We start from the raw sequence: 55,484 nt of genomic DNA, 5'->3' as shown, positions 1-55,484 counted from the left end.
TCCGGGCGGGAGAGCTTTCTGGTCCTCCTGGGGATGGACAGGGCACGCGCCAAGGAGCTCTCCGCCCTCCACGGCCTCACGGTGGTGAACCAGGCGGGCTTCCTCGAGGCCTTCCAAGAGGTCCTGGAGAAGGATGCTCCGTAAGGTCCTCCTGGTCATGGGGGGCACCCTGGCCTCGAGGGTGCTGGGCCTGGTGCGCCAGGCCCTTTTCAACGCCCTTTACCCCGATGCCCTGAAGGACGCTTTCAACGTGGCCTACCGGGTGCCGAACCTCCTGAGGGAGCTTTTGGCCGAAGGGGCGGTGCAAAACGCCCTCATCCCTCTCCTAAAGGGGCTTCCTCCGAAGGAGAGCCGGCCCTTCGCCCGCCGCTTCTACGCCTTCCTCCTGGGGGTGAACCTCTTTCTCCTGGGGGCGGGCTACCTCCTCGCCCCCCTGGTGGTGGACCTCCTGGTGGCCCAGGAGAGCCACCTCCGCCAGGAGGCGCTTTTCGGGCAGGTGGTCTACCTCACCCGGCTCCTCCTCCCCTTCCTCCTCGGGATCTCCTTAGCTGCCCTCTTCTCCGCGCTTTTGCAGGCGGAGGAGCGTTTTCTGCCCTACGCCTTGGGCCCCATCGCCTTCAACCTGGTGACCATCCTCCTCATGGCCCTTTTCCCGGGAGATCCTACGGTCTTGGGCCTTTCCGTGGCCTTGGGCGGGATCTTCCAGGCCCTGGTCCAGCTCCCCTTCCTCCGGGGCTTCTTCCCCGAGTGGCGCTGGCACCCAGCCTTGGGCCAGGCCCTCCTCCGCATCGGGCCCTTCGCCTTCACCACCTCCTTGCGCCAGTTTCTCAACCTGGTCCTCACCCACATCCTCACCCGCTACCCCCAGGCCGCGGTCACCGGTTTTTACAACGCCGAGGTGATCTTCCAGATGTTCCTGGGCCTCTTCGCCACCTCCCCCGCCATCGCCCTCTTCCCCCGCATGAGCACCCTTAGGGGGGCGGAGCTCGCCCGCTTCCTGAGGGGCCCCCTGGCCAGGGTGGGCCTTCTCCTCGGCCTCCTTTCAGGGCTCGTGGTGGGCCTCGCCCCTTACGGGGTGGTCCTCCTCTTTGGCCTTTTCGGCCCCTTAAGTCCAGAAAACCGCCGCTATAGCGCCGAGGTCCTCACTGCCTTGGGCCTCGCCCTCCTCCCCTGGGGGCTCAACACCCTCCTCCTCCGGGGGCTTTACGCCCTGGGACGGGTACGGGAGGCGGTTGCCGCCAGCGCCCTCGTCTTTCTCAGCAACACCCTGGGCTACTGGCTCCTAAGGGACGTGGGCCTTTTCCTCCTCAACCTCTCCACCGCCCTGGCCGGGTATCTGGGGCTTTTCCTCTACCTCTTCCTCCTCCGCCGGGAGGGGGTGGGGGGGCTTGGGGTGGGGGGGCTTCTCCTGCGCCTTTTCCTCCTCAACCTCTCCACCGCCCTGGCCGGGTATCTGGGGCTTTTCCTCTACCTCTTCCTCCTCCGCCGGGAGGGGGTGGGGGGGCTTGGGGTGGGGGGGCTTCTCCCGCGCCTTTTCCTCCTAAGCCTCCTCGCTGCCCTTCCTGGCCTCCTTCTCCAAAAGGCCATACCCGCCTTTATCCCAAAGGAAGCCCTCCCCCCCCTCTTCCTAGGCGGAGGGCTTGGGGCGCTCCTTTACGGGGCCGGGGCCCTTCTCCTAAGGCTTTCCCTCCCCCGATTGGGCCGCTAGGCGGATGGCCTCCACCGCCTCGGGGTTTTCCAGGGCGGAGAGGTCACCGGGGTCTTGGCCCAGGTAGGCCGCCCGCACCACCCGGCGCATGACCTTGGCGTTCCGGGTCTTGGGGAGGTCGGGGACGAAGAGGACCCGCTCGGGCCTTAAGGGTTTCCCCAAGGCCTCGGCCACCCTGTCCGCCACCTCCTCCGCCAGGGCCGGGCCCGCCTCCACCCCTGGCTTCACCACGGCGAAGAGGAGGATGGCCTCCCCCTTCACCGGGTGGGGCACCCCGATGGCCGCGCACTCCCTTAGGGCGGGGTGGGCCATGGCCGCGGTCTCCACCTCCGCGGGGCCCACCCGCTTGCCCGCCACCTTCAGGGTGTCGTCGGAGCGGCCCAGGATGAAGAAGTGCCCCTCCTCGTCCAGAAGGGCGAAGTCCCCGTGGACCCAGACCCCAGGGACCTTGCTGAAGTAGGTCTTGAGGTAGCGCTCCTCGTCCCGCCAGAAGCCCTTGGTCATCCCTGGCCAGGGCCTAAGGACCGCCAGCTCCCCCACTTGGCCCCGCACCGGCCTTCCCATCTCGTCCAAGACGGCGGCCTCGATGCCGGGAGCGGGGGCGTTGAAGCCCATGGGCTTGATGGGGCGGAGGAGGACGTTCCCCAGGATGCCCCCCGAGACCTCCGTCCCCCCGGAGTAGTTCACGATGGGGTGCCGTTCCTCCCCCACCACCCGGAAGAACCAGAGGTAGGGCTCGAGGTTCCAGGGCTCCCCCGTGGAGCCCAAGACCCTTAGGGAGGAGAGGTTGTGGGCCCGCACGGGGCCTTCCCCAAAGGGGATGAGGGCCCGCACCAGGGTGGGGGAGAGGCCCAGGTGGGTGGCCCGGTGGGCCTCCACCAGCCGCCAGATCCGGTCGGGCCCCGGGTGGTCGGGGGCCCCGTCGTAGAGGAGCACCGTGGCTCCCAGGATGAGCCCCCCCAGGATGGCCCAGGGGCCCATCATCCAGCCCAGGTCGGTGAACCAGAAAAGCCTTTCCCCAGGACGGAGGTCAAAGAAAAGGGCCAGGTCCAAGGCGGCCTTTAAGGGGAAGCCCGCGTGGTAGTGGACCGTGCCCTTGGGGCGGCCCGTGGTGCCTGAGGTGTAGATGAGCATGAAGGGGTCCATGCTTCCCATGGTCTCCGCGGGGGCTTCCTCCCCCTCGCCCCCCGCCAAGACCTCCCCTTCTTCCAGGGGAAGGCCGAGCCTCGGCACCACAAGGACCCGCTCCGTCCCCGCAAGCGCCCGGGCTTTGCGGGCTTCGCCCAAAAGCTCCACCTTTTTCCCCCGGCGAAGAAAGCCATCTTGGACGATGAGGAGCTTGGCCTCCGCGTCCTTGAGCCGCATCGCGGCGGCCTCCGCCGCGTAGCCAGAGAAGATGGGTATGGCGATGGCCCCGATATGGGCCGCCGCCAGGAGGTAGAGGGCGGCCTCGAGGCCCAAGGGGAGCCAAAGCCCCACCCGGTCCCCCCGTTCCACCCCCAAGGCCCTAAGCTCCCCCGCCCGCCGGGCCACCTCCTTCCTGAGCTCCCCATAGGTGAGGCTCCGCACAGCCTCGTCCTCCGTCTCGTGGACCAGGGCCAAGGCCTCTTCCGGGTGGCCTAGGGCCCAGTCCGTGAGGTTCAAGGCCCCCCCTACGAAGAACCGGGGGAAGGGGAAGCCCCCCTCCATGGCCTTCTCGTAGGGCCTCCGCCAGGGGAGGGCCAGGTGGTCCATGAGGGCCCTATAGAACTCCTCGGGCTCCTCCACGCTGTAGCGGTGGAAGGCCCCGTAGTCCGAAAAGCCCAGGGCCTGCATCAGGCGGTAAAGCCGGGTGGCCTCCGCCCCCAGGGGGTACCATACGCCTTCCATGCCTTCCTCCTTCAGGTTTTGGCCAGAACCTCTAGGAACTCCTGGATGCTCCCCCGGTCCTCGGGCCTTTTGGCGAGAAGCTGCCTTAAGGCCCGGTCCAGCTTTGGGGGAAGGGAGGTGGGGGGTGGGGGAAGGAAGAGGTGGGCATTCTGGATTTCTTGCAAGCTCTCCCCCCTAAAGGGCCGCCGTCCGGTGAGGAGTTCGTAGGCCATGACCCCGAAGCTGTAGGCCTCGCTCTTCTCGCTGGGAAAGGCCCCCAAGAGGAGCTCCGGGGCCAGGTAGAAGGGGCTTCCCGCGTACTCCCGGCTCCGGTCCTCCTTGGCTCTCAGCGTTCCCAGGTCGCCCAGCTTGTAGACCCCCTCTCCCACGAAGACGTTGGCGGGTTTCACGTCCTGGTGCAAAAAGCCCTTCTCGTGGAGGAAAAGGAGGGCCTGTCCCACCTGAAGGAGGGCCTTCTTGGCCTCCTCCCTGGGCAGGGGGCCCTGAAGGAGGCGCTCCTCCAAGGTGCCCCCCTCCAGGTACTCCAGGGCCAAAAAGGCCTCCTCCCCCAAAGGCACCCCCCATAGCCCCCGCACCAGGTGGGGGTGCCGGAGGGAGAGGGCGAAGTTCACCTCCCGGGCGAAGCGCTCCGAAAGGTGGGGATCCTCCCGCACCCCCTTCTTGGGGATCTTGAGGGCCACCCGTTCCCCGCGGGGTCCGTGGGCAAGGTAGACCTGGGCCGTCTGCCCGAGGCCCAAGAGCATCTCCAGGCGGAAGTCCTTCCGGCTTGGGCTAGTCAAGCCTTAAGACCTCCCCTGGCTTAAGGGCGTGCCCCTCCACGCCCTTCTTCCTGGCCCTCTGGGCAAAAGCCTCCCCGTCTTGGCGGATGGGGGGGAAGGTGTTGTAGTGGATGGGGACCACCCTCTTGGGCCTTAGGAGCTCCAGGGCTTTCAGGGCATCCTCGGGGTCCATGGTGAAGTGGTCGCCGATGGGGAGGAAGGCCAGGTCCAGCCCCAGCTCCCCGATGAGGCGCATATCGGAAAAGAGGGCGGTGTCCCCCGCGTGGTAGAGGCGCCTGCCCCCAAGCTCCACCACCACCCCCATGGGCATCCCCCCGTAGGTGCCGTCGGGGAAGCTAGAGGAGTGCCAGGCGGGGACCCACTTGAGCCACCCCCCTTCAAAGCGGTAGGTCCCCCCGAGGTTCATGGGGATGCTCTTTGCGCCGTGCTTCTCCGCGTAGGTGGCGATCTCAAAGGTAGAGACCACCATCCCGCCCTTCTTGGAGAGGGCCACGCTGTCCCCGAAGTGGTCCCCATGGGCGTGGGTGACGAGGATAAGCTCCGCCTCCACCTCCCCCACCCCGGCCGCGGCCATGGGGTTTCCGGTGAGGAAGGGGTCTATGAGGATCCGCGTTTTCCCGTCCGAAAGGAGCACCGCCGAGTGGCCAAGATATCGGACTTCCACCATATTCCGCCCCCTTTGGGAGCCACTATACCAGCGTTTGGGCCTTCTGGGAAAGGGTGTTTTCCAGCTGGCGGAGAAGGAGGGCTTCCAGGATCCGGGCCAGGGCCCGATCGCCCCACTTCTCCCCTAGGTGGAGCCGGAAGGAAAGCTCCAGCACCCCCTCCCCAAGCTGCCCCTCCACCTCCAAGGCAGGGGGGGGGAGGGGGAGGGGCCGGAGGAGGGGCCCCTCGAGGCGGGCGGCGAAGGGCAGGCGCACCTCCCCGAAGACCGGGGCCTGGGCGTGAACCTCCCCGTAAAGCCGGTCTCCCTCTAACCGCAAGGTGAGGGGAAGGCCCTTGGGGGGCAGGGGAAGCCTTAGTCCACCCATTCCACCCGCACCTTCCCTTCCTGTACCAGCCGGGCCAGCTCCGCGTCCGGCACGTTCAGGAGGCGGGGGCGTTCCCGGAAGCGAGGGGTGGCGGAAGCCAGGCCCACCCGCACCACCACCACGTCCTCCTCCTCTGCTTTGCCGATGCGCCAGACCAGGTGCTGCCCCAGCTTCTCCAGAAGCCCCTCCCCTTCCATGCCCCCAGTCTACCCCTCATTTCCCTTAGGCCATTTGGAGTAGGGCAAACTTCAGGTAGTGGGTTTCCGGGTGGTTGAGGAGGACCAGGTGGTCCCACCCCTGGCCGCGCTTTTCCAGCACGCGGAAGGCCCGACGGGCGTCCTGGGCTGCGTCCTTTAGCATCTCGTAGAAGAGGGGCTCGGTGAGGTGGTGGCTGCAGCTGGCCGTGGCCAGGATTCCCCCCTCCTTGAGAAGGCGCATGGCCCTCAGGTTCACCTCCTTGTAGGCCCGGTAGGCCCGCTCCACGTCCTTCCTCCCCTTGGCGAAGGCCGGGGGGTCCAGGACCACGAGATCAAACCGCTCCCCCTCCCTTTCCAGGGCCCTTAGGAGGTCAAAGGCGTTGGCCTCCACCGTTTTCAGGGAGAGTCCATTCAACTGGGCGTTTTCTTCCGCCCGCTTCAAGGCGGCCTCGGAGCTATCCACCGCCACCACCTCCTTGAACCCCAGGGCCAGGTGCAGGGCGAACCCCCCCATGTAGCTGAAGACGTCCAGGGCCCTTTCTCCCCGGAAGCGCTCCATGAGGATGCGGTTGTCCCGCTGGTCCAGAAAGGCCCCCGTCTTCTGCCCCTCAAAAAGGTCCACCAGGTAGCGGATCCCCCCCTCCTTGACCTCCACCCTAGGGGGCACCGCCCCCAGGAGGGGGCGGGTGTAGAGGGGAAGCCCCTCCAGGGTCCTGACGGGGGCGTCGTTCTTGGCCAGGAGGCTTTTGGCGTAGGGCCTTAGGACCTCCACCACCCGGGGAAGGAGCCCCTCCCAGGCGTAGGCCGTGGCCTGGAGGACCAGGTGGCCGGCGTAGCTGTCCACCACCAGCCCGGGCAGGAAGTCCCCCTCCGCGTGGGCCAGGCGGAACCCTCCTTCGGGCTCTTCCTCCAGGGTCTTCTCCCGCCGGGCCAGGGCCCGCTTGAGGTTTTCCAGAAGGGCCTCCTCCGGCTCCCCCTCCCCAAACCGGTAGGCCCGCACCGCGAGGTCGCTTTGGGGGTTGTAAAGGGCCAGGGCCAAGAAGCGCCGCCCGAAGTAGACGGGGAAAAGCCCAGGCTCGCTGGGGCCCGAGAGCACATCCCGGCGGAACACCCAAAGGTGGCGGCCCAAAAGCCTCTCCGCGCCCCGCTCGTTGACCAGAATCCTCATCCGGCAAGTATACTTAGTCGGGGCTTGATGGATGGCCCGTTGACAGGCCCCAAAGGAGCCGGTAATATAGCCGGCAGGCGCATTTTGCGCATCTTTTCACAAGGGAGGGGCGATGGCAGGCCTGGGACTTATCAAAAGCCTAGCGGAGAAGGAGCATGAGCTCCTGGCCCGCCTCGAGGGAGCAAAGAAGGAGGCGGAGGCCATGGTGAAGCGGGCCCAGGAGGAGGCCCAAGCCCTCCTCCAGGAAGCAGAGGCCAAGGCCAAGGCCCTGGAGGAGGAGTACCGGGCCAGGGAGGCCAAGGAGGTGGAGGCCATCCTGGTGGCCTACCGCCAGCGGGCGGAGGAGGAGGCCAGGAAGGTGAAGGAGGCCGTACAGGCCAAGCTCCAGGCTGCGGTGGAGCTGGTCTTAAAGGAGGTCCTTCCGTGATCGCCCCCATGGAGAAGCTGGTCCTGGCCGGGCCCAGGTCCAGGTCCAGGGTCCTTCTCCAAAGCCTCCAGCAGGCGGGGGTGGTCCACCTGGAAACCTTGCGGACCAAGGCCCTTTCCGAGTACCGCCTCTCCCCCGAGGAAAGGGAGGAGCTTAGGCGCTGGGAGGGTGTGGCCGCGGGGGCGGAGCACACCCTGGCCCTCCTTGGCCAGGAGCCCGAGCCCGCCCGGCCCTTTCCCGAGGGGCTTCCCGAGGCGGAGAAGGCCCTAAAGCCCATCCAGGCCCACGCGGAGGGGCTTACCCGCCAGAAGCAGGAGCTGGAGGAGGAGATCGCCCTGGCCGCCACCTACCTGGAGCCCCTGGAGAAGCTTTCCTCCATGGCCCAGGGCCTGGACAAGAGCCCCTTCCTCCGGGTCCTCCCCTTCCTCCTTGCGGAGAAGGAGCTTCCCCTGGTGGAGGAGGCCCTGAGGAAGACCCTGGAGGACCGCTATCTCCTGGTCCATGAGCCCTACGGCAAGGGCCTTGCCGCCTTGCTTGTGGTCCACCGTAAAGAGGTGGAGGCAGCCAAGGCTGCCCTTTCCCGTGCTGGCCTCGCGGAACTGAAGCTTCCCGGGCGCTTCAGCGAGCTTTCCCTCTCCGAAGCGGCCCGCCTCCTCAGGGAGCGCTCGGAAAAGGCCCCCAAGGAGCTTTCCGAGGTGCGCCAGGCCCTCTTCAAGCTGGCGGGGGAGGCCCTTTCCACCCTGCGGAGCCTCTGGACCCGGGCCAAGGACGAGGTGGCCCGCCTCAAGGCCCTGGAGGAGTTGGCCTCGGGGCGGTACGGCTTTGCCCTCTTGGGTTACGTGCCCGCGAAGGCCAAGGCCCGGGTGGAGGAGGCCCTGGCCCGCCACAAGGAGGAGGTGGTCTACGCCTTTGAGCCGGTGGACGAGCACCACGAGGCGGACCGCGTCCCCGTGGCCCTGGACAACCCTCCTTGGGCCAAGCCCTTTGAGCTTTTGGTTTCCTTCCTCAACACCCCCAAGTACGGCACCCTGGACCCCACCCCGGTGGTCCCCATCTTCTTCCCCTTCTGGTTCGGGATGATCGTGGGGGACATCGGCTACGCCCTCCTCTTCCTCCTCCTCGGGCGCTGGCTTTCCGGCTACGCCAAGCGGAATGAGACCTTGGCCATTGACCTCTTCGCCCTGAAGCTCAAGCCCGAGGTCATCCGCAAGCTGGTCTACATCCTGAACTGGATGGTCTTCTGGACCGTGGTCTGGGGCCTGGTCTACGGGGAGTTCTTCGGGACCTTCCTGGAGCACCTGGGGGTCTTCGGTACCCCCGAGCACCCGGGCCTCATCCCTATCCTCATTCACCGCATCAATACCGCCGAAACGGCCAACCTCCTTATCCTCCTTTCCGTGGCCTTTGGGGTGGTCATGGTCTTCTATGGCCTCCTCCTTAGGGCCTACCTGGGCCTCAAGCACCACCACATGGCCCACTTCTGGGAGGGGGTGGGGTATTTGGGGGGGCTTACCGGGATCCTCGCCCTGGCGGCCTCCTACCTGGGGAACCTCCAGGCGGGCTGGCTCAGCCTTCTCATGTACCTTGGCTTTGGCGTGTTCTTGCTTTCCGTCCTCATGAGCCGCCTCTGGCTCATGATTCCGGAGATCTTCACCCAAGCGGGGCACATCCTTTCCCACATCCGTATCTACGCCGTGGGGGCTGCGGGGGGCATCCTGGCTGGGCTCCTCACGGACGTGGGCTTTGCCCTGGCGGATAGGCTTGGGCTTCTGGGGGCCCTTTTGGGCATTGGGGTGGCGGGGGTGCTCCACCTTCTCATCCTCCTCCTCACCACCTTGGGGCACATGCTTCAGCCCATCCGTTTGATCTGGGTGGAGTTCTTTACCAAGTTCGGGTTCTACGAGGAGAACGGCAGGCCATACCGGCCGTTCAAAAGCGTCCGCGAGACGCAGTAGGGAGGGAAAACGATGAAGAAGCTACTGGCGGTTCTTTTCCTGACGGTGTTCGGCGCGTTGGCCTTGGCGGCGGAGGAGGTGGCGGCCTCCGGGGGTCTGGACCGGGGCCTCATCGCCGTGGGCATGGGGTTGGCGGTGGGCCTGGCCGCTTTGGGCACGGGCGTGGCCCAGGCCCGCATCGGGGCCGCGGGCGTGGGGGCCATTGCGGAGGACCGGGGCAACTTCGGTACCGCCCTTATCTTCCTCCTCCTGCCCGAGACCCTGGTGATCTTCGGTCTCCTCATCGCCTTCATCCTGAACGGCAAGCTCTAAGCCCTTTCTGGGCCCTGCCCTCCTTGGGGTGGGGCCCTTTTCCCCAAAGGAGGGTGAATGTCTAAGCTGGAAGCCATCCTGAGCCAAGAGGTGGAGGCGGAGGTCCGCGCCGTCCTCGAGGGGGCGAAGAGGGAGGCGGAGGGCCTTCTGGCCGAGGCCAGGGCCAAGGCCGAGGCCCTGGTGGGCGCCAAGGAGAAGGCGGTAAGGGCCGCCTTCCAAACCGCCCTCAAGCGGGCGGAAAGCGCTGGGGAGCTCCTCCTTGCCACCGCCCGGGCCCAGGCCAAGGGGGAGGTGCTGGAGGGGGTGCGGGCCCGGGTGGAGGAGACCCTCCTTGCCCTTCCCAAGGACCCCCGCTGGCCCGATATCCTGAAGCGGCTTGCCGAGGAGGCCCTTTCCGCCCTGCCCGAGCCCGAGGCCCTCTTGGCCCACCCGGAGGATCTGCCCCACCTGGAGGACCTGGCCAAGGCGCGGGGCCTAGCCCTCCGTCCCGACCCTGCCTTGCGCCTCGGGGTGCGGGCGGTGGGCCGGGGAGGGAAGACCCAGGTGGAGAACTCGGTCCTCTCCCGTCTTGCGCGGGCCTGGGATGCCCTTTCGGCCAAGGTGGCCCAGGTCCTTTGGGGCTAAGGCCATGGCGGACGATTTCGCTTACCTCAACGCGCGGATCCGGGCCCGGCGGGCGGGCCTCTTGAAGGAGAGCTTCTTCCAGGAGGCCCTGGACCTACCATTCCCCGATTTTCTCCGCCTCCTCTCCGAAACCCCCTACGGCCAGGACCTGGCAGGCCAGGCCCTAGGGGACGTGGACCGGGCGGTGGAAAGGGCTCAGGCCCGGCTGGTGGGGGACCTTTTCCGACTGGTCACGGGGGAGGCCCGGGAGGCGGTGCGGCTCCTCCTTTTGAAAAACGACCTCACTAACCTCCTGGCCGTTCTTCGGGCCAAGGCCACGGGCCGCCCCCTGGAGGAGGTGGCCCTCCTGCCGGGGACCCTTAAAGAGGGCCTCTGGCCCCTCCTCTACGAGGCCCAGGACGCAGCCGGCCTGGCCCAGCTCCTCGCCGTGCCCGGCCACCCCTTGGCCCGGGCCCTTAGGCAGGCCCTGCGGGAGACCCAGGACCCGGCCCGCCTCGAGGCCCTCCTGGCCAAGCGCTTCTACGAGGAGCTGGCCAAGGGGGCCAAGGGCTTGGACCAGCCCCTCTTGAGGGACTATCTGGCCCTGGAGGTGGACGCGGAGAACATCCAAAACGCTTTCAAGTTCCAGGGGGAAAGCGTTTCCCCAGAGGAGATCTTCATCCGGGGTGGGCGCTTTTTAGACCGGGTGGCTTTCACCCGCCTCCTGGAGGGGGACTACGCTGTGCTGGACGAGTTATCCGGCACCCCCCTTGCCCCCTTGGCGGGGGCGCGGGACCTTAAGGAGGTGGCCCGCCGCCTGCGCTGCATCCTCTTAAAGGAGGCCAGAAAGGGTCTGAATGACCCCTTGGGGGCGGGGCTGGCCCTGGCCTACGTGAAGGAGCGGGAGTGGGAGGGCCAGCGCCTAAGGCTCATCGCCCGTAAGGCCTACTATGGCCTGCCCCGGGCCCAGGTGGAGGAGGAGGTGACCTGCCCGTGAAGATCGCGGTGATCGCCCATCCCGAGACCGCCCAAGGGTTCCGCCTAGCGGGCCTCGAGGCCTATGGGGCCTCCACCCCGGAGGAGGCGAGGGCCCGCCTTGCGGAGCTCGTCCAGGGCAAGGACTACGCCCTGGTGGCCGTGGACGGAAGCCTCCTTCCCGAACCAGAAAAGGCGGTGGAGAGGCTCATGCGGGGGCGGGACCTGCCTGTGCTCCTGCCCATTGCAGGGCTCAAGGAGGCCTTCCAGAACCCCGACGTGGAGGCCTACATGCGGGCTTTGGTGCGCGAGACCATCGGCTTTGACATCAAGCTTTAGAATGGAGGGAAGATGATCCAGGGTGTCATCCAGAAGATTGCGGGCCCGGCCGTCATCGCCAAGGGCATGACCGGGGCCCGGATGTACGACATCTGCAAGGTGGGGCACGAGGGTCTGGTGGGGGAGATCATCCGCCTGGACGGGGACACCGCCTTCGTCCAGGTCTACGAGGACACCTCGGGCCTCAAGGTGGGTGAGCCCGTGGTATCCACGGGGCTCCCCCTGGCGGTGGAGCTCGGCCCCGGGATGCTGAACGGCATCTACGACGGCATCCAGCGCCCTCTGGAGCGGATCCGGGAGAAGACCGGCATCTACATTAGCCGGGGCGTGGTGGTGTATGCCCTGGACCGCGAGCGCAAGTGGGCCTGGACCCCTAGGGTCAAGCCCTGGGATGAGGTGCGGGGGGGCATGGTTCTCGGCACTGTGCCCGAGTTCGCCTTCACCCACAAGATCCTGGTGCCCCCGGACGTGAAGGGCCGGGTGAAAGAGGTGAAGCCCGCGGGTGAGTACACCGTGGAGGAGCCGGTGGTGGTCCTGGAGGACGGCACGGAGCTCAAGATGTACCACACCTGGCCCGTGCGGCGTGCCCGCCCCGTGCAGCGGAAGCTTGACCCCAACACCCCCTTCCTCACGGGCATGCGCATCCTGGACGTCCTCTTCCCCGTGGCCATGGGGGGGACGGCGGCCATCCCAGGGCCCTTTGGGAGCGGCAAGACTGTGACCCAGCAGTCCCTGGCCAAGTGGTCCAACGCCGACGTGGTGGTCTATGTGGGCTGCGGGGAGCGGGGGAACGAGATGACGGACGTCCTCGTGGAGTTCCCCGAGCTCACCGACCCCAAGACCGGCGGGCCCCTCATGCACCGCACCGTGCTCATCGCCAACACCTCCAACATGCCCGTGGCCGCCCGCGAGGCCAGCATCTACGTGGGGGTGACCATCGCGGAGTACTTCCGCGACCAGGGCTTCTCCGTGGCCCTCATGGCCGACTCCACCAGCCGCTGGGCGGAGGCCTTGCGGGAGATCTCTAGCCGCCTCGAGGAGATGCCTGCGGAGGAGGGCTACCCCCCTTACCTCGCGGCCCGCCTTGCGGCCTTCTACGAGCGCTCGGGCAAGGTCATCACCCTGGGGGGCGAGGAGGGGGCGGTGACCATCGTGGGCGCGGTCTCCCCGCCGGGCGGCGACATGTCCGAGCCCGTGACCCAGTCCACCCTGCGCATCGTGGGGGCCTTCTGGCGACTGGACGCTTCCTTGGCCTTCCGCCGCCACTTCCCCGCTATCAACTGGAATGGCTCCTATAGCCTCTTCACCCCCGCCCTGGACCCCTGGTACCGGGAGAACGTGGCCCCCGACTACCCTGAGCTCCGGGACACCATCTCCGAGCTCCTGCAGCGGGAGGCCGGCCTCCAGGAGATCGTCCAGCTGGTGGGGCCCGATGCCCTCCAGGACGCGGAAAGGCTCATCATTGAGGTGGGCCGCATCATCCGCGAGGACTTCCTCCAGCAAAACGCCTACCACGAGGTGGACGCCTACTGCTCCATGCCCAAGGCCTACGGCATCATGAGGATGATCCTGGCCTTCTACAAGGAGGCGGAGACGGCCATCCGGCGCGGGGTTTCCATTGACGAAATCCTGGGGCTTCCCGTGGTGGAGCGTATTGGCCGCGCCCGCTACGTCACGGAGGAGGCCTTCCCCGCCTATCTGGAGGAGACCCTGCAGGAGATTGAGGGCGCCTTTAAGGCCCTGGCCTAAGGGAGGGAAGATGGACCTCTTGAAGAAGGAATACACTGGCATCACCTACATCTCCGGGCCGCTCCTCTTCGTGGAGAACGCCAAGGACCTGGCCTACGGGGCCATTGTGGACATCAAGGACGGCTCCGGCCGCATCCGCGGCGGGCAGGTCATCGAGGTCTCCGAGGAGTACGCGGTCATCCAGGTCTTCGAGGAGACCACGGGGCTGGACCTGGCCACCACCAGCGTGAGCCTGGTGGAGGACGTGGCCCGGCTTGGGGTTTCCAAGGAGATGCTGGGCCGGCGCTTCAATGGCATCGGCAAGCCCATTGACGGCCTGCCCCCCATTACCCCGGAAAAGCGCCTGCCCATCGTGGGCCTGCCCCTGAACCCCGTGGCCCGTAGGAAGCCCGAGGAGTTCATCCAGACTGGCATCTCCACCATTGACGTGATGAACACCCTGGTGCGGGGGCAGAAGCTCCCCATCTTCTCGGGCTCGGGCCTTCCCGCCAACGAGATCGCCGCCCAGATCGCCCGCCAGGCCACCGTCCGCCCCGACCTCTCCGGGGAAGGGGAGAAGGAGGAGCCCTTCGCAGTGGTCTTCGCCGCCATGGGCATCACTCAGCGGGAGCTCTCTTACTTCATCCAGGAGTTTGAGCGCACGGGGGCCCTTTCCCGCTCCGTCCTTTTCCTGAACAAGGCCGACGACCCCACCATTGAGCGCATCCTCACCCCCCGCATGGCCCTCACCGTGGCGGAGTACCTGGCCTTTGAGCACGACTACCACGTGCTGGTCATCCTCACGGACATGACCAACTACTGCGAGGCCCTACGGGAGATCGGGGCGAGCCGTGAGGAGATCCCCGGGCGCCGGGGCTACCCGGGCTACATGTACACCGACCTGGCCACCATCTACGAGCGGGCAGGGGTGGTGGAGGGGAAGAAGGGGAGCGTGACCCAGATCCCTATCCTCTCCATGCCCGACGACGACCGCACCCACCCCATCCCCGACCTCACGGGTTACATCACCGAGGGCCAGATCCAGCTCTCCCGGGAGCTCCACCGCAAGGGCATCTATCCCCCCATTGACCCCCTCCCCTCCCTTTCCCGGCTCATGAACAACGGGGTGGGCAAGGGCAAGACCCGGGAGGACCATAAGCAGGTCTCCGACCAGCTCTACTCCGCCTACGCCAACGGGGTGGACATCCGCAAGCTGGTGGCCATCATCGGCGAGGACGCCCTCACGGAGAACGACCGCCGCTACCTCCAGTTTGCCGACGCCTTTGAGAAGTTCTTCATCAACCAGGGCCAGCAGAACCGCTCCATTGAGGAGAGCCTCCAGATCGCCTGGGCCCTCCTCTCCATGCTGCCCCAAGGTGAGCTCAAGCGCATCTCCAAGGACCACATCGGCAAGTACTACGGCCAGAAGCTGGAAGAGATCTGGGGCACGACCCTCTAAGGAGGCGGCATGAGCCAGGTGAGCCCCACCCGGATGAACCTTCTGCAAAGGCGGGGGCAGCTCCGCCTGGCCCAGAAGGGGGTGGACCTCCTCAAGAAGAAGCGGGACGCCCTGGTGGCCGAGTTCTTCGGCCTGGTGCGGGAGGCCCTGGAGGCCCGGAAGGCCCTGAACGAGGCGGCCAAGGAGGCCTATAGCGCCCTTCTCCTGGCCCAGGCCTTTGCGGGGCCGGAGGCCGTGGCCGCGGCCGCCCTAGGGGTGCCGCCCCTTAAGGGGGTGGAGGCGGAGGTGGAGAACGTCTGGGGGAGCCGGGTGCCCCGGCTCGAGGTGGCCTTCCCCAAGGGGGGGCTTTCCCCGGCCACCCCGGCCCAGGTCCTCGAGGCCCAGCGGGCCTTCCTGCGCTACGCCCAGGCCCTGGTCCGGGTGGCCAACACGGAAACCCGCCTCAAAAAGCTCGGGGAGGAGATCAAGAAGACCACCCGGCGGGTGAACGCCCTGGAGCAGGTGGTCATCCCCGGCATCCGCGGCCAGATCCGCTTCATCCAGCAGGTCCTGGAGCAAAGGGAAAGGGAGGACACCTTCCGCCTAAAGCGCATCAAGGGCAAGATTGAGGCCCGGGAGGCCGAGGAGGGCGGCCGGCCCAACCCGGCCCTGGAGATCGGGGCTGGCCTCTGACAGGTGCTCCGCCGAGGCTTTCCTGGGCGGAGCCCTAAAGGTATCCCCCGGCCTTTAGGGGCCGGGGTTTTCCCTTAGGGTTGCCGGAAGGGACATTTGCCTCTATCCGAGAAGACAACCAAGGGTATATCTTAAGAACATCCGATACTCCCACCATCTTCCTGGGCTAGGAGGTGTGCCGTGAAGAAGGCCAAGGACATCATGACCACCGAGGTGGTGCGGATCCAGGGCTCGGCCACGGTAAAGGAGGCCATCAACCTCATGAAGGAAACGGGCCTCAGGGCCCTCATTGTGGAGCGCCGAAGCGAGGAGGATGCCTACGGCATCGTCACCGAAACGGACATCGTCTACAAGGTCATCGCCTACGGTAAGGACCCCTCCACAGTCCAGGTCCACGAGATCATGACCAAGCCCGTCATTACCGTGAACCCCGACCTGGGGGTGGAATACGTGGCCCGCCTCTTCGCCAACACCGGCATCCGCCGGGCCCCGGTGATCCAGGGGGCGATTCTCGGCATCGTTTCTGTGACGGATATCCTGCGCAAAGCGGTTTTCTAGCGTTCTCGGCCCCCCACCGAAGCCTTTGCTTCGGTGGGGGGCTTTCTTGACCTAGTCCAGCGAATCCCCTACACTTTAGGTGGGAGGTAAACAATGAGGCGCCTTATCGGGCTTTTTCTCCTCCTGGCTATGGCCTTGGCCCAGGGCCTAGGCCCCTTCTGGCAGGAGGTCCAGGTTCCGGGCGGGGTGTGCGCCGACGGTTCCCCCTACAAGTTTTACGTGAGCCCCGGGGACCCCAAGCGGGTGGTCCTGGACTTTCAGGGGGGCGGGGCCTGCTGGGACACGCCCACCTGCGGCCCGGAAAGCCAAACCTACCGCAAGAAGGTGGACCCCCAGGAGCTCCTCCTGGCCCAGGGCATCTACAACCGCATGAGCGTGGCCAACCCTTTCTTCGGCTGGACCCACATCTTCGTCCCCTACTGCACGGGGGACCTGCACGTGGGCCAGGCCACGGTGGACTACGGGGGCTTTAGGGTCCACCACCAGGGGGCCAGGAACGCCTTGGCGGCGCTGGAGTACCTTTTCCGGAACTACCCAGGGGCGGAGCGGGTTTTCGTCACCGGGTGCAGCGCCGGGGCCTACGGGGCGGTGTTCTGGGCGGACAAGGTATTTGCCACTTACAAGAACGCCCAGGTGGCCCTCTGTGGGGATGCGGGGGTGGGGGTGGCCACGGAGGACTTCCCGGGCTTTAGGGTCTGGAACCCCCGTTACCCCGACCTCCCTGGCCTTCCTCCCAGGCCCCAAGTGGCGGAGATCTACGCCGCCTTGGCCCGAGCCTACCCCAAGGCGGCCATGGCCCAGTACACCACGGCCCTGGACGGGACCCAGATCTTCTTCTATGGCCTCATGAAAGGGGAGAGGACCCCTTCCGAGGCCACGGCCCAGGCATGGGCGGAGAAGGCCCTCCAGGCGGTGACCCTGCCCGCCCAGGCCACCAACTACACCTCCTTCCTGGCCCCGGGGTCCCAGCACTGCATCCTGCCCCGGCCTGAGCTCTATACCCTCAAGGTGGGGGAGGCCACCTTCTTGAACTGGCTGCGGGCCCTTGCGGAAGGGAAGGTGCCCCCTAGGGTTCGGCCCTAGACCTTCCTGAAGGTGGTGAACCAGTCCCGGAGGCCGGGGTCTAGTTCCAGGAGGAGGCGGTGCCCCTTCTTCCGGTCCAGGGGGGCCGCCTCCAGGAACTTTCTCAAGGGCTTGTCCCCCTGGGCCTTGAGGAGGGCTTCCGCCTTTAGGGTGAAGTGGGCCTGGAACCATAGCGCGGCTTCCAGGTTCCCCCGCTTCCGTTCGTAGGCGGAAAGGCGCCGCTCTTTGGGTTCCAAGGCCGCCAGGTACCGGGTCCAGGCCAGGAAGGGTTCCTTTAGGTCGGGCTGGGCCCTTTCCAGGGCTAGGAGGAACAGGTAGTTGGCCAAGAACTCGTCCAGCCAGCGGGCCCCCGTGCGGAGCTTAAAGGCCACCTGGACCGCGTGGGCGTACTCGTGGCCCAGGGTGAGGTCTAGGAAGAAGGGGATCTCCCCCGGAGGGGGACCTAAAGTGAGGAGGAGGGCCCTTAGGCGGTGGAGGAGCCTTTCAGGGTAGCGGGCGGGGGCGAAGAGGCTTAGGCGCTCCCCTTCCGACCGCTGGAAGGGGAGGCCGTAGGGGTAGGGGAGGTGGGCCCGCCAGTCCCCTTCCGAGAGCACGTAGAGGGTGACCGGGGGCAGGGGGGCGTAGGCGGTGTAGGCCGCCCGCAGGTCCAGGAGGTAGCCCCGTAAGTTTTCCGCCCGGAGCTCCGCTCCCTCCGAGGCGAAGGCCGGGAGGTGGGGGTGGGGGAGGGCCTTCATATCACCTCGCGGAAGCCGATGCGCTCCGCCTGGGCCTGGAGCTCCCGCCTTAGGGCCTGGTGTTCCGGCTTGGAAAGGGTGGGGTCTTCCTCCAGGATGCCCCGGGCTAGGGCCCGGGCCTTCTCTATGATCTCGGTGTCCTCCGCCAGGTCCCCAAGGCGGAGCTCGGGATAACCCGACTGGCGCGTGCCCCTGAGCTCCCCCGGGCCCCTAAGCTTCAGGTCCATCTCCGCGATGTAGAAGCCGTCGGTGGAGGCCTCCAGCACCTTGAGGCGCTTGAGGGTCTTCCGGCTGGCCTCCCCGGCGATGAAGAGGGCGTAGCCCCCGAGGCCCCCCCGCCCCACCCGGCCCCTAAGCTGGTGGAGTTGGGCGAGGCCAAAGCGCTCGGCGTTCTCCACGATGATGAGGCTGGCCCTAGGGATGTCCACCCCCACCTCTATGACCGTGGTGGAGACCAGGAGGTCAAAGGCCCCCTGCCTAAAGGCTTCCATCACCTCCTCCTTTTCCCGGGCGGGCATGCGGCCATGGAGGAGGGCGATTTTGGCCTCAGGGAGGAGGCCTTTAAGCTCCTCGTAGAGGGCCGTGGCCGCCTTGAGCTCCAGGGCCTCGGACTCCTCTATGGCCGGGGCCACCACGAAGACCTGGTGCCCCTTTTTGATCTCCTCCCGGGCGAAGGCGTAGGCCTGGAGGCGGAAGGCGTGGGGGAGGACCTTGGTCTTCACCGGCTTCCTTCCCGGGGGCATCTCATCCAGGACGCTCACCTCCAGGTCCCCGTAGAGGGTGAGGGCCAGGGAGCGGGGGATGGGGGTGGCGGACATGACCAGGACGTCCGGGGGGAGCTTGGCCATCTTGAGAAGGGCCCGGCGCTGCAGGACCCCGAAGCGGTGCTCCTCGTCCACCACCGCAAGGCCCAGGTCCCGAAACCCCACCTCCTCCTGGATGAGGGCGTGGGTCCCCACCGCCACCTGGGCCTCGCCGCTTTCCAGCCTGGCCAGCGCCCCCCGCCTTTCCCGCTTTCCCATGGAGCCCAGAAGGAGCTCCACCTGGATCCCCAGGGGAAAGAGGTAGCGGAGGAGGTTCTCGTAGTGCTGCCGGGCCAGGATCTCCGTGGGGGCCATGAGGGCCCCTTGGGCCCCGTTCTTGGCGGCGAGGAAGAGGGCGAAGGCCGCCACCACCGTCTTCCCCGAGCCCACGTCCCCCTGGAGGAGGCGGGTCATCTGGCGGGGGCTTTGCATGTCCTTGGCAATCTCCCCCATGACCTGCTCCTGGGCCCGGGTGAGGGGGAAGGGGAGGGCCTTTCTGAAGGCTTCCACCCAGGCCTCCTCCACCCGGAAGGCCCGGCCCAGGACCAGCCCCCCGGCCTCCAGGAGGGCTTTCAGCTCCAGGAGGAGGTACTCGTCAAACTTGAGGCGGAGAAGGGCCCGGGCAAGGGCCTTCTCGTCCTCGGGGAAGTGGATGGCCTTGAGGGCCTTGCTGAAGTCCATCAGGCCAAACGCCTCCCGGTAGGCCAGGAGGGGGTCCTCCAGGGGAAGGGCGGCCTCCAGGGCACGGTGGACGGTGCGCCGGAGGAAGGCCTGCCCTATCCTTTCCTTGGCGGGGTAGATGGGGACGATGCGGCCCGTGGAGAGGGACTCGGTGCCCCCGTCCTCAAAGTGCTCCACGTAGAGCTGGACCCCCCCTTGCCGCCTGACCCTCCCGGTGACGATGAGGTTTGCGCCCTCCTCTATCTGCCCCAGGACCCAGGCCTGGTTGAACCAGACCAGGGTGAGCCGCCATCCCCAGGCGTCCACCGCCCGCACCTGGACCAGGGTCATCCCCTTCTTGGGGGTCTTGACCAGCTCCTTGGACAGGACCTTGACGTTTAGGGTGGCCTTCTCGCCGTCCTCCAGGTAGCGCACCCCGGGGAGGGCCCTTCGGTCCTCGTAGCGGCGGGGGAAGTAGAGGAGGACATCCCGCACCGTCCTTAGGCCCAGTTCGGAAAGCTTTTTCCGGCTTTGGGGGGGGGAGAGGAGGTGGGCGGGGTCCTCCGGGGCCAGCCGGCCGCTGGGCCTCGTGGGGGGCTCTTCCCGGGCCTCCGCCCCGTCTTCCAGGAGGGCCAACGCCCTTTCCAATACCTTCCGCCGCTCCTCCGGGGGCTTTTCCCCATAGCCCCGGAAGAGGGCCTGGATCTCGGGGAAGGGCCGGGCCAGGTTCTCCACCAGGGCCTCGAGGCCCCCCAGGACCACCTGGTCCCTGGCCCCGTCCTTAAGCTCTAGGAGGAGGGGCTTGCGGAGCCTGGCCTTGAGCTCCCCTTCCGTCACGGTCTTCATGATACCCTTAGGCCTGTGAGCCGGGTGGAGCGCTTGGAAAACGGGCTCCTCGTGGCCTTAGAGGAGCGGGACTACCCCGGGGTGGCCTTCCAGCTCCTCCTGCCCGCGGGGGCGGTGAACGAGCCCTTCGGGGGGGCGAGCACCCTCCTGGAGGGGTGGGTTTGGAAGGGGGCCGGGGGGCTGGACGCGGAAGGGCTGGCGAAGGCCTTGGACACCCTAGGAGTGCGGCGGGGAAGCGGGGCGGGGCTGGAGTACACTGCCTTTAGCGCCGCTTTTCTCCCCGAGGTCCTGGAGGAGGTCTTCCGCCTTTATGCCCTTCTCCTCACCGAGCCCTGGCTTCGGGCGGAGGACCTCCCCGCGGTGAAGAGCGTGGCCCTCCAGGCCTTAAGGGCCCAGGAGGACCAACCCGCAAGGAAGCTCTTCTCCGAGCTTAGGGAGAGGGTTTTCCGTTCCCCCCACGGGCGGGACCCCTTGGGGGAGGAGGAGGCCATCCAAAGCGCCACGCCGGAGGCCCTGCGGGCGGACTTCGCCCGCCGCTACACCCCCAAGGGGGCCATCCTGGCCGTGGCCGGAGGCGTGGACTGGGGGCGGCTGGAGGAGGCCCTAGAACCCCTCCGGGCCTGGCGGGGGGAAGGGGTGGGCTACCCCACCCCTGAGCTTTCCGAGCCCGGGTGGGTGGTCCTCCGGCGCCCCACGGCCCAGGTGCAGATCGGCCTGGCCTACAAGGACGTGGGCCCGGAGGACGTGGGGTTCTACGCGGCGAGGCTCGCCCTCGAGGCCCTCTCCGGAGGGATGGCGAGCCGCCTCTTCACCGAGGTGCGGGAGAAAAGGGGCTTGGTCTACGCGGTCTCCGCCTTCCCCGCTGGGGTCAAGGGCCAAGGCCTCCTCATGGCCTACGCGGGTACCACCCCCGAGCGGGCGGGGGAGACCCTTAAGGTCTTGAGGGAGGAGGTGGAAAGGCTTTCCGAGGGGATCACCGAGGACGAGTTCTGGCGGGCCAAGGTGGGCCTGAAGACTGCCCTGGTCCTTTCGGACGAGTCTGTACGCAGCCGGGTGGCCTCCATGGCCCGGGACCTCTTCACCTTGGGCCGGGTCCGCCCCCTTGAGGAGATCGAGGGGGCCTTGGAGGCCCTCACCCTGGAGGGGGTGAACGCCCACCTGGAGGCCCACCCCTACCGCGACCCTTGGGTGGGGCTTTTAGGGGAGGTGGATGATGTTTCGTGAAGCCGAGCTCAAAAGCGGCCTCAAGGTGGTGGCGGAGGTCCTCCCCGAGGCCCGAAGCGTGGCCCTGGGCTACTTTGTGAAGACGGGGGCCCGGGACGAAAGGCCGGAGGAGAACGGGGTAAGCCACTTCCTGGAGCACATGGTCTTCAAGGGTCCCGAGGGGATGGATGCCCTTTCCGTGAACCTGGCCTTTGACCGCCTGGGTGCCCAGTACAACGCCTTCACCTCCGAGGAGGCCACGGTGTACTACGGGGCGGTGCTCCCCGAGCACGGTCTTTCCCTCCTCGCCCTCTTCTCCAGCCTCCTGCGCCCTGCCCTCCGTCCGGAGGACTTTGAGGTGGAAAGGCGGGTGATCCTGGAGGAGATCGCCCGCTACCAGGACCGTCCGGGGTACGTGGCCTACGAGTGGGCCCGGAAGGGCTTCTTCGGGGACCACCCTTTGGGCCAAAGCGTCCTGGGGACGCCCGAGACCATCCGTGCCCTCACCCCTTCCGCCATGGCCCGCTACCACCAGCGCCGCTACCGCACGGGGAACATGGCCCTTTTCGCCACGGGGCGGGTGGACTTTGAGGCCCTCCTCTCCCAGGCCGAGGCCTTCACCGAGGGCTTTTACCAGGGGGAGGCGGAGAGGGCCTACCCCCCCCTAACCCCCCGGGTGGGCCTGGAGGAAAAGCCCTACGAGAAGGCCAGTCAGCTCTACCTGGTGGGCCTCTTTCCGGGGTTCGCCTACCAGGAGGAGGCCCGCTTTGCCGCCCAGGTCCTGGCCTACCTCCTGGGGGAGGAGGGCTCGGGGCGGCTCCACTTTGCCCTGGTGGACCGGGGGTTGGCGGAGGTGGCGGCCTTCGCCCACGAGGAGGGGGACCGGGCCGGGTTCTTCCACGCCTACGTCCAGGCGGACCCCGCCCACAAGGGGGCGGTCCTCGAGGCCCTGGAGGAGACCCTCACCTGCCTGGAACGGGAAGGGGTGGGGGAGGAGGAGGTGGAAAGGGCCAAGACCCCCCTGGCCACGGGCTTGGTCTTCGCCGGGGAGACCCCTATGGGGCGGCTTTTCCACCTGGGCCTGGAGTACCTCTACACCGGCTACCCCCTTTCCCTGGAGGAGGCCAAGGCCCGCCTCCTCAAGGTCACGGCCAGGGAGGTGAACGCCCTCTTGGAGCGGAGCTTCCTGCGCCAGGGCTTCTACCAGCTCCTCCTTCCCCATGAGGCCTAGGGCCCTCCTCGCCGCCCTCGTCACCATCCTCTTCTGGGCCAGCGCCTTCGCCGCCATCCGGGCCGGGCTTAGGGGCCTCGAGGCCGGCCATTTGGTCCTCCTCCGCTTCCTGGTGGCGGGGGGGCTTCTCCTCCTCCTTGCCCCCTTTCTCAAGGTGCGCCCGCCCCGCTTCCGGGACCTTCCCCGGCTTTTCCTCCTGGGCCTCCTGGGCATCACCCTCTACCACACCGCCTTGGTCTACGGGGAAAAGACGGTCACCGCGGGGGCGGCAAGCCTACTCATCGCCTCGGGGCCCCTGTTCACCGCCTTCCTCGCCCACCTCCTCCTGGGGGAGCGCCTGGGGCAAAGGGGCCTTTTGGGGATGGGCCTGGCCTTCCTGGGTGCGACCCTCATCGCCTTCGGGGAGGGGGGCGGGGTGCGGGTGAGCCCGGGGGCTTTTCTGGTGCTCCTTTCCGCCCTTTCCACCGCCTTTTATTTTGTCCTGCAAAAGCCCCTCTTCGCCCGCTACACCGCCTGGGAGATGACGGTCTACACCCTCCTCCTCGGCACCTTGCCCCTTCTCGCCTTCCTGCCGGGGCTTCCCGAGGCCTTGGCGCGGGCGCCGAGGGAGGCCCTCTACAGCGCGGTCTACCTTGGGATCTTCCCCGGGGCCTTGGCTTACCTCACCTGGACCTACGCCCTTTCCCTCACGGGCGCAGCCCGGCTTTCCTCCTTCCTCTACCTCTCCCCCCTTCTGGCCATCCTCATCGCCTGGGTTTGGCTTAAGGAGGTGCCTTCCCCCTTGAGCCTTTTGGGGGGCGCTTTGGCCCTTCTGGGCGTTCTCCTGGTGAACCTCCGCCGGTAGCGTAGAATCTCCTCGGGAGGTTGGTATGGAAATCCGCACGGTGGGCGTGGTGGGTGCGGGCCAGATGGGTTCGGGCATCGCCCAGGTGGCGGCTCAGGCGGGGTACCAGGTGGTCCTGGTGGACGTGTCGGAAAGCGCCCTGGAAAGGGCTCTCTCCGCCATCCGCCGCTCCTTGGGCAAGTTTTTGGAAAAGGGGCGGATCGCCCAGGAGGACCTCGAGGCCACCTTGGGCCGCATCCGCACCGGGCTTCGCCTGGAGGACCTGGGAGAGGCGGACCTCATCGTGGAGGCCATCGTGGAGGACGAGGAGGCCAAGCGGGCCCTTTGGGAAAGGCTTGGGGCCTTGGCCAAGGGGGAGGCCATCCTGGCCAGCAACACCAGCTCCATCCCCATCACCGCCCTGGCCCGCTACTCGGGGGCCCCGGAGCGCTTCATCGGCATGCACTTCTTCAACCCCGTCCCCCTCATGCCCCTGGTGGAGGTGATCCGGGGGGCCCTCACCGCCGAGGCCACCCGGGACCGGGTGGTGGAGGTGGCGAAGCGCATGGGGAAGACCCCTCTGGAGGTCCAGGACTACCCGGGCTTCGTCTCCAACCGCCTCCTCATGCCCATGATCAACGAGGCCATAGAGGCCCTGCGGGAGGGGGTGGCCACCAAGGAGGCCATTGACGGGGTGATGCGCCTGGGCATGAACCACCCCATGGGGCCCCTGGAGCTTGCGGACTTCATCGGCCTGGACACCTGTCTCGCCATCATGGAGGTCCTCCACCGGGGCTTCGGGGACGACAAGTACCGCCCCTCCCCCCTCCTCCGCCGCATGGTGCAGGCGGGGCTTTTGGGCCGCAAGACGGGCCGGGGGTTTTACACCTACGACGACCAGGGGAACGAGGTGGGATGAGGGCCCCATGCGGAGGGGCTGGAAAGGCTTCCACCCCCGGGCTAGACTCGAGGCATGGAGCTTCCACGCGCCTACGGTCTCCTCCTCCACCCCACCAGCCTCCCCGGCCCCTACGGGGTGGGGGTGCTGGGGGAGGAGGCCAGGGGGTTTCTCCGCTTCCTCCGCCGCTTTGGCGGGCGATTTTGGCAGGTCCTCCCCTTGGGCCCCACGGGCTATGGGGACTCCCCCTACCAGTCCTTCAGCGCCTTCGCGGGGAACCCCTACCTCATTGACCTGAGGCCCCTGGAGGGGGCGGGCTACCTCCGCCTTGTGGACCCCGGCTTTCCCGAGGGGCGGGTGGACTATGGCCTCCTTTACCGCTGGAAGTGGCCCGCGCTGAGGGCGGCCTTCCGGGGCTTTTTGGAGAGGGCCTCGAGGCCGGAGCGGGAGGACTTTGAGGCCTATAGGGAGCGGGAAGGGGCTTGGCTTCGGGACTACGCCCTCTTCATGGCCCTGAAGGCCCACCACGGGGGGCTTCCCTGGAACGCCTGGCCCCGCCCCTTGCGCCATAGGGAGGAGGCCGCGCTGAGGAAGGCGGAAGCGGAGCTTGCCGAGGAGGTGGACTTCCACGCCTGGACCCAGTGGCTCTTCTTCCGCCAGTGGGGCGCCCTGAAGCGGGAGGCGGAGGCCTTGGGGGTGGAGCTCATCGGGGACATGCCCATCTTCGTGGCCGAGGACTCCGCGGAGGTCTGGGCCCACCCCGAGTGGTTCCACCTGGACGAGGAGGGCCGGCCCACGGTGGTGGCCGGGGTGCCCCCGGACTACTTCTCGGAGACGGGCCAGCGCTGGGGCAACCCCCTTTACCGCTGGGAGGTTTTGGAGCAGGAGGGGTTTTCCTTCTGGATAGAAAGGCTCAGGAAGGCCCTGGAGCTTTTCCACCTGGTGCGCATAGACCACTTCCGGGGGTTTGAGGCCTACTGGGAGGTTCCCGCAAGCTCGCCCACCGCGGTGGAGGGGCGGTGGGTGAAGGCCCCGGGGGAGAAGCTTTTCGCCCGCATAGAAGAGGTTTTCGGCCGGGTGCCCATCCTGGCGGAGGACCTAGGGGTCATCACCCCCGAGGTGGAGGCCTTGAGGGACCGGTTTGGCCTTCCCGGGATGAAGGTCCTGCAGTTTGCCTTTGACGGGGGGCGGGAGAATCCCTTCCTCCCCCATAACTACCCCTCTCACGGCCGGGTGGTGGTCTACACCGGCACCCACGACAACGACACCATCCTAGGCTGGTACCGCACCGCCACCCCCCACGAGCGGGCTTTCCTGGCCCAGTACCTTGCGGAGTGGGGCCTGGGTTTTGAGAAGGAGGAGGAGGTGCCCTGGGCCCTCATGGCCCTCGGGATGAAGTCCGTGGCCCGTTTGGCGGTTTTTCCCGTGCAGGATGTCCTGGCCCTGGGCTCTGAGGCCCGGATGAACTATCCGGGGCGCCCTTCGGGCAACTGGGCCTGGCGCCTTACCCCAGGGGCCCTCACCGAGGCCCACGGGGCGCGCCTCTTGGCCCTGGCGGAGGCCACAGGGCGGGCCTAGGGGCCCCGGTAGATCCGCCGCTCGGCCTCTATGGCCGCCCGGAGCTCCTGGTACTCCTTAAGGAGGTCCGTGGAGGCCGTTTCCTTTAAGAGGGCCTTCACCTCCTCCAGCCTTTCCGTGTAGTAGGCCTCCCGCAGGCGGGCCAGGGTTTTTTCCAGGACCTCTTTCCGCTTGGGATCCTCCAAGGTGGGGGCCAGGAGGAGCCTTTCAAAGAGGAGCCCCCCCGCCTCCTTCTGGGACAGGACCCGGCGGAGATGGTCCCTCTGGGGGTCCTTCCGGGCGTTTTCCAAAAATTCCCCAAGGAGGGAGCCCTCCGGCGGCCAGACCCGGTCGGCAATGAACCGCACCGTCTCCACGAAGCGCTCCTCCGGTACGGAGAGGGCCAGGGCGATGATGTCCAGCTCCAGGAGGAGGGTCCGGTTTTGGGGGAGGGGCTTAGGGGGGGCGGGGGGTGGGGCTGCCTTCCTCCCCCTTCGGGCCAGGGCCTGGAGGTAGTCCTCCAGGGCCTTGGGCTTGAGGCCAAGGGCGCCGATGACCACCGCCTTAAGCCGCTCGGCCACTGGGTCAAAGGGCTCGGGGGAGAGCATCCTGGGGGCCAGACGTTCCAGCACCTGCCGCTTGGCCTCGGGGCGGCTCAGGTCCAAACCCCTGGTCGCCTCCTGGAAGCGGAACTCCACCTCGGGCAGGGCCTCTTCCAGGGCCTTCTGGAAGAGGGCGGGGCCGCTTGGGGTAAGGAGGAGCTCCCCGGGGTCCTTGGCTGGGAGGCGCACGGCGAAGAAGAGAAACCTCCGGGCCATCTCCAGGTCCAAGCTTTGGAGGACCGCCTTTTGGCCCGCCTCGTCGGCATCAAAGGCCAGGTAGACCTCGAGGACCTCGGCCTTCTTCAAAAGGCCCGCCTGCTCCTCGGAAAGCCCCGAACCCAGGACGGCCACCGCCTCGGGAAAGCCCATCTGGTGCAGGGCAATGGCGTCAAAAAGCCCCTCCACCACGAGGGCCCGGCGCTTTGCCCGCATGGCCTCCCTGGCCTCGGGGTAGGCGAAGAGGACCTCCCGTTTGCGGAAAAGGGGGGTCTCGGGGGTGTTCAGGTACTTGGGGGCTTCCTCCCCCAAGGCCCTCCCCGTGAAGGCCACGATGCGCCCCAGGGCGTCCTTGATGGGGAAGGTGATGCGGTTCCGTAAGCGATCGTAAGGGCGGCCTTCCCTCTCCGCCAGCACCCCCGCTTTCAGCCCCTCCTCGGGGCTAAAGCCCTTCCGCACCAGGAAGGTGAGGATCCCGTCCCCTTTGGGGGGGGCGTAGCCCAGCCCAAAGCGGGCGATGCTCTCCTCGGAGAGCCCCCGGCCCTTGAGGTAGGCCAAGGCCTCCGGATGGGCCCGGAGGTTTTCCTGGAAGTAGCCCTGGGCGGCCTTCAGGAGGTCCAGAAGCTCCTTGCGGGGGCCATGGCCCCCCAGGGGGGTGAGGGGGATCCCTGCCTCCTCCGCCAGGCGCTCCAGGGCCCCCCGGAAGTCCAGGCCCTCCATGCGCTCTACAAAGGCGAAGAGATCCCCCCCCGCCTTGCACCCGAAGCAGTGGAAGAGGCCTTTGTCCTCGTCCACGTAGAAGGAGGGGGTCTTCTCCTGGTGGAAGGGGCAAAGACCCTTCCAGCGGCCCTTGCCCGCGGGCTTTAGGGCCACGTACCGCCCCACCACCTCCTTGAGGGAGAGGCGGGCCTTGATGGCCTCTACCGCCTGGGCCACGTCCATACGGGATTCCCCCTACCGCCCCATAGCCTGCGCACCCACTCCCCCAGGATACCGTACCCCTGGAGCCTGGGGTGCCCCCCGCCCTGGGAGGCGCGAAGGAGGTGGTCCCGCCAGGCCTGGAGGAAGGGGAGGCTTGGGGCGAAGCCCAGGAGGTGCCCCACCCCCTCCCCCTCCTCCAAAAGGAGCTGGGCCCGGAGGAGGCGGGCGAGCTCCAGGTGCACCGCAAACCCCGTCTTGTGGGTGTGGTAGAGGAGGTATTGGGAAAGGGCCTTTGCCTTCTTGGGGCTTTGGGTCCAGAGGTAAAGGCTTAAGGTGGAGAGGGCCAGGTGGTAGACGTAGGGGTTGGGGAGGGCCCGTCCGGCCTTCAGGGCCTCCTTCAGGAGGGGCCTGGGGTCCAGGCCCTTCCGCCAGAGGTCCAGGGCCCGGGCCAAGGCGGCCAGGGCCCGGCCGTCAGGGTGGGTGCGGGCTTCCTCCAGGAGGTCCTCCCGGAAGCGGCCCCTAAGGGTGGAGGCGGCGAGGAGCACCGCGGCCAGCCAGGGGTGGGGGGCCTGCCGGTAGCTTTCCTCCCCTAGGGCCAGGGCCTCGTGCAGCCGGCCCGTTTCCAGGAGGAGCCTAAGGCGGGTGGCCTGGAAACGGGCCCAGGCCTCCCGCTCCTCTGGGGGGGGAGGGGTTCGGAGGAGCCGCTCCGCCTCCCCGTGCCGCCCCAGGTCCATGAGGAGGCCCGCCCGAAGGGCCTGCACCTCCGCCTTCAGGGCAGGGGGAAGGTGGGGGTGAGGGGGCGGGAGGTGCTTTAGGGCCAGCTGGGGTTGGAAGCCCCGCCAGAGGAGGCCCGAGAGGAGAAGCCGGGCCTCGGTGGCTTCCAGGGGGTAGGGCCTTAGGGCGGGGAGGAGTTCTTTGAGCAGGGGGGCGCTTGGGGCCTTACGGAGCCTCCGGTAGGCTTCCAGGGCAGGGTCCTTGGCCCTAAGGCCCTCCTGGGCCTCCTCCCCCAGGCCCAGGCTGGCCTGGGCGTCCTGTTTTTCCCTCTCCAGGGTAGGCCTCAGGGCCTCGGGGGCTACCCGCAGGGCGCGCCCGTAAAGGGAAAGGGCCCGCTCGGGGTGCCCCAGGTTCCAGGCGGCATGGGCCAGGGCCCGGTAGACCCGGGCCGCCTGGGCCCCCTCGCCGGCCTCTTCCAGGAGCCTGGCCCCTAGCAGGTGGGCGCCCCTCACCAGGAAGCGCTGGGCGGCCCTAAGGCGCCACTCCCTTGCCTCCTCTTCCAGCACCAGGCTAAGGGCTGCCTCCCGCACCGCGGGCAGGGGAAGGAGCCAGGCCCCCTGGCGGTGGAGGAGGCCTTCGGCCTCGAGGCGCCCCTCGTCAAAGGGCCCCGTGAGCTCCTCCAGAAGCTCCCAGGTGGCCCGGCCCAGGACCCCCAGGGCCAAAAGCGCCTTCCGCTCCCGGTGGGGCAGGCCGTCCAGGGCGGGCTGGAGGGTCCAGGGGAGGGGCGGTCGGGTCCTTTCCAGGGCCAGGTAGGGGGTCCAGAGGGGCCGGCGGCTTTCCACCAGGAGGAGGAGGGTTTCGGGGGCGTTTTCCAGGAAACGGGCCAGGGTGCGGTCGGGGGCGTGCAGGTCTTTAAGGATCAGGAGGAGGGGGCCGAGCCCCGAGAGGGCCTCGCGCCAGGCCTGTAGGATCCGGCCCTCCAGCTCTTCCCGGGGCCAGGGGGGGCGTCCCGAGAGCCCGAGGCTGTAGGCCAGGGCCTCGGCCAGGGGGGTGGGGAGCCGCCTTAAGAGTTCCTCTGGGCTTCCGAAGAGGGTTTCCGCGGCCCGTTTTAGGCTTTCCCGCAAGGGGGTTTCCGGCCCCATCCGCTCCAGCACCGCCACCGGGAGGCCCATCCCCAAGGCCTTCTTCCGGAGAAAGGCCTCCAGGAGGAAGCTCTTTCCGCTTCCGGGAGGCCCCGTGAGGAGGGCCCGCCCCCCTTTCCGGAGTTCCCTCTCCAGGGCCTCCAGGAGGCCCTCCTCCTCCGGGGTGAGGTGGAGCTCCACCCCCTTCACCTCCAAAAGGGGGAAGGGTCCCACCCCTGGAAGGTCCTCCTCCCCCAAGGGGTGGGCCCTGGCCCCGGGGGCCAGCTCCAGGGTAAGGGGGTCTGCCAGGACGCTGCCCGTGGGGGCGGCCTTGGAAAGCCTCTCCGCCAAGGCCACCACCGGCCCCACCGCTGTGGGCCGCCCCGCCAGGCCATTTCCCAGGGGCACCCAGAGCACCTCCCCGCTGGCCACCCCTGCCCGGGCGGGCCAAGGGCTTTCCTGGACCATGGAGAGGGCGGCCTCCAGGGCCCGGTGGGCCTCGAGGCCCCTCGCCCTGGGCGCGCCGAAGAGGGCCAGGACCCCATCCCCCGGGAAGGCGTGCACGTACCCCCCGTGGGCCCGGGCGGTCTGGGCCGCTTGGGTGAGGGCTCCCTGGATAGCCTCGTAGGCCGGACGGAGGCCCCTTTGGAACCCTTGCGTGGAGCTCACCAGATCAAAGAAAACCACGCTCGCCCAGCGCCTCTCCTGCGGAAGGGTAACCCCCAAGGCCTGGCCGCAGGCCATGCAGAAGCGGGCCTCGGGCGGGTTTTTCTGTCCGCAGACGCAGCGCATCAGCGGAAGAGCATGAGGGGCGGGGCAAGGCGGGCCTCGGCCCTTTGGGGCATGGGACCCCCCCAGTAGACCACCACCTGGATTCCGGCCTCCAGGAGGTAAAACCCCTCCCCCAAGGGGGTGGCCCTGCCCCCTAGGCAGTAGCGGGGCCCTTCCCGGCGGAGGAAGGCCTCCCCCTCCCAGGGCCTCACCGCCTCCGCCACCCCGTGGAGGAGGGCCATCACCGGGCCCGAGGGGGCGGGAGGGGTGCCCCGGTCAAAGGCGTAGACCACCCCCGCTGGGGTTTTCACCTCCAAAAGCGGGCTCCCCCAGGGCTCGGGGAAGAGGAAGACCTCCTCCAGATGCTGGGAGAACCGCTCCAGAAAGCTTTCCGGGCTTTCCTCTATGGGCCTTAGGGTCATGGGAAAAGTCTAAGCCCCCCGTGGGGGGGCTTGCCAGGGGGATTGGGTGCCCGGCTGGGGCTAGCCAGCGCACCCCCCTTCCCAAGGGGCCCTTGCCGTCTGGAGGGCTCTTCAGTGCAGGGTGCGCCTGGGCAGGGCCAGGACCAGGCTGGCGGCGAGTTGGAGGGCTGCGGCCTTATCCAGGTGCTGGTTGCCGTTCCCGCACTTGGGGGAGAGGACGCACCGAGGGCAGCCCTCCTCGCAGGGGCAGCCCTTTAAGAGCTCCAGGGTGGCCCGGATCCATTCGGGAAAGCGCCGGGCCGCGGCCCGGGCGTACCCCACCCCCCCCGGGTACCCGTCGTAGATGAAGACCGTGGGGCCGCCTCCAGAGGGGAGGGGCCGGGGGTAAACGGGGTAGGAGAGCCCCCCAATGTCCTGCCGCTCCGCCAGGACGAAAAGGGGGAGGAGGCCGATCATGGCGTGCTCCAGGGCGTGGATCCCCCCCGGGATCTTGTGGGGCGGGAGGACCTCCGGGGGATGAAACCAGAGGGCCTCCGTGGGGAAGGCGATCTCGGGGAAGAAAAGGGGTACCTCTTCCAGGACGCTTCCCGTGAAGAAGCGCTTCTTCACGTACCCCACCACCCGTTCCCTTAGGAGGACCCGGCCCACCCACACCCCCTGGCCCACCGCTTCCCCCGAGAGGACCTCGAGGTCCGTTTCCGCCCGGGGCTCGGTGTAGTAATCCTCCAGGGCCGGCAGGAGCCAGATCTCCCGCCTTTCAGGGTCTATGTTTCGCACCAGGAAGCTTTCCCCTTGGTGGAGGTAGACCGCCCCCGGGTGGGCCTCCCAGTAGGCCTGGCGCTCGTCCAGGTGGCCCAGCACCTCCCCGTCCGGGCCCCGCAGGGTGAAGCCGGCCCCAAGGCCCCTCAAGGAGAGGTCCCGGTGGGGGCGGCGCTTTGGGGTGTAGAAGCGGCCGTCTTTCTCCTTGAGCTCCTTTAGCGCCTCCGGACAGGGGATCTCCTCACGGGAAAGGGGGAGCTCAGAGGCCGCGGCGTGGAGGTGGAGGGGGCAGAGGACGGGGTTTTGGGGGTCGGCCACCGCCTCCTCCGGGGGGGTCTTGAGGAGGAGCTCGGGTCGTTGGAGGAAGTACTCGTCCAGGGGGTCTTCCCGGGGGATGTAGACCACGAGGGCCCGCCGCTCTCCCCGCCCCGCCCGCCCAGCCCTTTGCCAGAAGGAGGCGATGGACCCTGGGTAGCCCAGGAGGACCACCGCGTCTAGCTCCCCGATGTCCACCCCAAGCTCCAGGGCGCTCGTGGCCACCAGGACCCGGACCTCACCCTTTTTCAGGGCCTCCTCCAGGGCCCGGCGCGCCCTTGCGGTGTAGCCCGCCCGATAGGGGCGCACCAGGGGGTGGTCGGCGTAGCGGGCCACCAGCTCCGCCGCCTTCCTGGCGTTGGCGAAGACCAGGCCCCTAAGCCCCCCTTCCGCCAGGGTGCGAGCCAGGTGGGCGGCCTCGAGGAGGGCGCTCCGCCGCCTTTCCCCCTTCTTGTCCAGGGGCTTGGGGGGAAGGACGAGAAGCTCCCGCTCCGAGCGGGCCACCTCCTCCCAAAGCTCCAGGAAGAGGAGGCCCGTGAGCCTTTCCGCGTGGTCCTTGGCGTTTTTGATGGTGGCGCTGGCGGCGATGACCTGGGGGTTCGCCCCATAGTGGCGGGCCAGGCGTAAAAGGCGCCTCAAAACCCAGGCCACGTGGGTGCCGAAGACTCCCCGGTAGGCGTGGAGCTCGTCCAGGACCAGGTAGCGGAGCCGGCCCAGGAAATGGGCCCAGGCCCCGTGCTGGGGCAGGAGGCCGAAGTGGAGCATGTCGGGGTTGGTGAGGAGGATGGCCCCCTCCTCCCTCGCCTCCCTGCGCACCTCCGGGCGGGTGTCCCCGTCGTAGGGGAAGATTCCCTCCACCCCTAGGGCTTCCCCCATGGCCCTGAGGCGCCTGAGCTGGTCGTGGGCTAGGGCCTTGGTGGGGAAGAGGAGGAGGCTCGTTCCCTCTTCCAGGGCTGCTTTCAGAACGGGTACCTGGAAGACCAGGCTTTTCCCCGCGGCGGTGGCGTAGGCCATGACCAGGTGGTGCCCTTCCTCTAAGACCTCTAGGGCCCGCTTTTGGTGGGCGAAGGGCCTAAGGCCCAGGGCCTGGAGCACCCCGCTGAAGACCCCGCGGTAGGGGACGGGCCTTGGGGGTCTTGCCGGGAGGAGGCGGGCGAAGGCGATGCGGCCACGGTACTCGGGGTCGCTTTCCAGCCACTCCCGGTAGCTCAAAAACCCCTTCAGGCCCTCGGGGAGCATCAGAGCATGCCCGCCAAAAAGCCCTGTTCCCGCACGGTGCGGATAAGGTCCATCACCGTGAGGGCCTGGGGGTCGTACTCCACCTGGATCTGGGCAGGCCCCACCGCCTGGGCCTCCGCCACCCCGGGAAGGCGACGAAGGGCTGAAAGGATGCGCTCCATCCCCTCAGGAGTGGGCTCCCCCCGGACGCCGAGAAGGACGCGGTTCATGCCTCCCATTCTTCCCGGAAAGGGTGCCTATTCCAAGACCCCCCGGGCCTCCCCCCTTAGGCCCCGGCTCCCCAGGACGCGCACCGCCAGGACCAAGGGCCCCACGGTAAACCCCTGGGCCAGGAGGGCCTCCTTGAGCTCTTCCCGGGCAGGGTCCAGGTGTAGGGCCACCTCGTAGACCCCGGCGTCGTAGGCGCTCTTCACCACCGCGGCCAAAAGCCCCTCCAGCACTGCCCGGTCCCGGCCCTCGATGCGGGTGACGAGCACCGTGGTGGCCTCCCCCTGCCACAGGGCCTGGGCCAGGGCGAAGCCCAAGGGCTCCTCCCCTTCTTCCGCCAGGAAGGAGTGGCCGGTGCGGGCGAAGTGGCGGACTGCCCCCAGGCTTAGGGGCCTTGCCCCCGCCACCCGGTTCAAGGCCTCGAGGTCCAGCTCGCTGAAAGGCCGGAAGCGCATGCCCCTATGCTACCTTCCTCCTCGGCCAGAGGGCGAGCTCCAGGAGGAGAAGCCCCAGGGCGAGGAGGGCGAAGAACCGCCCCCCGCCCCCTTGGCCTCTCGGCAGGAAGCTTTCCCCCGGGGTGGGGAGGAGGGTTTCCTGGGGGCTTAGGAGGCCCGAGCGCGCCTCCCGGTAAGGCCTGAGGAAGTTGTAGACCAGGAGGGGGAAGAAGGGCTTGTCCTCCAGGGCGGAAAGGGGGGGAAGGTAAAGCCCTCCTTCTGTCCAGTAGAGGAGGCCCACCCCTCCTTCCCCCTCGGCTAGGGGCCGCCAGGGCGGGGGGGGCGGGGGGGGTGGGGGCAGGCGGGCCCCCAGGAGGGCCACCCCTTCCAGGAGGGGGTGGGGGAGGGTGGCGAGGACGGCCGCTGGGGGGCCCCCCTCTTGGGCCAGGTAGAGGGTGGGCCGTTCCGGTGCACCCTTGGGGCTTCCCACCTCCACCCGCACCTCGTCCCCCGGCCGGGCCCCGAGGAGGGCGAAGAGGCGGAGGAGGGCGGGCCTAGGGGGAAGGCGCACCCCCAAGGGACGAAGGGCGAAGCCCGCCTCGTCGTCCAGGGGGAGGGCGTCCTCCCCCAGGAGGCGGGCCCGGAAGGTGGGGGGGAGGCCCTCGAGGCGGGCGTACCCCCTTGGGGGCACGGGGAGGGTGTAGGGGCGGCCTTCCACCAGCACCTGGGCGGTCTTAGGGCTAAAGCCCCCGTTCCCCACCGCCACGAACCCCCCCGCCACCGCCACGATCCCCAGGTTTTCCGCCGGGCTTCCCACCCCCAGGTACCCCTCCACCCCTGGGGGAGGGGGCCCGTCCGTGGCCACCACCACCGGGGCCCCTAGGAGCCTTCGCCCCAGGGCCACCGCCCCTTCCAGATCCGCCCCCCCTGCCCGAGCCTCCAGGGCTAAGAGCCTTCCCCTCAGGGCCACCCCCGGGGCGGGGCCATAGGCCCTAGGGGTCTCCCCCGCCTCCACCAAGACCGCCTCCGGGGCCCTTTCCAAAAGGGGCAGGGCCCTTTCCTTGGCCCGCTCCAGCCGTGTCCTCCCCCCCTCCCGGGCCGCCATGCTGGCCGAGGCGTCCACCACCAGCACCAGGGGGGAGGGGAGGAGGGGAGGGTCCTCCAGGGCCAGGACCAGGGCCGCCCCGGCGAGGAGGAGGAAAAGGAGCCTCAGGTCCAGCCTTGGCCGGAAGCGCCGCGCCCGGCCCCGCCGCCAAAGCCACACCCCCGCCCAGGGTTTGGGCCTCACCCCTCCTCGCCGGTAGAGGAGGTAGATGAGGAGGAGGACGGGAAGGAGGAGCCAGAGCATGCGCCCCCTAGGCCTCCTCCAGGGGCCAGTACGCGGTGGCCCCAAGGCCCAAGGGGCTTGGGGGGAAGCCCCCTTGGAAACGGCGCCAGGCCGCCAGGGCCACCATGGCCCCGTTGTCCTGGGAAAGCCCCTTGGGGGGGAAGAAGACCCTGAGGCCCGCCTCCTGGAAGCGGGCCTGGAGGGCCCGGTTGGCCGCCACCCCTCCGGCCACCAGGAGGGTCTTGAGCCCGGTCCTCTCCACTGCCCTCAGGACCACCTCCCCCAGGTGGGCGATGGCCGCCTCCTGGAAGCCCTTAGCGATGGCCGCCTTGGGCCAGCCTGCCTCCACCAGCCTCAGGGCCTGGGTCTTGAGGCCGGAGAAGCTGAAGTCCAAGCCCTCCTGCCCCCTTAAGGGCACGGGGAAGGGGGCCTTTTCCTCCGCCTCCTGGGCTAAGCGTTCAATCTCCGGCCCCCCCGGGAAGCCGAGGCCTAAGAGGCGGGCCACCTTGTCAAACCCCTCCCCTGCGGCGTCGTCCCGGGTGGCCCCCAGGAGGCGGTAGCGGCCTAGGCCCTCCACCAGGAAGAGGTGGGTGTGCCCCCCGGAGGCCACCAGGGCCAGGAAGGGGGGTTGGAGGTCCTCCGGCCAGGCGGCGGCGATGTGGGCCTCGAGGTGGTGCACCGCGTAGAAGGGCTTCCCTAGGGCCCAAGCTAAGCCCTTGGCGAAAGTGTAGCCCACCAGGAGAGCCCCGATGAGCCCGGGGCCCCGGGTGGCCGCCACGAGCCCCAGGTCCTCCGGGGCAATTCCCCCTTCCCTGAGCGCTCTTTCTGTAAGGGGCTTAAGGACCTTGAGGTGCTCCCGACTGGCGAGCTCCGGTACCACCCCCCCGTAGGCCTCGTGCAGGGCCACCTGGCTCGCCACCAGGTTCACCGCCACCTTTCCGTCCCGCACCAGCCCCACGCCCGTATCGTCGCAGGAGGTATCAATCCCCAGGACCCACACCCTTTAGGCTACACGGTTTTCTCATCCCTCTTGGGGGTAGAATCGGGCCTAGGATGTTAGGTCTTCTCAGGCGGCTTTTTGACAACAACGAACGGGAGATCGCCCGCTACCGCAAACAGGTGGTGGAGCCCACCAACGCCCTCGAGGCCGAGGTGGAGAAGATCGCGGACTTGGCCTCGGCCTACCGGGAGCTTAAGGAGAAGCACGAGAGGGGCGCCTCCCTGGACGAGCTCCTCCCCATGGCCTTCGCCCTCACTCGGGAGTCGGCCAAGCGCTACCTGGGCATGCGTCACTTTGACGTGCAGCTCATCGGCGGGGCGGTTCTCCACGAGGGCAAGATCGCCGAGATGAAGACTGGGGAGGGCAAGACCCTGGTGGCCACCCTGGCCGTGGCCCTAAACGCCCTCACCGGCAAGGGCGTGCACGTGGTCACGGTGAACGACTACCTGGCCCGCCGGGACGCGGAGTGGATGGGGCCCGTGTACCGGGGTCTCGGGCTCAGCGTGGGGGTGATCCAGCACAGCTCCACCCCCGAGGAAAGGCGGAAGGCCTACCTGGCCGACGTCACCTACGTGACCAACTCCGAGCTCGGCTTTGACTACCTCCGGGACAACATGGCCATAAGCCCCGACCAGCTGGTCCTCCGCCACGACACCCCCCTCCACTACGCCATCATCGACGAGGTGGACTCCATCCTCATTGACGAGGCCCGCACCCCCCTCATCATCTCCGGCCCCGCGGAGAAGGCCACGGACCTCTACTACAAGATGGCCGAGATCGCCAAGAAGCTCCAAAAGGGCCTCCCCGCGGAGCCTGGGGTGCGCAAGGAGCCCACGGGAGACTACACCATTGAGGAGAAGAACCGCTCCGTCCACCTCACCCTCCAGGGCATCGCCAAGGCGGAGAAGCTCCTTGGGGTGGAGGGGCTCTTCAGCCCGGAGAACATGGAACTGGCCCACATGCTCATCCAGGCCATCCGGGCCAAGGAACTCTACCACCGGGACCGGGACTACATCGTTCAAGACGGCCAGGTCATCATCGTGGACGAGTTCACGGGCCGCCTCATGCCCGGGCGCCGTTACGGGGAGGGCCTCCACCAGGCCATAGAGGCCAAGGAGGGGGTCCGGATCGAGCGGGAGAACCAGACCCTGGCCACCATCACCTACCAAAACTTCTTCCGCCTCTACGAGAAGCGGGCGGGCATGACCGGCACCGCCAAGACGGAGGAGAAGGAGTTCCAGGAGATCTACGGGATGGACGTGGTGGTGGTCCCCACCAACCGCCCCATGATCCGCCAGGACTTCCCCGACGTGGTCTACCGCACGGAGAAGGGGAAGTTCTACGCGGTGGTGGAGGAGATCGCGGAAAAGTACGAAAGGGGCCAGCCCGTCCTGGTGGGCACCATCAGCATTGAGAAGTCGGAAAGGCTTTCCCAGATGCTGAAGGAGCCCAGGCTTTACCTTCCCCGCCTGGAGATGCGGGTGGACCTCTTCAAGAAGGCCATCCAGAAGCAGGGGGGAGAGGACTGGGACCGTCTCAGGAAGCTTTTGGAAAAGCCCGGCCAGCTTAAGGAGGAGGACCTTAAGGCTTTTGAGGAGCTCATCCCTTCTAAGGGGAACATCCGCACGGCTTGGGAAGGGCTAAAGCGAGCGGTGCACACCCTGGAGGTCCTCCGCCAGGGGATTCCCCACCAGGTCCTGAACGCCAAGCACCACGCCCGGGAAGCGGAGATCGTGGCCCAGGCCGGGCGCTCCAAAACCGTTACCATCTCCACCAACATGGCGGGCCGGGGTACGGACATCAAGCTCGGGGGCAATCCCGAGTACCTGGCCGCGGCCCTTTTGGAGAGGGAGGGCTTCAACCGCTACGAGTGGAGGGTGGAGCTCTTCATCAAGAAGATGGTGGCGGGGCAAGAGGAGGAGGCCCGAGCCCTTGCGGAGGAGCTTGGGGTCAAGCCCGAGCTCCTCGAGGAGATCCGCCGCATCCGCGAAGCCTGCAAGGAAGACGAGGAAAGGGTGCGGCAGCTTGGGGGGCTTTTCATCATCGGCACCGAGCGGCACGAGTCCCGGCGCATAGACAACCAGCTCCGGGGTCGCTCGGGCCGCCAGGGGGACCCGGGGGGCAGCCGCTTCTACGTCTCCTTTGACGACGACCTCATGCGCCTCTTCGCCTCCGACCGGGTCATCGCCATGCTGGACCGCATGGGCTTTGACGATTCCGAGCCCATTGAGCACCCTATGGTCACCCGCTCCATAGAACGGGCCCAAAAGCGGGTGGAGGACCGCAACTTCGCCATCCGCAAGCAGCTCCTCCAGTTTGACGACGTGATGGCCCGCCAGCGGGAGGTGATCTACGCCCAGCGCCGCCTCATCCTCCTGGGCCAGGACGAGGAGGTGCGGGAGGCCGCCCGGGGGATGGTGGAGGAGACGGTGGCCGCCCTGGCGGAGAACGTCCTGAACCCCCAGGTCCACCCCGAGGACTGGGACCTCGAGGGCCTGAAGGCTGCCCTCCTGGACACCGCCCCTCAGCTTCAGGACTTCCCCTTTGAGGAGCTTAGGGCCCTTAAGCCCGAAGAGGGGGTGGACCGCCTGGTGGAGGCCGCCCTCAAGGCCTACGAGGCCCGGGAGGCCGAGCTTTCCCCGCCCCTCATGCGGGCGGTGGAGCGCTTTGTAATCCTCAACGTGGTGGACTCCGCCTGGAAGGAGCACCTCCACAACCTGGACGTCCTTCGCCAGGGCATCTTCCTCCGGGGCTACGGCCAGAAGGACCCCTTCCAGGAGTACAAGATCGAGGCCACCCGCCTCTTCAACGAGATGGTGGCCTTCATCAAGGGGGAGGTGGCCAAGTTCCTCTTCCGCCTCAAGGTGGAGGCCGAGCCCGTGCGCCCCGTGCGGGAGGCCCCCTTCGTGCCGGTGCCGGAGAAGGAGGAGGCCCCGCCCCCCTTTGGGGTGGAAAGGCGGCGCACCCCCACCCCTCCGCCCCAGCCGGGCCTTTCCCGGGCGGAGCGCAGGCGGCTCATGCGGGAGGAGAGGAAAAAGAAAAAGTAAACCCCTGCCCCGGCCGGGGCAGGGGGGGCCCTTCGGGTGCCCCTACTCCTCGAGGGTGGAGAGGTCTCCGGGGTCCTTGCCCAGTTCTTGCGCCTTCAGCAGGCGCCTCAGGATCTTCCCCGAGCGGGTTTTGGGTAGCTTGTCCAGGAAGACAACCTCGCTCGGGGTGGCGATGGGGCCCAGTTCCCGGCGCACGTGGGCCACGAGGCTATCCTTAAGCGCCTCCGAGGGGGCATGCCCGGCGCGGAGCACCACGAAGGCCTTGATGGCCTCCCCCTTGAGGGGATCGGGCACCCCGATGACCGCGGCCTCGGCCACCTGGGGGTGGGAGACCAGGGCGCTTTCCACGTCCGCGGTGCCGATGCGGTGCCCGGCCACGTTCAGGACGTCGTCCGCCCGCCCCAGGACGCTGAAGTAGCCCTCCTCGTCCCGGCTGGCCACGTCCCCCGAGGCGTAGACCCCGCCCGGGACCTCCCGCCAGTACTGGAGGTAGCGCTCGTGGTTCCCCCAGACGGTGCGCATCATGTGGGGGAAGGGCCTTTTGAGCACCAGAAGCCCCCCCTTCCCCGGGGGCACGGGCCGCCCCTCCTCGTCCACCACCAAGGCCTCCACCCCAGGCAGGGCCACCCCGGCGAAGCCCGGCTTGGCGGGGAGGGTAAGGGGGGTCCCCAGGGTGGGCCCCCCGAGCTCCGTCTGCCACCAGTTGTCGGCCACAAAGCCCCGCTGCCCTCCGTCTACCAGGTGGGCGTAGGCCCAGCGGAGGGCCTCGGGGTTTAGGGGCTCCCCGGCCACGGCGAGGAGGCGCAAGGAGGAGAGGTCGTACTTGGCGGGCCACTCGGGGCCGAACCGCATGAACATGCGCACCGCGGTGGGGGCGGTAAACATCACGTTCACCCGGTAGCGTTCCACCACCTTCCAGAAGGCCCCGGGGTCCGGGTAGTCCGGGGCCCCTTCCCGGAGGAGGCTCGTCACCCCTTCCAGAAGGGGGGCGTAGACGATGTAGGAGTGGCCCACGATCCAGCCGATGTCGCTGGTGGCCCAGAAGAGGTCGTCGTCCTTCACGTCAAAGAAGGTCCGGAGGTGGTAGGTGGTGCCCACCATGTACCCCCCGTGCACGTGGACCACCCCCTTGGGTTTCCCCGTGGAGCCCGAGGTGTAGAGGATGAAGAGGGGGTGCTCCGCGTCCACCATCTCCGCCCGGGCCGCTGGGGGATGGCTCCAGAGGAGGTCCTCGAGGTCGTGGTGGCCGGGGGGGAGCTCGGCCTTCCCCATGCGTTGGAACCAAACCACCTTCAAGGGGAGGTCGCGGATGGCCTCCTCCACGATGGAACGGAGGTCCACCACCTTCCCCCGGCGGAACCCCACGTCCCCGGCGATGAGCACCTTGGCCCCCGCGTCCAGGATGCGCTCCCTTAGGGCCCCCACCCCAAGCCCCGCGTAGACCACGCTGTGGATGGCCCCCAGATAGGCGGTGGCCAGCATGGCCAGGACCCCTTCCAGGGTAAGGGGCATGTAGACCACCACCCGGTCCCCCCGCTCCACCCCCAGGGCCCTAAGCCCCGTGGCCAGGCGGCGGACCCGGTCCAGAAGCTCCCCGTAGGTGAGCTTCTCCTCCCGGCCGTCCTCGGAGAGGTAGAGGAGGGCCACCTTGTTCCTGAGTCCCCGTTCCACGTTCCTCTCCAGGGCGTTGTAGACCGCGTTGGTCCTGCCCCCCAAAAACCAGCGGTGCTCGGGGGGGTTCCACTCCAGCACCCGCGTGAAGGGGGTCTCCCAGTGGAACCGCTTCGCCCACGCGCCCCAGAACCCCTCAGGGTCCTCGAGGCTCCGCCGGTGCTCCCCGGGAAGGTTCTTGGGGTTGGCCTGCGCCCGCAAGGCCTCCGGCGCCCAAAGCCGCTCCGCTTCTTTAAGGAGTTTTTCCACCGCCATAGTCCTCCTCCAGTCCCGAGGTGTCCCCCGGGTTTAGGCCCAGAAGCTCTGCCTTTAGGACCCGCCTCAGGATCTTGCCGCTCCGGGTGCGGGGGAGGGTTTCCACGAAGAAGATGCGGGGCGGGGGCAAAGGCCCCAGGTGGCGGAGGAGGTGGGCCTTGAGCTTTTCCGCCAAGAGGGGCTTGAGCTCTTCGGGCAGCTCCCTGCTCCTCGGTACCACGAAGGCCACGATCTCCTCCCCTTCCTCCCCCGGCACGCCCACCGCCGCGGCCTCCGCCACTTGGGGATGGGTGAGGAGGACGGCTTCCACCTCCGCGGTGCCGAGCCTCGCCTCCCCCACCTTGATGACCTCATCGGTGCGCCCCAGGATGCGGAAGTACCCTTCCTCGTCCATAAGGGCCAGGTCTCCCGTCCAGTACATGCCCCCCTGCCAGGGGGAAGCCCCCCCGAGGAGGCCCACCATGTGGGCGGGGCCCACCCGCAGGAGGACCAGGTGCCCCTTCTCCCCCGGGGGCAGGACCTCTCCCTTGGGCCCCACCACCCGGGCCTCCACCCCGGGCAGGGGCACTCCCACGAAGCCCGGCTTGGCGGGGAGGGCCAGGGGCGTGGCCAGGGCTGGGGCCCCGAGCTCCGTCTGCCACCAGTTGTCCAGGGGCCAAGCCAAATGCTCCTGGGTCCAGCGCCAGACTTCGGGGGCCAAGGCCTCCCCCACGCTCCCCACCAGCCTTACCTCCGTGGGCCGGGCCTCCCCGTGGCGCCTTAGGGCGCGCAGGAAGGTGGGGGAGGTGAGGAGGACGTCCACCCCGAACCCCTTAAGGCGCTCGTAGAAGGCCCCGGGGCTGGGGTGGTCGGGGCGGTCTTCCAGGAGGAGGCTGGTGCCCCCCAAGAAGAGGGGAGCGTAAAGCCCGAAGGAGTGCCCCACGATCCAGAAGAGGTCCGCTGTGGTGTGGAAGACCTCCCCCGGTTTCAGGTCAAAGAGGTAGCGCAGGGCCCAGGCCACCCCCACCATGTACCCGCCGTGGCCGTGGACCACCCTCTTGGGCGTGCCGGTGGAACCGGAGGTGGAGAGGAGGAAAAGGGGATGGGAGGCCGGGAGGGGAAGGGGGTCTTGGGGCCGGCCCTCGGCTATGCGCTCCAGGAACTCACTGGTACCCCGCCGGTGCCAGAGCACGGGGAGGTCAAGCCCCACCACCGCTTCTTCCACCGTCTGCTTTAGGGGAATGAACCGTCCCCGCCGGAAGTAGCCGTCTGTGGCCACCAGGAGTTTGGCCCCCACCTGCGTAAGGCGTTCCCTTAGAGCCTCGGGGCCGAGGCCCAGGGGCAGGGCCACGTGCACCGCCCCCATGCGGGCGCAGGCCAGGAGGGTGAGGGCGGCCTCCAGTACAGTGGGCAGGTACACGGCCACCCGGTCCCCTGGCCCCACCCCAAAGGCCCTGAGGACCCCCGCCAGCTGGGCGGCGAGGGCCGTGAGCTCCCGGTAGGTCCACTTCCCCACATGCCCCTCCCCGTCCATCACCACCAGGGCCACCTGCTGGCCCTTTTCGGGGAGGTGACGGTCCAGGGCGTTCAGGGCGGCGTTGGTCAGCCCCCCTGGGAACCACACCCGGCCCTCGGGCTCGTAGACCGCCTGCCAGGACCGCTCCCAGTGGAAGGTTCGGGCGAAGCCCCCCCAGAAGGCCTCGGGGTCCTCGAGGCTGGCCTGGTAGATTTCCAGGAAGTCCTGGAGGTTCGCCTTCTCCCTAAGGGGTGGGGGCGGTTCCACCTTCTCCACCCGCAAAGGGCCTTCCTCGGGAGGGGGGAGGCTTGGGGGCTCTGGAGGGGTGAGGTGGGCGGGCACCCGGGCCACCTCGGAAAGGGCCCGGGCCAGGCGGCTGAAGGCGAAGGGGAAGCGGCGGCTCGGCACCACCACCCCTAAGGCCCCCAGAAGCTCCCCCTTAGGGCCAAGGAGCGGGGCCGCCAGGGCGGAAAGCCCCAGGGCGTACTCCTCCATCTCCACCGCCAGGCCGCTTTCCCGCACCCTTTTCAGCTCCTCTTCCAGGGCCAGGGGGTCGGTGAGGGTGTAGGGGGTCCGGGAGCGCAAGGAGGGTGTGGGCAGGGCCCCGTAGGCCAGAAAAACCTTGCCCAGGGCCAGGGCGTGGGCCTCCTCGGGCAGGGCCTCCCCTAGGGGGTGGGGCTGGCCCTGCCGCCCCCGGCTTTTGAGCCGGATCCCTTCCGGGGTGGGGAGGGCCAGGTAGCACCGCTCCCGGGTGCGGAGGTAAAGCTCCTCTAGGGCTTCTTCCAGAAGGCCCGAGGGCTGGGGCACCGGCTTGGCGCTCCCCAGACGGTACCCCCCTTCCGTCTTGACGGCAAAGCCCTCCTCTACCAGGCTGTTGAGCAGGGCGTAGGCGGTGGAAAGGCTTTTGCCCAGGAGACGGGCCACCTCCTTTACCTCCACCCCCTCGGGGTGCTCCGCCAGGTAGGCGAGGAGGCGCAAAGCCGCCTGAACAGTGGAAAGGCTTCGCCTGCGGGGCATCCGCCCCCATCTTTCCCGCCAGGAGGCTCCCTCGTCAAGAAACGGGGGGTTTTGCGCATGGTGAAAAACCGGGTTTTTCTTGACCTGAGGCCCTTCTCTCCCTATCCTAAAACTCTCAAAGGAGGGTGCCATGGACCGCATTGAAGGCGTCCTTAAGGAAGAGCGGGTGTTCTACCCCAGCGAGGCCTTCCGGCAAAGGGCCCACATCCAGAGCGAGGAGGAGTACCAGCGGCTCTACCAGGAAAGCGTCCAGGACCCGGAGGGCTTCTGGGGACGGGTGGCCTCCGAGCTTCACTGGTTTACCCCCTGGCAGAAGGTCCTGGAAGGGGAGCTTCCCCACCCCAAGTGGTTTGTGGGGGGTAGGACCAACCTCTCCTACAACGCCCTGGACCGCCACGTGGAAACTTGGCGCCGGACCAAGGCGGCCATCGTCTGGGAGGGGGAACCGGGGGAGGAGCGGGTCCTCACCTACTACGACCTCTGGCGGGAGGTGCAGAAGTTCGCCAACGTCCTGAAGCGCCTGGGGGTGAAGAAGGGCGACCGGGTCACCATCTACCTCCCCATGATTCCCGAGGCGGCCATCGCCATGCTGGCCTGCACCCGCATCGGGGCGGTGCACAGCGTGGTCTTCGGGGGCTTTTCCAGCAACGCCCTGGCGGAGCGCATCAAGGACGCGGAGGCTAAGGTCCTCATCACCGCGGACGGGGGGTACCGGCGGGGCGGCATCGTCCCCCTAAAGCAAAACGCCGACGAAGCCCTGAAGGACGCCCCCAGCGTGGAGCACGTGGTGGTGGTGCGACGCACGGGGGAAGAAGTGCCCATGGTCCCGGGGCGGGACCACTGGTGGCACGAACTCATGGAGGCGGCCTCCGACCGCTGTGAGGCCGAGCCCATGGAGGCCGAGGAGTCCCTTTTCGTCCTCTACACCTCCGGTTCCACGGGTAAGCCCAAGGGGGTCCTCCACACCCTGGGCGGGTACATGACCTACGTCTACCTCACCACCAAGCTGATCTTTGACCTAAAGGACGAGGACGTCTACTGGTGCACCGCGGACGTGGGCTGGATCACCGGCCACTCCTACGTGGTCTATGGCCCCCTCCTCAACGGGGCCACCACGATGATGTACGAGGGGGCCCCCAACTGGCCGGAGCCCGACCGCTTCTGGCGCATCGTGGACAAGTACGGGGTCACCATCCTCTACACCGCCCCCACCGCCATTCGCTCTTTTATGCGCTGGGGGGAGGGCTGGCCCTTAAAGCACCGGCTGGATACCTTAAGGCTTCTGGGCACGGTGGGCGAGCCCATCAACCCCGAAGCCTGGCTCTGGTACTACAACGTCATCGGCAAAGGGCGCTGCCCCATCGTGGACACCTGGTGGCAGACGGAAACCGGCGGGATCATGATCACCACCCTCCCCGGGGCCCACGCCATGAAGCCCGGCCACGCGGGCAAGCCCTTCTTCGGGGTGGTGCCGGAGATCCTGGACAGCGAGCACCGCCCCGTGGAGAACCCCGACGAGGGCGGGCACCTCTGCATCACCCGCCCTTGGCCCAGCATGCTCCGCACCGTCTGGGGAGACCCGAGCCGCTTCATCCAGCAGTACTTCAGCCAGCACCCGGGGGTGTACTTCACTGGGGACGGGGCCCGGCGGGACAAGGACGGCTACTACCTCATCCAGGGCCGGGTGGACGATGTCCTCAACGTGGCCGGGCACCGCCTCGGCACCATGGAGATTGAGTCCGCCCTGGTCTCCCACCCTGCGGTGGCCGAGGCCGCGGTGGTGGGCCGGCCCGACCCGGTGAAGGGGGAGGCCATCGTGGCCTTCGTGACCCTTAAGGAGGGGAACACCCCTTCCGATGCCCTGAGGGACGAGCTTAAGGCCCACGTGGCCAAGGTCATCGGCCCCATCGCCCGGCCCGACGAGGTCCGCTTCACCGACGCCCTGCCCAAGACCCGTTCGGGCAAGATCATGCGCCGCCTCCTGCGCCAGATCGCCGCAGGGGAGAAGGAGATCAAGGGGGACACCTCCACCCTCGAGGACCAGCGGGTGGTGGAGAAGCTGAAGGAGGGGGCTTAGCTCCTAAAGGCCCCGCCCCGGGGTTTTGGCCCCGGGGTGGGTTTTCGCGCTCAGCCCGCTGGGCTCTTGTGGACGTGCACCACCTTCCACCCGTCGGGGAAGCGCACCGCCACCCGGCTTTCGTTTACTGCCTTATGCCTTAAGCCCCCCTCCTCTTCCACGGTGAGGAGGAGGGTATAGCTGAAGATGGCCACGTCCCCGTAGCGCTGAAGCCTCCTTTCCAGGAGATCCAGCCGGTAGGGCCTTCCCCCCGTGGCCCAACGCCTCTCCGTCATGAAGAGATGAAAGGGGAGGCCGTCCAGGCGGTGGGGGGTCACGAACCACTCGTAGAGGGAAAGCTCCTCATGGGTGGTGGCCCGGTAGCCCTCCGGGTCCCCCTCGTAGATGCTCCTTAGGTGCTTCTCCAAAAACGCCCAGAGCTCCGCCTCGCCCTCCATGGCGCCTCCCCTAGTGGGGGGGTTGGTACTCCCCCCACTCCTCTCGCAAAACCCCGCAGACCTCCCCCAAGGTGGCCTGGCGGCGGAAGGCGTCCAATACGTACGGGAAGAGGTTCTCCTCCCCCCTTGCCGCCCGCCTAAGGGCCTCGAGGCCCACCCGGACGCTTTCCCCGTCCCGCCTCTTCTTGAACTCCGCCACCTCCCGCTTGCGCTTTTCGTGGAGCTCCGGGTCTATGCGCTGCACGGGGACGGGCTCGTTCAGGGGGCTTTGGGGGTCAAAGAAGCGGTTCACCCCCACGATGATGCGCCGGCCCTCCTCCACCTCCTTCTGGAAGCGCCAGGCGGACTCCTCTATGGCCCGCTGGAAGTAGCCCGCCTCCACCGCGGCCACCGCGCCCCCCAGGGCGTCAATCTCCCGGATGAGGGCCTCGGCCTCCCGCTCCAGCTGGTCCGTGAGGTGCTCCAGGTAGAAGCTCCCCCCCAAGGGGTCTATGGCCCGGGTGATCCCGCTCTCGTAGGCCAGGATCTGCTGGGTCCTTAGGGCCAAGAGGGCACTTTTTTCCGTGGGCAGGCCCAGGGCCTCATCGTAGGCGTTGGTGTGCAGGCTCTGGGTGCCCCCAAGGACCGCGGCCAGGGCCTGGTAGGCGGTGCGCACCACGTTGTTCAGGGGCTCCTGGGCGGTGAGGGTGGAGCCGCCGGTCTGGGTGTGGAAGCGCAGGGCCCAGCTCCTCGGGTCCTTGGCCCCAAACTCCTCCCGCATGATCCGGGCCCAAAGCCGCCGGGCCGCGCGGAACTTGGCCGCCTCCTCAAAGATATCGTTGTGGGCGGCGAAGAAGAAGGAAAGCCTGGGGGCGAAGCGATCCACGTCCAACCCCCGCTCTACGGCTGCCTGCACGTAGGCCTTGCCGTCTGCCAGGGTGAAGGCGATCTCCTGGGCGGCGGTAGCCCCCGCTTCGCGGATGTGGTAGCCGGAGATGCTGATGGTGTTCCAGCGGGGCACCTTCTCCGCGCAGAACTGGAAGATGTCCGTGACCAGGCGCATGGAGGGCCCCGGGGGGTAGATGTAGGTTCCCCGGGCGAAGTACTCCTTCAAGATATCGTTCTGGACGGTGCCCGAAACCTTGTCCCAGGAAACCCCCTGTTTCTCCGCCACCAGGAGGTAGAGGGCTAAAAGCATCATGGCGGGGGCGTTGATGGTCATGCTGGTGGACACTTGGTCTAGGGGGATGCCCTCAAAGAGCCGCTCCATGTCCTCGAGGGTGGCGATGGACACCCCCACCCGCCCCACCTCCCCCACGCTCATGGGGTGGTCCGGATCCAGGCCCAGCTGGGTGGGCAGGTCAAAGGCCACGGAGAGCCCGGTCTGGCCCTGGGCCAGGAGGTAGCGGTAGCGTCGGTTGGACTCCTCCGCGGTGGAGAAGCCCGCGTACTGCCGCATGGTCCAGAGCCGGTCCAGGTACATCCGGGGGTAGATTCCCCGGGTGAAGGGGTACTCCCCGGGCCGGCCCAGGCGCTTTTGGTAGTCCTCGGGCAGGGACTCAAAGAGGCCTTCCATGCCCTAGTTTTACAGCAAAACCCTTACCAGGAGTACGAAGAGGAAAAGGGCCCCGAAGATGGCGAGAAGGGGTGGGAGAAGGAGGCTATAGAGGGCTAGGACCAGGGCCAGGAAGTCCTTCCAGTCGGGCCGGATCTCCTTCATCCCTTTAGTTTACGCCGCCCCTTTTCGGAGAGGGGATCTGGGGCGGGGTGCTTAACGCTTTCCCCCTTCCTAGCAACCCGCCCTTCCTGATAGGATTGGGCCATGGCCCTTTCCAAGACCGCCCGCAAAGCCTTAAGGGTCCTGGCCCGTCGGGGTGCGCCCGAGGTCCTCTTTGCCCTGGGAAAGGGCTCGGCCCGTTTTTCCGATCTGGAGCAGGCCCTTTTCCTTTCCCCTAGAACCCTGGCGGAACGCCTGCGGGAGCTGGCTCTCATGGGACTGGTGGAGCGGAGGGCTTACGCGGAGGTGCCGCCCCGGGTAGAATACACCCTGACAGCAAGGGGGCGTAAGCTTCTGGATTTCCTCAAGGGATTGGAGCAGGTGTTGGAGCTTTGGGAGGAGATGCGGTGAAGGCGCGTGCCATTGTGGTGACTTCCGGCAAGGGTGGGGTGGGGAAGACCACCACCACGGCCAACCTGGGCGTAGCCCTGGCCAAGCTGGGGGAGAAGGTGGCGGTGGTGGATGTGGACGTGGGTCTCAGGAACCTGGACGTGGTCATGGGCCTCGAGGGGCGGGTGGTCTTTGACCTGATTGACGTTTTGGAAGGACGCGCCAAGCCCCGCCAGGCCCTCATCCGGGACAAGCGCCTGGAGAGCCTCTTCCTCCTCCCCGCTTCGCAGGTCAAGGACAAGGAGGCCTTGGACAAGGAGCGATTCAAGGACCTTATCCGCTACCTCCTGGAGGAAGAGGGGTTTGACCGGGTGCTCATAGACTCCCCCGCGGGGATAGAGAAAGGCTTCCAGACGGCCATCTACCCTGCGGAAGGGGCGCTTGTGGTGGTGAACCCCGAGGTTTCCAGCGTGCGGGACGCAGACCGCATCATCGGCCTCTTGGAGGCCCGGGAGGTTCGGGAGAACTGCCTGGTGATCAACCGCCTCCGGCCCAAGATGGTGGCCAAGGGGGACATGCTCTCCGTGGAGGACGTGGTGGAGATCCTTGGCCTCAAGCCCATCGGCATTATCCCTGAGGACGAGGGGGTTATCGTCTCCACCAACCAGGGGGAGCCTTTGGTCCTTAAGGGTACGAGCCCCGCAGCCCAGGCCTTCATGGACACGGCCCGCCGCATCCGGGGGGAGGAGGTGCCCTTCCGCCACCTGGACGAGGCCGGGGGGCTTCTTTCCGTCATCCGGCGCCTTTTTGGGGGAGGTCGGTGATGTGGTGGCGTAGGAAAAGCAAGGACCGGGCCAAGGAAAGGCTCAAGCTGGTCCTGGCCTACGACCGGGCCAAGCTCTCCCCCGGGCTTGTGGAAAGCCTGAAGAAGGACCTCCTGGAGGTCCTCCGCCGCTACTTCCCCGCCCAGGAAGAGGGCATCCAGGTGGCCCTGGAGGAACGGGGGGAGAAGATGGTCCTCCTGGCGGACATCCCCCTAAAGGGCTGAGGTGGTCCGGCACCCCTCCCTGCAGGCCTACGACTGGGGGCTCGTGGCCCTCACCCTGGCCCTTTTGGCCGTGGGGTTCGTCAACCTGAAAAGCGCGGCCCCTGACCCCATCCTCCTCCTCCGCCAGGGGGTGGCCCTTGCCTTGGGCCTCCTCCTGGCCGCGGGGGTGCAGTTTCTTTCCCGAAAGACCCTGTTTGCGCTGGCCGTCCCCCTTTACCTTCTCAGCCTCTTCCTTCTCCTTTTGGTCTTGCTGGTAGGGCGGGAGATCAACGGGGCTAAGGCCTGGTTCGTCCTCGGCCCCCTCCAGTTCCAGCCCCTGGAGATGGCCAAGCTGGCCCTGGTCCTCCTCTTGGCCCGGGTGCTGGAGGGGCGCCCCATCCGCGCGCTTTGGGACTACCTTCTCCCCGCAAGCCTGGGCCTCCCCTTGGTGGCCCTCCTCCTCCTCCAGCCCGACTTGGGAGGGAGCCTGGTGGTGCTTTTTGGGGCCTTCGCGGTGCTCTTCGTCCGGGGGCTTCCCTGGAAACACCTCCTTCTGGGAGGGGCGGTTTTGGCGATTCTGGTGCCCGCGGTGGTCTGGCCCAACCTCAAGCCCTACCAACGGGAGCGGGTCCTCATCGTCCTGGACCCCTACCGCGACCCCCTGGGCCAGGGGTTCCAGGTCATCCAGTCCACCATCGCCATCGGCTCGGGGGGGCTTTTTGGCAAGGGGTACGGCCAGGGCACCCAGGCCCAGCTGGGCTTCATCCCCTTCCGCCACACGGACTTCGTCTTCGCCGTCTTCGCCGAGGAGTGGGGGTTTGTGGGGGTGGTGGCCCTTCTCGGGCTTTACGGCCTTTTCCTGGCGCGGATCTTGGGGCTCGCCCTGGAATGTCCCCGGCTTTCCGACCGGCTTTTCATCGCCGGGGTGGGGGGGATGTTGGGCTTCCAGGTGCTGGTGAACCTCGGGGTGGCCCTGGGGGTGCTACCCGTCACCGGCCTCACCCTGCCCCTCCTCTCCTACGGGGGTTCCAGCCTCATGGCCACCCTGCTGGCCTTGGGCCTGGTCCTCCTGGTCCACCGGGACCGGATGCAGCCCTAGGGCTATTGCCCCCCTGGGCACCTGGCCCTAAACTGGTGCGCGTGGCCGGAGAGCCCCTGGTAGAGCTTCGCGGCGTGCGGAAGGCGTACGGGGAGGAGGTGGCCCTGGACGGGGTGGACCTCGAGGTGAAGCGGGGCGAGTTCTTCAGCCTCCTCGGGCCCTCGGGGTGTGGCAAGACCACCCTGCTCCGCCTCCTTGCGGGCTTTGAGACCCCGGACGCGGGCCGGATCCTGCTCGCGGGGAAGGACATGGCGGGGGTCCCCCCCTACGCCCGGCCGGTGAACACCGTTTTCCAGAACTACGCCCTCTTCCCCCACATGACCGTGGAGGGGAACGTGGCCTTTGGCCTCCGGATGAAGGGCCTAAAGGAGGCGGAGATCCGCAAGAAGGTGGCCTGGGCCCTGGAGCTTGTGGACCTCGTCGGCCTGGAAAGGCGCTACCCCAGGGAGCTTTCCGGTGGGCAGAAGCAGCGGGTGGCCCTGGCCCGGGCCCTGGTCCTCGAGCCCTTGGTCCTCCTCCTGGACGAGCCCCTCTCGGCCCTAGACGCCAGGCTTCGCCAGGAACTCCGGGTGGAGCTCATGCAGCTCCAAAGGCGCCTCGGCACCACCTTCATCTTCGTCACCCACGACCAGGAGGAGGCCCTGGTGATGTCGGACCGCATCGCCGTCATGCGGGCGGGGCGGATTGAGCAGGTGGGCCTTCCTGACGAGGTCTATGAGCGCCCCAAGAGCCGCTTTGTGGCCGAGTTTTTAGGCCGCTCCAACCTCATCCCCGCCAGACCCCACCCCCTGGGGGCGGACACCCCCTTGGGCCCCCTCCACCTGCCCCGCCCCCTGGAGCGGGAGGGCCTCCTGGCGGTCCGGCCGGAGAAGATCCGGCTTTACCCCGCTTTGGCCCCCACCCTGCCCGGGCGCAACCTGGTCCCTGCCCGGGTGGAGGAGATCGTCTACACGGGGGCAGAGAACCAGTACATCCTCCAGGCTGGCCCCTTGAGGCTTCTGGCCTACACCCTGAACCAGGACCTGCAGGAGCCGGGGGCGGAGGAGTTCGCCTACGGGGAGGAGGTCTTCTGCTACCTTCCCCCGGACAACCTGGTGGTGATCCATGAATGAGGCGGCCACCCCTCTCCAGCGCTTTTTCCGGGTCCTGGTGACCGTGGGGCCCGGGGCCCTTTGGCTTTTCCTCTTCGTCCTCCTGCCCACCCTCCTGGTCCTCCTGGCTTCCTTCCTCACCCGGGGGCCTTATGGGGAGCTCACCCTGCCTTTGGGGCTCCACAACTACGCCCGGCTCCTCAACCCCCTTTACCTCGAGGTCTTCGCCAATAGCCTCCTCCTGGGCCTCCTCACTACCCTCCTCTCCCTCCTCTTGGGCTACCCCCTGGCCTTTTACCTCGCCCGCCATCCCCGGCGGGACCTCCTTCTCTTCCTCCTCCTCCTGCCCTTCCTCACCAACTTCCTCATCCGGGTCTACACCTGGCTCGTCCTCCTCCAACGGGAGGGCCTCCTAAACGCCTTGTTGGGGGCCTTGGGCCTTGGGCCTTTCTCCTTCTACCCCTCCTTCTTCGCCGTGCTCCTGGCCACGGTCTACACCTTCCTGCCCTTCTTCGTCCTCCCCCTCTACGCGGCGGTGGAAAGGCTGGACTGGCAGCTTTTGGAAGCGGCCTACGACCTGGGGGCGAGGCCGGTGCAGGCCTTTTTCCAAGCGGTCTTGCCCCAGACCTACCCCGGGCTCTTTGCGGGCAGCGTTCTGGTCTTCATCCCCGCCATGGGCACCTTCGTGGTGGCAGACCTCCTGGGGGCGGGCCGCGTGGTCCTCATCGGCAACCTTATCCAGCAGCAGTTCGGCGTGACCCGGGATTGGGCCTTTGGCGCAGCGCTAAGCGTCTTCCTCATGGCCTTCGTCCTCCTCGCCCTCTACCTTTACGCCCGGCTCCAGGGGGAAAGGGGGCTTCAGGACCTGGTATGAAGCGGCTTCTGGCCCTGCACGCCCTTCTCGTCTACCTCTTCCTCTACCTTCCCATCCTGGTCATCGTGGCCCTCTCCTTCAACCAAAGCCGCCGGGGGGTGCGCTTCACCGGCTTCACCCTGGACTGGTACCGGGCCCTCTTCGCCGACCCCAGGGTCTTGGAGTACGCCCTGAACACCCTCCTCGTGGCCCTGGTCTCCACCCTGGTGGCCACGGTCCTGGGCACCCTCCTCGCCCTGGGGCTTGTGCGCTACCGCTTTCCCGCCAAGGGCTTCCTCTACTACCTCCTCTACGTGCCCGTGGTGGTGCCCGACGTGGTCATGGGGGTTTCACTCCTCCTCCTCTTCGCCTTCAGCCGGGAGCTTTTGGGCTTTCCCCGGCTTTCCCTCCTCACGGTCATCCTGGGCCACATCACCTTCCAGGTGGCCTTCGTGACCCTGGTGGTGCGGGCCCGGCTTCTCCTCTTAGACCCCGCCCTCGAGGAGGCGGCCCGGGACCTGGGGGCCCGGGGGTGGCAGACCTTCTTCCACGTCACCCTGCCCCTGGCTTGGCCCGGGGTGGCCGCAGGGGCCCTCCTCGCCCTCACCCTCTCCCTGGACGATTTCGTGGTAACCTTTTTCACCGCGGGGCCTGGAGCCACCACCTTGCCCCTTTACATCTACTCCAGCGTGAAGCTGGGCGTGAGCCCCAAGGTCCACGCCCTCTCCACCCTCATCGTGGGGGCAAGCGCCCTCTTCCTGGCCCTGGCCTACGCGGTGGGAAGGAGGCGGGTATGAAGCGCGGAGTCTGGATCCTGTTGGCCCTGTTGGTGGCGGTGGGCGGGTACCTGCTCCTCCGGCCTAAGCCCGCCCAGGCCGCGGGCACCCTGTACTTCCTCAACTGGGCGGACTACATCCCCGAGGAGCTTGTCCGGAAGTTTGAGGCGGAAACAGGGGCCAAGGTGGTCCTGGACACCTTTGAGTCCCCCGAGGCCATGCTGGCTAAGTTGAAGGCGGGGGCCGATCAGGAGTTCTCCCTGGTGGTGGCCCCCGATTACTACGTGCTCCAGATGGCCCGGGAGGGCCTTCTGGCCCCCCTGGACAAGGGGCGGCTTAGGAACCTGGCCAACCTGGACCCCTTTTTCCAGGACCCTCCTTACGACCCCGGCCTGGGCTACTCCGTCCCCTACCTTTGGGGCACCACGGGCCTGGCCTACCGGGAGGACTTGGTGAAGGGTCCGGTGGACTCCTACGTGGTCTTCTTTGAGCCGGAGAAGGCGGTGGGGCCCTTCCTCCTCCTGGACGAGATGCGGGAGACCGTGGGGGCCGCCCTCAAGTACCTGGGCTACTCCGTGAACACCACCGACCCCAAGGCCCTGGAGGAGGCCAAGGCCCTCCTCCTTTCCGCCAAGGCGCGCTCCGTGGGCTTTGCCGGGGGCATAGAGGCCCTGAACCGGCTCATGGCGGGGGATGCGGCGGTGACCCTGGCCTACTCGGGGGATGTCCTCCAGGCCCGCCAGGAGGACGAGCGCCTCCGCTACGCCATTCCCAAGGAGGGGGGCACCCTCTGGACGGACGCCATGGTGGTCCTGGCTCGAGGCCCCGCCCAGGACCTGGCCTACCGCTTTATGGACTTCCTCCTGGAGCCGGAGAACGCCGCGGCCCTTTCGGAATACACCCGTTACGCCACCCCGGTGACCGCGGCCCTTCCCCTTCTCCCTGAGGAGATGCGCCAGGACCCGGTGGTCTTTCCCCCAGAGGAGGTGCGCTCCCGGCTTGAGTACCTGAAGGACCTGGGCCCGGACATCGCCCTCTTTGACCGGGTCTGGACCGAGGTAAAGGCCCGCTAAAGGCAGGGTTTTCCCCAGACAGGGTATCATGGTTTCATGAAGCGGGCCTTGGTCCTCCTCGCCTTCCTGGGTCTGGGCCTGGCCCAGGGGGTGGAGGTCCTATGGGGGCGTACCTGCGCCCAGTGCCATGGGGAGAAGGCCCAAGGGGTGCGGCCCTATCCCGGCCTCGCCTCCTCCATTCCCCTCTTCGCCACCCCGGAGGGGCGGCGCTATTTGGTGTGGGTGGTCCTCTACGGGAAGAAGGGGGAGGCTGGGCTCATGCCCGGCTTCTACCAGTTCAAGGACGAGGAGGTGGCCCGCCTCCTCAACCACCTGAAAGACCTCCTCCGGGCTAAGGGAGATCCCTTTGGCCCGGAGGAGGTGGCCCGGGAGCGGGGGAAGAACCTCACCCCCGATGCCGTTAAGCGCCCGTAGGGTCTTCCAGGACCGCCCCCTCGTCCGCCTGGCGCACCAGGGCGGCGTAGCGGGCGAAGAGGCCATGGCGGAAGGCGGGGGGGCGGGGCTTCCAGCGGGCCCTCCGCCTCTCCAGCTCCTCCTCGGGGAGGAGGACCTCGAGGCGCCGGCTTTCCACGTCAATCCGGATCCGGTCCCCTTCCTCCAGAAGGGCGAGGGGCCCGCCCACGAAGGCCTCGGGGGCGATGTGGCCGATCATGAGGCCGCGGGTGCCCCCGGAGAAGCGGCCGTCGGTGAGGAGGGCCACCTCGGGGCCTAGGCCCTCCCCTACCAGGGCGCTGGTCACGGAGAGCATCTCCGGCATGCCGGGCGCCCCCTTGGGCCCCACGTAACGGATGACCACCACGTCTCCCGGGCGGATCTCCCCCGCCAGCACCTTGGCCATGGCCTCCTCCTCGGAGTCAAAGACCCGGGCCGGCCCCTCAAAGAAGGTGCGCTCCGTGCCCGCAAGCTTCAGCACCGCTCCCCTCGGGGCCAGGTTTCCAAAGAGGACCACCAGCCCCCCTTGGGGCTTCAGGGCCTTCTCCACGGGGAAGACCACCTTCTGCCCCTCCGCCTCGCGGAAGTGGGCCTCCACCTCCTCTTCCAGGGTCCGGCCTGTAACCGTCCTCTCCTCCCCGTAGAGGAGGCCCGCTTCCAGAAGCCGCTTGTAGACCAGGGGCGTCCCCCCAGCCTCGTAGAGCTCCCAGGCGGTGTAGGTCCCCCAGGGGCGGAGGTCGGCGATGACCGGGGTCTTGCGGGAGATCTGGTCAAAGTCCTTGAGGCTGAGCTCTACCCCCGCTTCCTTGGCCATGGCCAGAAGGTGGAGGACGGCGTTGGTGCTCCCCCCGGTGGCGGCCACGCAGGCGATGGCGTTGAGGAAGCTCCTCCGGGTGAGGAAGTCTTTGGGCTTCCAGTCCCTTTGGATGGCCTCGGCCAGGACCCGGGCCGCCTCCTTGGTGGCCTTGGGTTTCTCGGGGTGCACCGCAGGGATGCCGTTGTAGCCCATGGGGGAAAGGCCTAGGACCTCGAGGGCCATGGCCATGGTGTTGGCGGTGTACTGCCCCCCGCAGGCCCCAGGGCCGGGGATGGCCCGCCGCTCAATCTCCAAAAGCTCCTCCTCGGAGATCCTCCCTGCGGCCTGTTGCCCCACCGCCTCAAAGACCGACACGATGGTAAGCTTCCGGTTCCCGTAGACCCCGGGGGCGATGGTTCCCCCGTAAAGGACCATTCCCGGCACGCCGCTGCGGATGACCCCCATGGCCCCCCCGGGGATGGTCTTGTCGCAGGCGGAGAGCACCGCCATCCCGTCATAGAGGTAGCCTTGGGCCACGAGCTCCACGCTGTCCGCGATAACCTCCCGGCTCACGAGGCTTGCCCGC

Annotated in this window: 51 protein-coding genes (1 of these 51 running past the window's edge); 29 read left to right on the top strand and 22 right to left on the bottom strand. The window is 67.8% G+C overall.

The genetic code is table 11. The features are described 5' to 3' along the window. Together WKI94_RS00255 and murJ are read left to right on the top strand one after the other, a co-directional pair. A protein-coding gene (locus tag WKI94_RS00255; RefSeq protein WP_337843767.1) for a hypothetical protein crosses the window boundary here: on the top strand, positions 1–144 show its final stretch. The gene continues 927 nt to the left of window position 1, outside the view; 144 of the gene's 1,071 nt are visible here — the last part of the coding sequence; its start codon lies beyond the left edge, outside the window; the stop codon is at positions 142–144. Further along, positions 134–1,708: a murein biosynthesis integral membrane protein MurJ gene (gene murJ, locus WKI94_RS00250; RefSeq protein ID WP_337843766.1), complete on the top strand. Its 1,575-nt coding sequence runs from the start codon at positions 134–136 to the stop codon at positions 1,706–1,708. Before WKI94_RS00255 ends, murJ begins: the two co-directional genes overlap by 11 nt. On the opposite strand, the gene WKI94_RS00245 is transcribed toward murJ, so the two are convergent. Genes WKI94_RS00245 through WKI94_RS00220 form a run of 6 tightly spaced genes read right to left on the bottom strand, consistent with a single transcriptional unit; the run spans position 1,676 to position 6,752 of the window. Further along, positions 1,676–3,577: an AMP-binding protein gene (locus WKI94_RS00245; protein WP_337843765.1), complete on the bottom strand. Its 1,902-nt coding sequence runs from the start codon at positions 3,575–3,577 to the stop codon at positions 1,676–1,678. The two genes, murJ and WKI94_RS00245, sit on opposite strands and share 33 nt — an antisense overlap. 11 nt (positions 3,578–3,588) lie before the next feature. After that, positions 3,589–4,356 (bottom strand): serine/threonine-protein kinase, encoded by a 768-nt coding sequence (locus tag WKI94_RS00240; RefSeq protein ID WP_337843764.1) that lies wholly within the window; start codon positions 4,354–4,356, stop codon positions 3,589–3,591. After that, a complete protein-coding gene (locus WKI94_RS00235; RefSeq protein WP_337843763.1) occupies positions 4,349–5,023 on the bottom strand; it encodes a metal-dependent hydrolase in 675 nt (224 codons plus the stop codon). The genes WKI94_RS00240 and WKI94_RS00235 overlap by 8 nt, the downstream gene beginning before the upstream one ends. Positions 5,024–5,045: 22 nt before the next feature. After that, complete coding sequence (locus tag WKI94_RS00230) at positions 5,046–5,387, bottom strand: DUF3809 family protein (RefSeq protein ID WP_337843762.1); 342 nt, start codon at positions 5,385–5,387, stop codon at positions 5,046–5,048. Continuing rightward, positions 5,375–5,584, bottom strand: a complete 210-nt coding sequence (locus tag WKI94_RS00225) for a DUF3248 domain-containing protein (protein WP_337843761.1) — start codon at positions 5,582–5,584, stop codon at positions 5,375–5,377. Before WKI94_RS00225 ends, WKI94_RS00230 begins: the two co-directional genes overlap by 13 nt. A gap of 25 nt (positions 5,585–5,609) precedes the next feature. Beyond that, positions 5,610–6,752, bottom strand: a complete 1,143-nt coding sequence (locus WKI94_RS00220; protein ID WP_337843760.1) for a class I SAM-dependent rRNA methyltransferase — start codon at positions 6,750–6,752, stop codon at positions 5,610–5,612. 112 nt (positions 6,753–6,864) lie between these two features. Here WKI94_RS00220 and WKI94_RS00215 point away from each other — a divergent pair, with 112 nt between their 5' ends. The 11 genes from WKI94_RS00215 to WKI94_RS00165 all read left to right on the top strand — a co-directional run bounded on the left by WKI94_RS00215 (position 6,865) and on the right by WKI94_RS00165 (position 16,863). Continuing rightward, on the top strand, positions 6,865–7,179 hold the full coding sequence (locus WKI94_RS00215) for a V-type ATPase subunit subunit G family protein (RefSeq protein ID WP_337843759.1): 315 nt from the start codon (positions 6,865–6,867) through the stop codon (positions 7,177–7,179). Beyond that, positions 7,176–9,134, top strand: coding sequence for a V-type ATPase 116kDa subunit family protein (locus WKI94_RS00210; protein WP_337843758.1), 1,959 nt, complete (start codon positions 7,176–7,178; stop codon positions 9,132–9,134). Before WKI94_RS00215 ends, WKI94_RS00210 begins: the two co-directional genes overlap by 4 nt. 12 nt (positions 9,135–9,146) lie before the next feature. After that, a complete protein-coding gene (locus tag WKI94_RS00205; RefSeq protein WP_337843757.1) occupies positions 9,147–9,446 on the top strand; it encodes a F0F1 ATP synthase subunit C in 300 nt (99 codons plus the stop codon). Positions 9,447–9,503: 57 nt separating this feature from the next. After that, positions 9,504–10,070: a V-type ATP synthase subunit E gene (locus WKI94_RS00200; protein WP_337843755.1), complete on the top strand. Its 567-nt coding sequence runs from the start codon at positions 9,504–9,506 to the stop codon at positions 10,068–10,070. 4 nt (positions 10,071–10,074) lie between these two features. Then, positions 10,075–11,046: a V-type ATPase subunit gene (locus WKI94_RS00195; RefSeq protein WP_337843754.1), complete on the top strand. Its 972-nt coding sequence runs from the start codon at positions 10,075–10,077 to the stop codon at positions 11,044–11,046. Between the two features lie 2 nt (positions 11,047–11,048). Then, positions 11,049–11,363 (top strand): V-type ATP synthase subunit F, encoded by a 315-nt coding sequence (locus WKI94_RS00190; protein ID WP_337843783.1) that lies wholly within the window; start codon positions 11,049–11,051, stop codon positions 11,361–11,363. Positions 11,364–11,375: 12 nt separating this feature from the next. Beyond that, positions 11,376–13,112, top strand: coding sequence for a V-type ATP synthase subunit A (locus WKI94_RS00185; protein ID WP_337843753.1), 1,737 nt, complete (start codon positions 11,376–11,378; stop codon positions 13,110–13,112). 10 nt (positions 13,113–13,122) lie between these two features. Then, a complete protein-coding gene (locus tag WKI94_RS00180) occupies positions 13,123–14,550 on the top strand; it encodes a V-type ATP synthase subunit B (RefSeq protein ID WP_337843752.1) in 1,428 nt (475 codons plus the stop codon). A gap of 9 nt (positions 14,551–14,559) precedes the next feature. Next, complete coding sequence (atpD, locus tag WKI94_RS00175; protein ID WP_337843751.1) at positions 14,560–15,222, top strand: V-type ATP synthase subunit D; 663 nt, start codon at positions 14,560–14,562, stop codon at positions 15,220–15,222. A 180-nt stretch (positions 15,223–15,402) separates the two neighbouring features. Beyond that, a complete protein-coding gene (locus WKI94_RS00170) occupies positions 15,403–15,780 on the top strand; it encodes a CBS domain-containing protein (protein WP_337843750.1) in 378 nt (125 codons plus the stop codon). A gap of 93 nt (positions 15,781–15,873) precedes the next feature. After that, complete coding sequence (locus WKI94_RS00165) at positions 15,874–16,863, top strand: pectin acetylesterase-family hydrolase (RefSeq protein WP_337843749.1); 990 nt, start codon at positions 15,874–15,876, stop codon at positions 16,861–16,863. On the opposite strand, the gene WKI94_RS00160 is transcribed toward WKI94_RS00165, so the two are convergent. Continuing rightward, on the bottom strand, positions 16,860–17,597 hold the full coding sequence (locus WKI94_RS00160) for a hypothetical protein (protein ID WP_337843748.1): 738 nt from the start codon (positions 17,595–17,597) through the stop codon (positions 16,860–16,862). The genes WKI94_RS00165 and WKI94_RS00160 overlap by 4 nt on opposite strands. Continuing rightward, positions 17,594–19,906 (bottom strand): ATP-dependent DNA helicase RecG, encoded by a 2,313-nt coding sequence (gene recG / locus WKI94_RS00155; RefSeq protein ID WP_337843747.1) that lies wholly within the window; start codon positions 19,904–19,906, stop codon positions 17,594–17,596. Before recG ends, WKI94_RS00160 begins: the two co-directional genes overlap by 4 nt. Before the next feature lie 15 nt (positions 19,907–19,921). Here recG and WKI94_RS00150 point away from each other — a divergent pair, with 15 nt between their 5' ends. The 5 genes from WKI94_RS00150 to malQ are packed head-to-tail and all read left to right on the top strand — an operon-like array spanning position 19,922 to position 25,639. Then, the gene (locus WKI94_RS00150) at positions 19,922–21,130 is read left to right on the top strand and encodes a pitrilysin family protein (RefSeq protein ID WP_337843746.1); all 1,209 of its coding nucleotides are present in this window, start codon (positions 19,922–19,924) and stop codon (positions 21,128–21,130) included. Continuing rightward, the gene (locus WKI94_RS00145) at positions 21,120–22,340 is read left to right on the top strand and encodes a pitrilysin family protein (protein WP_337843745.1); all 1,221 of its coding nucleotides are present in this window, start codon (positions 21,120–21,122) and stop codon (positions 22,338–22,340) included. The genes WKI94_RS00150 and WKI94_RS00145 overlap by 11 nt, the downstream gene beginning before the upstream one ends. Then, the gene (locus tag WKI94_RS00140; RefSeq protein WP_337843744.1) at positions 22,330–23,184 is read left to right on the top strand and encodes a DMT family transporter; all 855 of its coding nucleotides are present in this window, start codon (positions 22,330–22,332) and stop codon (positions 23,182–23,184) included. Before WKI94_RS00145 ends, WKI94_RS00140 begins: the two co-directional genes overlap by 11 nt. 25 nt (positions 23,185–23,209) lie before the next feature. Next, positions 23,210–24,082 carry a 3-hydroxybutyryl-CoA dehydrogenase gene (locus tag WKI94_RS00135; protein ID WP_337843743.1) on the top strand — a complete coding sequence of 291 codons (873 nt, stop codon included), beginning with the start codon at positions 23,210–23,212 and terminating at the stop codon, positions 24,080–24,082. A 54-nt stretch (positions 24,083–24,136) separates the two neighbouring features. Continuing rightward, positions 24,137–25,639, top strand: coding sequence for a 4-alpha-glucanotransferase (gene malQ, locus WKI94_RS00130; protein ID WP_337843742.1), 1,503 nt, complete (start codon positions 24,137–24,139; stop codon positions 25,637–25,639). On the opposite strand, the gene dnaG is transcribed toward malQ, so the two are convergent. The 8 genes from dnaG to tsaD all read right to left on the bottom strand — a co-directional run bounded on the left by dnaG (position 25,636) and on the right by tsaD (position 35,666). Then, complete coding sequence (dnaG, locus tag WKI94_RS00125; RefSeq protein ID WP_337843741.1) at positions 25,636–27,378, bottom strand: DNA primase; 1,743 nt, start codon at positions 27,376–27,378, stop codon at positions 25,636–25,638. The two genes, malQ and dnaG, sit on opposite strands and share 4 nt — an antisense overlap. Next, positions 27,357–29,984 carry an AAA family ATPase gene (locus WKI94_RS00120; protein ID WP_337843740.1) on the bottom strand — a complete coding sequence of 876 codons (2,628 nt, stop codon included), beginning with the start codon at positions 29,982–29,984 and terminating at the stop codon, positions 27,357–27,359. Before WKI94_RS00120 ends, dnaG begins: the two co-directional genes overlap by 22 nt. Beyond that, positions 29,984–30,385, bottom strand: a complete 402-nt coding sequence (locus tag WKI94_RS00115; RefSeq protein WP_337843739.1) for a hypothetical protein — start codon at positions 30,383–30,385, stop codon at positions 29,984–29,986. Before WKI94_RS00115 ends, WKI94_RS00120 begins: the two co-directional genes overlap by 1 nt. Before the next feature lie 111 nt (positions 30,386–30,496). Next, a complete protein-coding gene (locus WKI94_RS00110) occupies positions 30,497–32,698 on the bottom strand; it encodes a DEAD/DEAH box helicase (protein ID WP_337843738.1) in 2,202 nt (733 codons plus the stop codon). Further along, positions 32,698–32,907 carry a heavy-metal-associated domain-containing protein gene (locus tag WKI94_RS00105; protein WP_337843737.1) on the bottom strand — a complete coding sequence of 70 codons (210 nt, stop codon included), beginning with the start codon at positions 32,905–32,907 and terminating at the stop codon, positions 32,698–32,700. Before WKI94_RS00105 ends, WKI94_RS00110 begins: the two co-directional genes overlap by 1 nt. 27 nt (positions 32,908–32,934) lie before the next feature. Beyond that, a complete protein-coding gene (locus tag WKI94_RS00100; RefSeq protein WP_337843736.1) occupies positions 32,935–33,360 on the bottom strand; it encodes a DUF1999 family protein in 426 nt (141 codons plus the stop codon). Between the two features lie 4 nt (positions 33,361–33,364). After that, the gene (locus WKI94_RS00095) at positions 33,365–34,687 is read right to left on the bottom strand and encodes a VWA domain-containing protein (RefSeq protein ID WP_337843735.1); all 1,323 of its coding nucleotides are present in this window, start codon (positions 34,685–34,687) and stop codon (positions 33,365–33,367) included. Between the two features lie 7 nt (positions 34,688–34,694). Continuing rightward, positions 34,695–35,666: a tRNA (adenosine(37)-N6)-threonylcarbamoyltransferase complex transferase subunit TsaD gene (gene tsaD / locus WKI94_RS00090; protein ID WP_337843734.1), complete on the bottom strand. Its 972-nt coding sequence runs from the start codon at positions 35,664–35,666 to the stop codon at positions 34,695–34,697. A 53-nt stretch (positions 35,667–35,719) separates the two neighbouring features. On the opposite strand from tsaD, the gene secA reads away from it, so the two are divergent. Further along, entirely contained in the window at positions 35,720–38,713 is a 2,994-nt protein-coding gene (gene secA / locus WKI94_RS00085; protein WP_337843733.1) for a preprotein translocase subunit SecA, read from the top strand. 42 nt (positions 38,714–38,755) lie between these two features. On the opposite strand, the gene WKI94_RS00080 is transcribed toward secA, so the two are convergent. Both WKI94_RS00080 and WKI94_RS00075 read right to left on the bottom strand, forming a co-directional pair. Beyond that, positions 38,756–40,639, bottom strand: coding sequence for an acetate--CoA ligase (locus WKI94_RS00080; protein WP_337843732.1), 1,884 nt, complete (start codon positions 40,637–40,639; stop codon positions 38,756–38,758). Continuing rightward, the gene (locus WKI94_RS00075; protein ID WP_337843731.1) at positions 40,617–43,151 is read right to left on the bottom strand and encodes an AMP-binding protein; all 2,535 of its coding nucleotides are present in this window, start codon (positions 43,149–43,151) and stop codon (positions 40,617–40,619) included. Before WKI94_RS00075 ends, WKI94_RS00080 begins: the two co-directional genes overlap by 23 nt. Before the next feature lie 130 nt (positions 43,152–43,281). Here WKI94_RS00075 and acs point away from each other — a divergent pair, with 130 nt between their 5' ends. Then, complete coding sequence (gene acs, locus WKI94_RS00070; RefSeq protein WP_337843730.1) at positions 43,282–45,228, top strand: acetate--CoA ligase; 1,947 nt, start codon at positions 43,282–43,284, stop codon at positions 45,226–45,228. Positions 45,229–45,278: 50 nt separating this feature from the next. On the opposite strand, the gene WKI94_RS00065 is transcribed toward acs, so the two are convergent. The 3 genes from WKI94_RS00065 to WKI94_RS00055 are packed head-to-tail and all read right to left on the bottom strand — an operon-like array spanning position 45,279 to position 47,364. Further along, the gene (locus tag WKI94_RS00065; protein ID WP_337843729.1) at positions 45,279–45,665 is read right to left on the bottom strand and encodes a nuclear transport factor 2 family protein; all 387 of its coding nucleotides are present in this window, start codon (positions 45,663–45,665) and stop codon (positions 45,279–45,281) included. Positions 45,666–45,675: 10 nt separating this feature from the next. Then, positions 45,676–47,220, bottom strand: a complete 1,545-nt coding sequence (locus WKI94_RS00060; protein WP_337843728.1) for a methylmalonyl-CoA mutase family protein — start codon at positions 47,218–47,220, stop codon at positions 45,676–45,678. A gap of 9 nt (positions 47,221–47,229) precedes the next feature. After that, entirely contained in the window at positions 47,230–47,364 is a 135-nt protein-coding gene (locus tag WKI94_RS00055) for a hypothetical protein (protein WP_337843727.1), read from the bottom strand. A gap of 102 nt (positions 47,365–47,466) precedes the next feature. On the opposite strand from WKI94_RS00055, the gene WKI94_RS00050 reads away from it, so the two are divergent. The 9 genes from WKI94_RS00050 to WKI94_RS00010 are packed head-to-tail and all read left to right on the top strand — an operon-like array spanning position 47,467 to position 54,084. After that, positions 47,467–47,772, top strand: coding sequence for a helix-turn-helix domain-containing protein (locus WKI94_RS00050; protein ID WP_337843726.1), 306 nt, complete (start codon positions 47,467–47,469; stop codon positions 47,770–47,772). Continuing rightward, positions 47,769–48,575, top strand: coding sequence for a septum site-determining protein MinD (gene minD, locus WKI94_RS00045; RefSeq protein WP_337843725.1), 807 nt, complete (start codon positions 47,769–47,771; stop codon positions 48,573–48,575). The genes WKI94_RS00050 and minD overlap by 4 nt, the downstream gene beginning before the upstream one ends. Then, complete coding sequence (gene minE, locus WKI94_RS00040) at positions 48,575–48,799, top strand: cell division topological specificity factor MinE (protein WP_337843724.1); 225 nt, start codon at positions 48,575–48,577, stop codon at positions 48,797–48,799. Before minD ends, minE begins: the two co-directional genes overlap by 1 nt. Before the next feature lies 1 nt (position 48,800). Continuing rightward, on the top strand, positions 48,801–49,877 hold the full coding sequence (gene rodA, locus WKI94_RS00035) for a rod shape-determining protein RodA (protein ID WP_337843723.1): 1,077 nt from the start codon (positions 48,801–48,803) through the stop codon (positions 49,875–49,877). A 41-nt stretch (positions 49,878–49,918) separates the two neighbouring features. Further along, positions 49,919–50,989 carry an ABC transporter ATP-binding protein gene (locus WKI94_RS00030; RefSeq protein WP_337843722.1) on the top strand — a complete coding sequence of 357 codons (1,071 nt, stop codon included), beginning with the start codon at positions 49,919–49,921 and terminating at the stop codon, positions 50,987–50,989. After that, on the top strand, positions 50,982–51,842 hold the full coding sequence (locus WKI94_RS00025) for an ABC transporter permease (RefSeq protein ID WP_337843721.1): 861 nt from the start codon (positions 50,982–50,984) through the stop codon (positions 51,840–51,842). Before WKI94_RS00030 ends, WKI94_RS00025 begins: the two co-directional genes overlap by 8 nt. Beyond that, entirely contained in the window at positions 51,839–52,618 is a 780-nt protein-coding gene (locus tag WKI94_RS00020) for an ABC transporter permease (protein ID WP_337843720.1), read from the top strand. Before WKI94_RS00025 ends, WKI94_RS00020 begins: the two co-directional genes overlap by 4 nt. Further along, positions 52,615–53,670 carry a spermidine/putrescine ABC transporter substrate-binding protein gene (locus WKI94_RS00015; RefSeq protein ID WP_337843719.1) on the top strand — a complete coding sequence of 352 codons (1,056 nt, stop codon included), beginning with the start codon at positions 52,615–52,617 and terminating at the stop codon, positions 53,668–53,670. Before WKI94_RS00020 ends, WKI94_RS00015 begins: the two co-directional genes overlap by 4 nt. Before the next feature lie 36 nt (positions 53,671–53,706). After that, entirely contained in the window at positions 53,707–54,084 is a 378-nt protein-coding gene (locus WKI94_RS00010) for a cytochrome c (RefSeq protein ID WP_337843718.1), read from the top strand. Here the strand turns inward: WKI94_RS00010 and WKI94_RS00005 are convergent. Then, positions 54,071–55,484 (bottom strand): dihydroxy-acid dehydratase (locus tag WKI94_RS00005; protein WP_337843717.1); only part of this gene is annotated, 1,414 nt, incomplete at its 5' end. The genes WKI94_RS00010 and WKI94_RS00005 overlap by 14 nt on opposite strands.

The sequence above is a fragment of the Thermus sp. genome (genome assembly GCF_037444525.1).
Classification (GTDB): Bacteria; Deinococcota; Deinococci; order Deinococcales; family Thermaceae; genus Thermus.
This window is presented reverse-complemented; position numbering and strand designations above follow the sequence as displayed.

What these genes read in the sequence shown, in the direction of transcription:
- WKI94_RS00020 (WP_337843720.1), top strand. Translation starts at nt 51,839, where the DNA reads ATGAAGCGGCTTCTGGCCCTGCACGCCCTTCTCGTCTACCTCTTCCTC.
- WKI94_RS00055 (WP_337843727.1), bottom strand. Translation starts at nt 47,364, where the DNA reads ATGAAGGAGATCCGGCCCGACTGGAAGGACTTCCTGGCCCTGGTCCTA.
- malQ (WP_337843742.1), top strand. Translation starts at nt 24,137, where the DNA reads ATGGAGCTTCCACGCGCCTACGGTCTCCTCCTCCACCCCACCAGCCTC.
- WKI94_RS00160 (WP_337843748.1), bottom strand. Translation starts at nt 17,597, where the DNA reads ATGAAGGCCCTCCCCCACCCCCACCTCCCGGCCTTCGCCTCGGAGGGA.
- WKI94_RS00075 (WP_337843731.1), bottom strand. Translation starts at nt 43,151, where the DNA reads ATGCCCCGCAGGCGAAGCCTTTCCACTGTTCAGGCGGCTTTGCGCCTC.
- secA (WP_337843733.1), top strand. Translation starts at nt 35,720, where the DNA reads ATGTTAGGTCTTCTCAGGCGGCTTTTTGACAACAACGAACGGGAGATC.
- WKI94_RS00205 (WP_337843757.1), top strand. Translation starts at nt 9,147, where the DNA reads ATGAAGAAGCTACTGGCGGTTCTTTTCCTGACGGTGTTCGGCGCGTTG.
- WKI94_RS00140 (WP_337843744.1), top strand. Translation starts at nt 22,330, where the DNA reads ATGAGGCCTAGGGCCCTCCTCGCCGCCCTCGTCACCATCCTCTTCTGG.
- WKI94_RS00115 (WP_337843739.1), bottom strand. Translation starts at nt 30,385, where the DNA reads ATGACCCTAAGGCCCATAGAGGAAAGCCCGGAAAGCTTTCTGGAGCGG.
- WKI94_RS00080 (WP_337843732.1), bottom strand. Translation starts at nt 40,639, where the DNA reads ATGGCGGTGGAAAAACTCCTTAAAGAAGCGGAGCGGCTTTGGGCGCCG.
- WKI94_RS00215 (WP_337843759.1), top strand. Translation starts at nt 6,865, where the DNA reads ATGGCAGGCCTGGGACTTATCAAAAGCCTAGCGGAGAAGGAGCATGAG.
- WKI94_RS00195 (WP_337843754.1), top strand. Translation starts at nt 10,075, where the DNA reads ATGGCGGACGATTTCGCTTACCTCAACGCGCGGATCCGGGCCCGGCGG.
- minE (WP_337843724.1), top strand. Translation starts at nt 48,575, where the DNA reads ATGTGGTGGCGTAGGAAAAGCAAGGACCGGGCCAAGGAAAGGCTCAAG.
- WKI94_RS00010 (WP_337843718.1), top strand. Translation starts at nt 53,707, where the DNA reads ATGAAGCGGGCCTTGGTCCTCCTCGCCTTCCTGGGTCTGGGCCTGGCC.
- WKI94_RS00120 (WP_337843740.1), bottom strand. Translation starts at nt 29,984, where the DNA reads ATGCGCTGCGTCTGCGGACAGAAAAACCCGCCCGAGGCCCGCTTCTGC.
- WKI94_RS00065 (WP_337843729.1), bottom strand. Translation starts at nt 45,665, where the DNA reads ATGGAGGGCGAGGCGGAGCTCTGGGCGTTTTTGGAGAAGCACCTAAGG.
- murJ (WP_337843766.1), top strand. Translation starts at nt 134, where the DNA reads ATGCTCCGTAAGGTCCTCCTGGTCATGGGGGGCACCCTGGCCTCGAGG.
- WKI94_RS00220 (WP_337843760.1), bottom strand. Translation starts at nt 6,752, where the DNA reads ATGAGGATTCTGGTCAACGAGCGGGGCGCGGAGAGGCTTTTGGGCCGC.
- WKI94_RS00095 (WP_337843735.1), bottom strand. Translation starts at nt 34,687, where the DNA reads ATGCTCTGGCTCCTCCTTCCCGTCCTCCTCCTCATCTACCTCCTCTAC.
- acs (WP_337843730.1), top strand. Translation starts at nt 43,282, where the DNA reads ATGGACCGCATTGAAGGCGTCCTTAAGGAAGAGCGGGTGTTCTACCCC.
- WKI94_RS00015 (WP_337843719.1), top strand. Translation starts at nt 52,615, where the DNA reads ATGAAGCGCGGAGTCTGGATCCTGTTGGCCCTGTTGGTGGCGGTGGGC.
- WKI94_RS00235 (WP_337843763.1), bottom strand. Translation starts at nt 5,023, where the DNA reads ATGGTGGAAGTCCGATATCTTGGCCACTCGGCGGTGCTCCTTTCGGAC.
- recG (WP_337843747.1), bottom strand. Translation starts at nt 19,906, where the DNA reads ATGAAGACCGTGACGGAAGGGGAGCTCAAGGCCAGGCTCCGCAAGCCC.
- WKI94_RS00165 (WP_337843749.1), top strand. Translation starts at nt 15,874, where the DNA reads ATGAGGCGCCTTATCGGGCTTTTTCTCCTCCTGGCTATGGCCTTGGCC.
- WKI94_RS00025 (WP_337843721.1), top strand. Translation starts at nt 50,982, where the DNA reads ATGAATGAGGCGGCCACCCCTCTCCAGCGCTTTTTCCGGGTCCTGGTG.
- WKI94_RS00110 (WP_337843738.1), bottom strand. Translation starts at nt 32,698, where the DNA reads ATGCTCCCCGAGGGCCTGAAGGGGTTTTTGAGCTACCGGGAGTGGCTG.
- WKI94_RS00105 (WP_337843737.1), bottom strand. Translation starts at nt 32,907, where the DNA reads ATGAACCGCGTCCTTCTCGGCGTCCGGGGGGAGCCCACTCCTGAGGGG.
- WKI94_RS00245 (WP_337843765.1), bottom strand. Translation starts at nt 3,577, where the DNA reads ATGGAAGGCGTATGGTACCCCCTGGGGGCGGAGGCCACCCGGCTTTAC.
- WKI94_RS00145 (WP_337843745.1), top strand. Translation starts at nt 21,120, where the DNA reads ATGTTTCGTGAAGCCGAGCTCAAAAGCGGCCTCAAGGTGGTGGCGGAG.
- WKI94_RS00180 (WP_337843752.1), top strand. Translation starts at nt 13,123, where the DNA reads ATGGACCTCTTGAAGAAGGAATACACTGGCATCACCTACATCTCCGGG.
- WKI94_RS00225 (WP_337843761.1), bottom strand. Translation starts at nt 5,584, where the DNA reads ATGGAAGGGGAGGGGCTTCTGGAGAAGCTGGGGCAGCACCTGGTCTGG.
- WKI94_RS00050 (WP_337843726.1), top strand. Translation starts at nt 47,467, where the DNA reads ATGGCCCTTTCCAAGACCGCCCGCAAAGCCTTAAGGGTCCTGGCCCGT.
- dnaG (WP_337843741.1), bottom strand. Translation starts at nt 27,378, where the DNA reads ATGGACGTGGCCCAGGCGGTAGAGGCCATCAAGGCCCGCCTCTCCCTC.
- WKI94_RS00185 (WP_337843753.1), top strand. Translation starts at nt 11,376, where the DNA reads ATGATCCAGGGTGTCATCCAGAAGATTGCGGGCCCGGCCGTCATCGCC.
- WKI94_RS00100 (WP_337843736.1), bottom strand. Translation starts at nt 33,360, where the DNA reads ATGCGCTTCCGGCCTTTCAGCGAGCTGGACCTCGAGGCCTTGAACCGG.
- atpD (WP_337843751.1), top strand. Translation starts at nt 14,560, where the DNA reads ATGAGCCAGGTGAGCCCCACCCGGATGAACCTTCTGCAAAGGCGGGGG.
- WKI94_RS00060 (WP_337843728.1), bottom strand. Translation starts at nt 47,220, where the DNA reads ATGGAAGGCCTCTTTGAGTCCCTGCCCGAGGACTACCAAAAGCGCCTG.
- WKI94_RS00230 (WP_337843762.1), bottom strand. Translation starts at nt 5,387, where the DNA reads ATGGGTGGACTAAGGCTTCCCCTGCCCCCCAAGGGCCTTCCCCTCACC.
- WKI94_RS00135 (WP_337843743.1), top strand. Translation starts at nt 23,210, where the DNA reads ATGGAAATCCGCACGGTGGGCGTGGTGGGTGCGGGCCAGATGGGTTCG.
- WKI94_RS00200 (WP_337843755.1), top strand. Translation starts at nt 9,504, where the DNA reads ATGTCTAAGCTGGAAGCCATCCTGAGCCAAGAGGTGGAGGCGGAGGTC.